The sequence below is a fragment of the Streptodolium elevatio genome (assembly GCF_040649515.1).
Taxonomy (GTDB): domain Bacteria; phylum Actinomycetota; class Actinomycetes; order Streptomycetales; family Streptomycetaceae; genus Yinghuangia; species Yinghuangia elevatio.
Map to the genome: position 1 here is coordinate 1 of NZ_JBEZFP010000078.1, position 44,525 is coordinate 44,525.

Genomic DNA, 44,525 nt, shown 5'->3' on the forward strand with positions numbered 1-44,525 from the left:
CGCCCGTCGAGTACGAAGCCAACTACTACCAGACAACCGCGAAACCCCACGTCACAGCAACCATCTGAGATCTCCATCAAACCCGGGGCGGTTCAAGGTGCATGCCGATGTCGACGATGACGCGGGTCGCGCGCATCATCTGCGCGTCGAGGTAGCCGAGGCGCTGCTCGGCATCGGTGAGGAAGCCGAGTTCGTCCATGAGGCGTTCGGCGTACAGTGCCCAGCCCTCGGCGTTGGCGCTGACCATGCCGATGGTGGCCTGGTAGCGCGACAGGCTGTCGGCGATGTACGCCCACTGCGCGAGCTGGAGGTGATGGCCCGGAACGCCCTCGTGGTACCAGGTCGACACCAGGTCGTAGACCGGGAAGCTGGTGCGTCCCATGGTCGGCAGCCACGTCTGGCCGGGGCGGGTGAAGTCCTCCGACGGCGGTGTGTAGTACGGCGCGGCCGCGCTGCCGGGCGGGGCGATGCGGGACTCGACCCTGCGTACCGGCTCGGCGAGTTCGAAGTGCGTGCCGTCGAGGCCGTCGATCGCCCGGTCCATCAGGCCTTGCAGCCACGCCTGCACTTCGTCGACGCCTTCGATACGCGTGCCGTGCTCGTCGAGGTGGGCCAGTGCCTCCCAGGGCGTCTCTGCCCCGGGCAGCACCTTCTCGGCCTCCGCGCGCATCTCGCCGAGGAGGCGCCGGTATTCCGACCAGCCGTAGGCGTACGCCTCGTCCAGGTCGAGGTCGGTGCCGTTGAAATAGCGCGACCAGCGGGCGTACCGCTCGCGGCCGACGGTGTTCGGGGCGTCGGCGATGGCCGGCGCGTACACGTCCCGCATCCAGTCGCGCAGCGCCACGACGGCGGCGGTGGCGGCGCGCCCGGCCTCGTCGAGTTCGGTACGCAGGGAGTCCGGGCCCGCGGCGGCGAAGTCCTCGAACCAGCCGCGCCCGTTGCTTTCGTTGTCGTCATGGCCGTTGCCGCTGCCGGCCCACTCGCCGAGTTGGGCGATGCAGGTGGCCGTGGGGCGGGGGCTCGCGTACAACTTCCGCTCAAGGCCGAGCGCGAGCGACTCCTGATAGCCGGCCAACGCGCCCGGTACGGCCCGCAGGCGCTCCGCGACCGCCGCCCAGTCCTCGTCCGTCTGCGTGGGCGTCACGGTGAACACCTCGCGCACGGTGTGCAGCGGCGTACCCAGGTTGCCGACAGTACGTAGGCCCTCGTCGGCATCGTGGACCGCCAGCTCGGCCGTCAGCCGCTCGCGCAGCAGACGCGCGCAGCGCCGCTCGGCGTCGCTGTCGGCGCCAGGCTGCCGCTCGGCCTCGGCGAGCTTGGCCAGCGTGGCCCGCGCCAGCTCCGCGCGCGCCTCCTGGCCCGCTGGGGAGAGATCGGGCAGCTTTCCTGCGCTTTCGGGGACACCGAGCATGGTCCCGGTGACGGGGTCGAGAGCGATGAGCTCGTCGACGTACGCGTCGGCAACCTGACGGGGCGTGGGGAGGCTGTTGTCAGACATTTGCCCATCCTCATACGGCGACCGTGCCCACGTCACGTAGGTTGCGCGCTCGCCGCCGTCCGCCGTCCGCCGCCGCCCCCGGGGTCGGTCGGGCGGCGGCAGGACGCGCACGAGGAGATGCGTACGGCGAGATGTCTATGGGCGAGACGTGCGGGGGCGAGCCGTGGGCGAGCGAGACCTGTGCGGCGAGAGGCGCGCCGCGAGACGTACGCACCCGGCGAGCACGCTTCAGCCGCCGACGCTCTGCCGGGCCGCGTCCGCCATTTCGCGGAGGACGTCGTCCAGCGCCGCGGGCTTGACGCCGAGAACGGCCTCCGTCTCGGACGCGTCCAACACGCAGTCCCGGTCATCCAGGTACTGCATCTCCTCGATCTCGGCCATCACCGAGTCCTGGGCCGCCAGCTGCGCAAGCGCGTCCGCGCCCATGCGCTCCAGCCGAGGTGCGGGCGTGTTCGCCACCTCGGCGAGACGCGCCGTCAGCTCGCGCGCGGAGGCGTCGGACACCGACGGCACGAACCACGCCCGGCCCCAGACCTCGTCGGGCCCTGCCGCCGCGGCGACGAGCGTACGGGCCACATCTCCCGTGTACGTCCAACTGTGCGCCACATCCAGATCGGCCGGGTACAGCGCCTCTTCGCCCGCCAGCAGATACGGCGTGACCATCAGGTTGTACAGCGAGAAGGCGTGCGGGCCGAGGTAGTCGCTGGCGCGGATCTCGGTGACGCGTACGCGCCCCGCCTCGTGCGCGGCGAGCGCTCGGTGCCACATGTCCGCGCGTACGCGGCCTTTGCCGGTCGTCGGAGCCATCGGCTGCTCCGGCCGCAGCGGCCCCTCGAACGGGCCGTAGCCGTAGATGTTGCCGAGCATGACGTAGTCGGTTCCGGCGCGTTCGGCGGCCGTGAGGAGCGCATCCGCGAGCGGCGGGAACTCCTCGCGCCAACGGTCGTACGCGGGTGCCGCGCAGTTGTAGAGCGTCCGGGCACCGCTGAGCAGTTCGGTGAGCCGGTCGGCGTCGGTGACGTCGGCGGCGACGCGTTCGACGAGCGGGTGCTCGGGGCCGCGTCCACTGCGACTGACGATGCGGACGCGTTCCCCGGACTCGGCGAGCAGCTGAGCGGTGGCGACACCGGTGGCGCCAGCTCCGGTGATCACGTGCAGAGGCATGGCGAAATCTCCTGTACGGGATGGCAGCTACGGTGTGGCACATGGTGTGCGCGGATCGGTGGCCTCGGTGGCCACGGAAGATCCGGAGCGACGCCCGGGTTTCCGGATGTGTGTCCACCTTCGCCGCGCGTTGATGCGCGGGGGAGTGGCGGAAATGCCAAGCAACCGGAGGTTCTGGCCATGCACCGGATAGCTGTTGTGGCCGTGCCACCGGTGATCGCGTTCGACCTGTCGATCCCCGGCACGGTCTTCGGCGGGACGATCGTCGACGGCGGGCCTGGCTACGACGTACGCCTGTGCACCGCCGAGCCCGGCATCATCTCCGGCTACATCGGCGCGGACGTCGTCGTACGCGACGGCCTGGACGTCATCGCGGACGCCGACACCGTCATCGTGACGGGCACCGGCGACCGCCACGAGACGGACCCGCGTGTCCTGGCCGCCCTCCGTACGGCCGCCGCCGCGGGCAAACGCATCGCATCCATCTGCACCGGCGCCTTCGTCCTGGCCCAGGCCGGCCTGCTCGACGGCCGCGGCGCGACGACGTACTGGGCAATGTCCGGCGAGTTCGCCCGCCGCTTCCCCGAGGTCGAACTACGGCCGGACGTATTGTTCGTCGACGAGGGGCAGATCCTCACCTCGGCGGGCCTGAGCGCGGGCATCGACCTGTGCCTCCACATGGTCCGCAACGACTACGGCGCCGCCGTCGCAGCGAACACCGCACGCTTGGTGGTCGCCGCCCCCATCCGCGCAGGCGACCAAACGCAGCTCATCGAAACCCCGCTCCCACCCGAGGGCACCACCACCCTCGCCGCAACCCGCACCTGGGCCCTCGAACACCTCCACCGCCCTTTGTCTCTCGCCGACCTCGCCACCCACGCCGGCACGAGCATCCGTACGCTGACCCGCCGCTTCCACGCCGAGACCGGCCTGAGCCCCGCCAAGTGGCTCCTCCACCAACGCCTCGACCGCGCCCGCCAGATCCTCGAAACGACGGACCTGCCGGTCGACCAGGTAGCCCACCAAAGCGGCCTGGGCACCGCCGACTCCCTCCGCCAACACTTGGTCAGGAAAGTCGGCGTAACCCCCACCGCCTACCGAGCCGCCTTCGCCACCCCCGGGGACAGATAAGAAAACCCCGCGTGCGCGGGGAGCAGGCCACGACCCGGTTCAGAGAGGCGACTTCGTCGGGAACATCCCCGCGTGCGCGGAGAGCAGTCTTGCTGTCCTGCGTGTTTGCCTGGGCGCCAGGACCGAGTTTGCCAACTTCGTTGAACGGACCAATTGTGCTTTGAGAGTCAGGCCGGGTCCGCGAGGCGGGCGCCGGGGCCGGGGCGGGGGATGGTGTCGCGCGCGGTCAGTCCCGTGTGGCCGGCCTCGCAGGTGATGTCGAGTTGGATCTCGGCGCCGCAGTCCCGGTGTTCGACGATGACCGGCGGGCCGTCCTCGTCCCCGAGGTGCCGGTCGCCCCACTCCATCAGGGCCAGCAGGATCGGGAACAGCTCGATGCCGCGTTCGGTGAGCCGGTACTCGAAGCGCTCCCTGCTGCCGGCCTCCCGGTACGGGTGGCGCTCCAGCAGTCCGTGCTCGACCAGCGTTGCGAGCCGGGTGGCGAGGAGATTGCGAGCGACGCCGAGCGTGCGCTGGATGTCCTCGAACCTGCGTTGCCCGTAAAACGCTTCGCGCAGGATGAGCAGGGTCCACCGCTCGCCGACGACGGCGAGCGTTCGCGCGGCGGGGCAGTTGTCGCTGGCGTATCGGGAACGTTCGAGCACGGGGCCACTGTAGGCAGGCTGGGTTGACTTATGCAACGCAGCGCGTCTAGGGTAACGGCATCCTGCTGGGTTTAATAATTAAACTCAAGCTGACATCGAGGCCCGGAGGCCGACATGCCGATGCTCGACGCCTACATTCCCAGTAACGCGCTCCCCGCCGACGTCGAACGCGAACTGCTCGCCGAGTTGACCGACATCCTGCTGCGCAACGAGGGCGCGGATCCCACTGATGTCGCGGCACGGTCGATCGCCTGGGTGTTCCTCCACCGTCCCGAGACGGTGTACGTGGCGGGCGCCCCTGCGGACGAACCGCGCTACCGGTTCGTTGCGACCGTCCCGCAAGGGCAGTTCGACGACAGCCGCCGCGCCAAGCTCGTCGCCGAGGTGACCGCCGCCGTGTTGGCAGCCGAGGGTACGACCGACCCCCGAGCCGCCTCGCGCGTCTGGGTGTTCGCCACGGAGATGCCGGACGGCACGTGGGGCGGAGCAGGCCGCATCAACCGCCTTGCCGACATCGCCGGATACGTCCTGGGCGACCCGCAGGCCGGCGCCGAGTACGCCGCGAAGCGCCTCGCGGAATCCCGAGCCTGACTCGATCGGTCTGACGTACGGCCAGTTCCGCGGCGTCGAGGTCCACGGGCGATAGCAGTGGTGTCAGATCCCCGAGACTGCGAAGACCCTGCCTCGGTCAGACCTCCAGGGGCCACGCGATCCAGGTGTGTACGTGCCGAGGTGGCTCGAACCGCGCCCGCGCCCGCGCCGCGCAGCGCGAAGCTCGTGTCCGAGGTGACCGCCGCAGTGTCGGCGGCCAAGGCATACGGCTGATCCCCGAGCCGCCTCGCACGTCTGCGGCCTGGACGTTCTGAAGGTCGCCGTCTTCTCGGCGCGTCCGAGCTGAACTGCCACGGGGAGGAAGGACGTTTGGCGTGCCTCATGTGGGCGGATCGCCGCCGCGGTCCTGGCCGGTAAGCGCGTGGCAGGGGAGCGAGGGCGAAAGAGAGCCGGCGAAACGTCGGCCGTCGAATGCTGGCGCCCGTTTACGGCCCTCCACCGTCGGGGTGTCGGCCGTGCCGCCGCGCCGCATGGTGTCGGAGGGCAGTTGGCCGTAGGCACGCGCGTACATGGTGGTGAAGTAGCGCCTCTCGGGGAAGCCCCACCTGGCGGCGACCTCCGCGACCGACCCGGCGGCCTGCCCGGAGGCAATGGCCCGCAGGTCCGCGTGCGCATTGGCCAGCCGGAGGTCGCGGAGGTATTGCAGCGGTGTTTGGTCCAGTCGGCGGCGGAATTCGTTCTGGAGGGTCCGGACGCTCACCCGGGCAGCGGCGGCCATGTCGGCGACCTGTATCGGGCGGTCGATGTTGTCCTCGCAGAACACCATCGCCCTGCGGAGAACACCCCGCGTGACGGGCCGGACGTCGTTTCCGCCCGCCCGGGCACGGTTGTGCGGCTGCAGCGCGACCAACGCGTGCACCAGCAACTGCTCGTAGTGCCCCACCGCCAGGGGCGAGGCCGCGAGGTAGCCGGAGGCTCCACGCGCGAAACCGTGCGCGAGGCGCAGCCACGCCTGGGTTTCGGGGCGCCGTGTGTCGATCAGTGGCTCGAACGCCAGGGACGTGTCGGTGTCGCCGTCCAGGGAAACGCGGGCGGCGTTGTCCACCACCACGCGTGGCAGGCATATGAGGCGGGTCGTGGTGTCGGCGTCCAGGCGTGAGGACACCACGGGGCCGGGACTGGAGATGCTCGGGCTGAACGGCGTCGCGCTGCCGGCGTAGGTCAGGGCAGCACGGCCACGGTGGCCGATGCAGGCGATGTAACCCTTCAGCCCCTCGTAGCCGTCGAGAACGACGTCGGTGCCGAAGGCGAGGTCGTAGACCGCTATCCGGCCCGAGTGCAGCTCGGCGAACGAGGCCCTCAGGGGACGCGAGTCGTGGAAGACCATGTCGTGGGGGGCGAGTAGTTGGTTCGTGAACGCGTGCAGCGCTGCCGCGTCGTCACCGTGGTAGAGCATCCGTGCCGTCGGCATGCCTGTGGCGTTCTGCTGCTCGTCCATGCCGGATCACACGGCCGCAGCGGCGGGGTGGGCGGCCACCGTGGGCGGTGTGTGCGCGGTGTTCCTTGTCGGGTCCGGGCCGGGCAGCGGAACCGGAACCGGGCACGATGCTTTCGCGAGGGCGTTCGGGGCAGGGCCGTCGGGCTGTTGTCCGCCTCTCGTTCCGGGCGTTTCAAGATCCGCACGCACGTGCCTCGTCCCTCCTCCGTTCGCATCTCCCCGTTGTCGACCGCGTCCCGTGCTATTTGGCGTGCACGGCGGCGCGGTTGAGGCGCCAGCAAAACAGAGATGCCGCGCTGATGTCCAAGATTCATATCATTCTGACATTCATATGCGAATCAATGTCATTGCTGACTGCGAGCCTGGTCCCGCGTCTGTCTTGCCTTGTCGCGGTGCCGAGAAACTGCAGTTCAGGCGTGCCGCGCAACTACGGTCCGACCGACAGCCAATGGACCCGGCACCGTACGCGCCGGCATATGCACCTGGCCGGCCTCGCCGGGCGCGACGGTCCCGGGAGGGACCCGCGGACCCAGGCCGGCTCCCCGTACGTGCCCCCGCGGGTCCCGGAGCCTCCGTCCGCGGCGTACCCACAGTTCTTCGCCTGGCGAGGTAGCGATTGCGCAATGTCCGCTCGTTTCGCGCGGACGGGACGCCGGACCGGGCGGCGAACCCGTCCCTTGCCGTTGGCTGTTCGTCCGGCGTGGTCCCGATGTTGTGACGGCCGGCCCTGGTGCCGGGGTCGCGGCTTCGACGCGTCTGGCGGGCGACGCGTCCAACGTCATGGTCGAGGACGAGAGGAAGTGCAGGTGTCGGTGGAGCCGACCGTACGAGGAACGAGCCGGATTTCGGTGATCACGGCGTTGTATCGCAAGTCGTTGCCCTATCTGCCCGCCGCTGCGCGGTCGTTGGCGACACAGGACACCCCGGTGGACTGGATCGTGTGTTGGGACGGGGACGCCGCTCCGCCGGATGTGTCCGAACTCGTCGAGGACCAATGCCGTCCGCATGTGCCGGATCTCCGGTTGATCGCGGCGGGACGGGCCGCAGGTCCGTCGACGGCTCGTACGGTGGCGCTCTCCCACGTGCGCACGCAATGGACGGCGGTGCTGGACGCCGACGACGAATGGTTGCCGGGCGGGTTGGACCGGCTCCTCGCGTCGGCGGAGGCCACCGGCACGGCATGGTGCGCGGGGCTCACCGACGACCTCCCCGGCGACGGCGTCGAGATCGCCTTCCCGCACTATCTGGTCGTAGGGCCTCAAGAGCGCGGCGTGGTGTACGACACGTACCTGCGGCTGGGGTTCCTGCCCTTCCACGGGTGCGCGGTGCTGTGGCGGACGTCGGTGCTGTGGGATGTCGGCGGTTGGCCGGCCCTGCCGACGAGCGAGGACACCGCACTGGTGTTGGCCGCGAGCGAACGGCATCCCGGGCACTACCTCGGCGGAGATCCGGTCTACCGGTACCGCCGGCACACGGAGCAGACCGTGAAAGGCCCCGAGTACGCCCCTCGGCGCCGGATCGCGGGCGCGTACCACCGTGCCAGGGTCGAGGCCATCCGCGCCACGGGCGGGGCTACCGTCGGGTGAGGCTGTCGAGCGCGAACAAGGTCGGTTGTCGGTCGGTGACGGCCGCGACGTTTTGCCGGGCTATCCGTTCGTTGGTCTCCAGGCGGGCGAGAACCGCTTGAGCGGCTCTTCTTGGTCCCGCTCGATCACGGCGTCCAAGAGGGCGGCGTGGTGACGAAGCAGGCGTCTCACCGCCTCACCGCCTTCCATCTCCACGTAGCAGTGCGGCGCTCGGCGTCCTTCGTCTCAGCCGCGCGCTTCTCCGAACTCACCCGACAAGCAACCCAGTACGTACGCGAGCACAGCAGGGTCAGGTGACAGTGACGGTCGCCCTGATGGTCCGAACGGTGCGGCGAGAGGGAGCGCCACGGACCGGCCATGGAGTGCTGGGCTGTCAACGGCCGGTACTCCCGGGCTGCTTTGTATGCGCTCGATGATCTGCGTTGCCTCTCCATCCAGGCCAAGGCTGTTTGCCCGCTTGAACCCCTCATTCGGCGGGCGCCGCCTGAACACCCGGCATTGGCGACGCGACGACTTCGGCTGACCTCGCCGATGACAGGACATGGATGTTCAAGCTGATCGGGCGCCGCCGAGGACTGCCCCGTGAGTACCGCGACTTCCCGGACACCCCGATCGAAGTGTCCGGGCAGTCTGTCCAGCGAATATGCCGACAGTACGGGTTGAACCTGGCCGACACGATGACCGTGATCGATGCCTACCGCACGCTCGAGGCCGACTATGCCCCCTTCAACACATGGCTTGCCGCCTCAATCCTGCGCGACCTGCGTGAAGCAGTGAGACGCGATCCCCATGTGCACATCGTGTTCCTCGGGCGCGACGGCCATGCGTTGGCTGCCGGATGCCGTGGGCTGGATCCCGACTTCGTCGCACGACACACCGTTGAGGCCCGTCTGTCCCGTCCCGTGATGAAAGCCCTGCTGCGGCAGCACGAGCGACGCGAGGCACGCGCGGCCGGCCGCCCCGCGCCGCGTACACCTGCGCCGCAGCGGGAGGAGGGGACCAGCAGGACGAGTTTCGTCCGATCCGAAGTCGCCCGCAGGTTCCGTGAGCACGGGCAACTACGCAACGTCCGCACGTACTTGCAGCGCCTCGGCTTGCCCGTGGACAACCCTGACGCGCGGGTGATCGTGGTCGACAACGGCTTGCTCGGGAGCATGTCCGAAGCAATGCACACGGCCTTTGGCTGGGACGTCCAATCGCATCTGGCCCTCGCCCTGGTCACGCCGGAGCACCCCAGGCCCACGCGGATCAAAGGACATCTCGTGCATGTTCCCCCGGAACAACCGATCGGCAAGGCGATCCTCCCCTACGTTCCGGACGACCCGAAGCTGACCCTCTTGAGCAATCAGGCGATCACCATCTGGGAGGCCATCACGCAAGGGCCGCGTGAAAGCGTGGCGCGCGTGTCCGGTCGGGGGCCGATCGACGAACGTTTTCGCGTGTCCGCCCCGAATTTCCGTCTCACACCTCCACGTTGGAAAAACCCAGAGGCTGTACGCGCCGTTCGCACGGCCGCGCTGCTACTGGGCTACCGCCATGCGGTCGGATACCGCGGTCGGGACCTCGACGCCGTGCTCGCCGAACTGAACAAGGTGCGCGAGCGGTTTCCCCAGGAGATACGTCGCGTGGTCGCAGGGGACCCGACTGTGAACCGCTCGTTCGCCGATCTGTCCTGGGCAGGCTCGTGGCGGTGGCAATTCGGGAGCGAGACCCAGCACAAAGCCGCAAAACGCGCGAGATCCAGGGCACTGGGCGTCGTCCCCCCGCAGCGACAGCCTCACGGTCTCGACCGTGCGCCTGCGCGAGCGCCACTGCCGGGCATCGAGGCCCACGACAGCATCGGAGCCGTGACCGGAGACACATGCGCGTGGTGCCTGCCCGGGCCCGAACCGGCATTTGCTCCCCGCCTCGGAGGGCGGGGCGGTCCAGCGCCCTTGCGCCTGGTGACGCCCACTTCAGGACGCGACATGCCCTCCACACACGTCGATTCCGCCTACGATGCCGTGCTGGGCGTGCTGAGCCGGTCCTTGAGCCCCATACAGGGCTCCACGGCCAATCCGGTCCCAGACCACTCCGTCATTCCCGTGGTGAAAACCGGCGCCTACCCGGACGTCCACATCGCCCTCCCCAGCGGGCGACACCTCGCCAAAAGCCTCGAACGGGCACTGTAAATCGTCCTCCGACAGGGCGCCTTGATTCGAACAGCCCGGCACCGCGCAAACGACGGCAGCGGCCCGTGGATGACGGCGCCACGGAGGTCGACGTCGGCGCCGGGGGCGAGCGCGGGCTGTGTGCGGTTCCTACGCCGTGTGAGCTTGGGGGAGCCAGTCGTGCGTGCTGCGTTCGCGGCCAAGGCCGACGGAATCAAATAGGTCGGACGCGCCCTCGTCTCGTTGTACGCCCAAGCGCGCTAGCGCCCCGTTGATCGGCCAATCGCCCCGAGGGCCGTCGAACTTGTCGTCAACCACCGGCCCCCAGTGCCGTCTACCGCCGGACCACACGACAGCCGACTGGTATCCGTCACCTCCGAAGAAGTCGGCCTCCACGTACGCAATCGGACGCTCGCTCGACCACCCCGCCAGCAGGGATTCCAGCGCTGGGTGCATCGTCCGATAGAAGGGGTTCTCCGCCGAGATTCGTCCTCGGAACTTCTCCGGCAGAACGTCGATCATCTCCGTGAACAAGGCGTCCGGCATTGGCAGCAGGGCAATGCCCTGGCGGAGCACGGCGATGGCAGCGCCTTCCAAGCTGGCGGTTTTCTCATGTAGCAAGCCTGCTTCGGCTATTACAGCGGTGATCTCGTACACGATCCCCCTTGGGCAAGCAGCACGACCAACGACGACGTCCTCATCTATCAGAACCCCCGAGTGCGCGGGGAGCAGGCTTGTTGACCTGTGGGCTTGTCGTGGGGTTGGGGCTGTATTTGCCAGCTTCGCGAAAAGGACACTTCGGGCTCAGGGTGAACCTTGCGGGTGTGGCGGGCGCGTACGAATGCTGTTCGTCGGGCGACCTCGTGGCGAGTGCGATCGAACGTCGCCGCTTGCTCACTGTCGTGCAAGTGGTGAAGTTCATCGGTGGGGTGCCAAGGACCCTTGGTGCTCAGGAGAGTTACTCGCTGGCTTGCGTCGGCACCGTGAAGTGCCCCTTCGTCAGGTCCTTGCTGTCCTGCACGCCGACTGCGTCGTGAAGCAATCGGGCCGTCTCGACGCAATTGTCGTCGGTGGGAGCGGAGTACGACGACTTGGACCAAGCAGCGTCGGGCATGACCGTTGTGGTGCTCGTCTTCACGGGGACTCCAAGACCTCTCGGATCAGCTCTTCGGACAGCCGTTGCGACAGCGCTGCGGACTGGAGCCCATCGTATGCATCACGAAACGTCGCGATCTTGTGATGGTCAGTGCTGATGCGAGATGCGTCAGCGGCCACCAGGTAGCAGACCTCGCTGGCGTCCTCAAAGGAGCGGAGTGTGAACGTCCCGTGCATGCATGCATAGAAGCCCTCGCTGGAGGCGATCACACCGAGGGACACGTTCGGCAACCGCGCCACTGCCGACGACAAGTGAGTTGCTCGGCGGCCAGACCGTCGTCTTTGGGAACGCCCCTGATGGCGGCTTCGTCCACGACGAAGCCCAGTGACACCTCATGGTCCTTGCGGAAGATCTCCCCCCGCTTCATCCGCTGTTGGACCTTGTGCTCCACCTGCGCGGAGGTCAGCGCAGCTTCGCGAACTGCTCCCGTGACAGCCCGGCCGCCTCGCGGCGGAACCGGATCTCTGCGGCGAGGTGCGCCAGGAGGGCAACGCTTTCCTCCGGCGACGAGTACTGCTTGCGCGCTGCCACCGAAACCTCCCCATGGTCCACACGTCGTGATCGCGTCGGCTACGCGGGCACGGCGCGTTGCTTTCGACGATTCAGATGCGCCGCGGAACACCATGTCCAACGTATCCGGTGGCTGGTTGCCTGGTTACCGGAAATCACTCATCCGAGGAGGTGTGCACCGTGTCCGACGAACAGCGCGCCCACGTCCGCGCGTTGGCAGCACCCGTCGCTGACACGAGTCGAGGTCGGAATCCAGCCAGTGGCACTGCCCCGGTTGTCCAGCCCGGTTCGTACGCTCCCGCCGCTGCGGCGCAAGGCCCCTGCGGCACGCCGTACGCGCGGGGCGATCACAAGCGTGCCGCGCCCGAACTGCCCGCGTCCGCCGAAACGACGTACCGCTTCGCCTACGAACCGACGCCCGAGTGTGTACGACACGCCCGCCGCGAAGTCGATGCAGTCTGCGACGAGCACGGCATCGACTCGTTCGGCCCGGTGCTCGTCGCGTCCGAACTGGTCACCAACGCCCTACCGTTCGCCGAACGATTCGGCGTGTCGGTCATCTTGACCATGTACGTCAACCCCTCCGTGTTGCTGGTCGAAGTCGCCGATCCCGCAACCGCGGACGTGCCGGCCTTGGACGAGGTACGACGGCCGAGCGACGCGGCCACCAACGGCCGCGGCCTGCTTCTGGCGAAGGAGGTCTCGGACGGTCTCGAAGTCGTCGTCAGCGGCCACTCCAAGGCAATCTGCGCGCGCTTCGAGCGGGACAGCACCACGTGATCGGCACGGGCATGTGTGCGAGCGGGTTAGGCGCAACGCGGACGTCAGCGAGCGGCGGAACCGATGGCCGCAAGGCGCGCCCGAGCCGGTAGGCCATCGTCCAGCGCGCGAACTGGTTGCTCAGCGCCGCAGTTCGGACAGGTCCTCCTCACTGAGCCGGAGATCCCCCGCCGCGACGTTCTCCTCCAAGTGGTGGATCAACCCTGTGCCCGGAATCGCCAAGGCCGTCGACGACATCGCCAGCAGCGACGCGATCATGACCTGCGCCGCCGTCGCGCCCAGGCGGGCCGCGACCGCGCCGACCCGTTCGGCGTCGATCGGACTGCCGCCGATTCCTCCGCCGAGCGGGAAGTACGGCACGTACGCGATGCCCGCGTCCTCCGTCTCCGCCAGCAGCTTCAGGTCATCGCTGTGCCGGTTCTGCACCGCCGCGACCGGTGCAATCGCCCGCGCCTCCGCCAGTTGGACGGCGTCCACGTTGCTGACGCCCAGGTGCCGGATCAGCCCCTCCGCGCGGAGACCGGCCAGCACCGCGAACCGCTCGGCGATCGCCTCGCCACCCGCCCCGGTGACTCCGCCGACCCGCAGATAGACCAGGTCGAGCCGCTCCAGCCCCAGAGCGCGCAGATCCGTTTCGGCCAGGCCGCGCAGCTGATCGGCCGTCGCCTGCCCGCTCGGTACGCCGTCCGGTCCGGGCAACGGCCCCACCTTCGTCGCGATCACCAGATCATCGCGGTACGGCGTCAACGCCTTGCGGATCAGCTCGTTCGCCCACACCCCGCCCCTGCCGTAGAAGGCCGCCGTGTCGATGTGGTTCACGCCGAGTTCCACCGCCCGCCGCAGCACGGCGATGCCGGTCTGAGCATCGCGTACAGGACCGGTACGCGTGCCCGCCGCCAGGCGCATCGCACCGAAGCCGAGCCGGTTGATCTCCAGATCTCCACCGAGGGAGAAGGTCTTGATCGTCATGAGGCCCATGCTGCCCGCCGATACGACGCCCGCGGCCTTCGTGGCAGCTTGCTGCCAAACTGGGGGAATGCGGATGCGGAACGAAGAGGTCTTTTCCGTGCGGGGGGACGCTGAGCTGATCGCGCGCGCAGGCCATCTCTTCGAGTCCGTACGCACCGAGTTCCTGTGCGCTGCCCGGGACCTCAGGACCTGGTCGCACCCGGGAGCCAGAGCCGCCGTACGAAATCGCATGCGCGCAGCAGCCCCCACGGCCTTCGCTCCTCAAAAGCTGCTCAGCCCGATGGCCCTCACCGACGAAGGGGCCCGCGCGCACCTGCGCCTGGTACGCGGTCAGGGCGCCCTCGTACGGATCAGCCGCTCGCCGCTGCCGCACGAGACCATCCTCATCGACCGACGCGTCATGATCCTCGCCGGCCCGGAAGGCCCTGGCGGCCGCGAATACACCGTGACGACGTCGCAGGTCCTGGTCGACGGCGTTCGCTCGCTGTTCCAGGCGCTCTGGGACGCCTCCGACGACCTCGAGACCTACCTGCGTGGCGACTTCCCACACCTCGACGCCGACGGCCGCACAATCCTCAAGGCGCTCGGCTCAGGCCAGACCGACGAAGCGGCGGCGAAGGGGCTCGGCGTCTCGGTACGTACGTACCGACGCCGCGTGGCCGAGTTGATGGCCGAACTGGAGGCCGACTCCCGCTTCCAAGCCGGGTTGCGTGCAGGCGAGTTGGGGCTGTCCCGGTAGGGCTGCCCCAGTAGAGCCGCCCAAGTTGAGCCGCCCCAGTACAGCCGCCCCCCGATAGAGCTGTCCCGGTAAGTCCGGCAAGTCCGTCTCGACCGACCCTCGATCACCGGACGTCCGCCCTACGCGGCGCGCGGCGCGTCCGATGGATCACGTCGGCCGCGGCGTCGGAGCGCTGTGCCACGATCGGGCGTCGTCCCCGGAAAGCCCCCGACGAGAGACGGCAATGTCGACCGATATCTACGGTGTCCGCGTGCTGGATGTCGACCCGAAGGAACTCCGCGTCCGTTTCAAGGTGTTCGCGGTCTACTACGACACCGGAAGCCAGATGTGCCCGCCGGTGCCGGACGACCCCGGGTTCTTCTTCTTCGTGCTGTGGGAGGCCGCACGCTGGCACGCGTCCGCCTCCTCGGACCAACCCGGCCCGCTGGCAAGGATGTTGGACGTCGACACCATGCTCGACTTCGGGTGGGTCGAGGACAACGCCCGCCGGTTCGTCTCGCGCATCGAACGGGTCGCCACCCGCAACCACCCGCCCACGCCCGAGCAGTGGGAACAGCTGCACGACTTCTACTACGAGCGCGACGGCGGCTGGAAAGACGAAGACCTGCTGGTGCAGTTCGACTTCGACGTGTGGGTGACGGACGAGCGGTGCATCGAAACGCTCGCGCCGGGCGACGCATGGGGCACGACGATCTTCCCGATGAACGCCGACACATGGACCGCGGAGGACGCCTCGCACATCCCCGACCTCGCAGAGCCGGTCCGCCGCATCAGCCCGTTCGCGGGGAAGAAGGTCGATGCGAAGGGCCACCAAGTACGGAGCTTGGACTTCTCCGACGACGGCAAGTACCTGGCTGCGACCAGTTGGGGCGGCCTGGTGTGGATCTACGACACCACCGACTGGTCCGAGGTCGCCCACACCAGTGCCGGGGACTGGATCGTGCCGATGCCGATGTGGGTGCCGGGCGAGCACGTGCTGACGATCAAGTCGTACAGCAAGCTGACCGATTCGCGCCCCGAAGCGCAGTGGAGCCTCGACGTCCGCACCCGGCAAGAGACCACGGCGGCCTATCAGTTGGGACATCTGCGGTCGCACGACGGCATCCACCGGGTCACCCCGAACGGCGGCGGGGAAGGCGGCTACGACCTGCACGCGACCGACGAACTGCCGCAGCGGACCATCTCGCACGCGGGCAAGTGGGATCCGATCCAGTGCAAGGCCTTCTCGGCGGACGGTTCACGGCTGTTCCTCGGTACGCAGCAGAACCTTTACGTGGTCGACCCCGTGACTGCCCAGGTGGTCGACAAGGTCATGGACGCCTCCGAGCGGTTGTTCGAGCTCGCGGCGAGCCCGGACGGGGCGTATCTGGCTGCCGCCTCGTTCAGCCGCAGGCTCGCCTACCGGCGGTCGTTCGGCGACACACGCCCGCACGAACTGTGCATCTGGCGGATGGCCGACCGCCGGATCATCCTGGGCCGACAGATGGAGACGTACGTCGGCGCCCTCGCCTGGTCGCCAAACGGACGCCGACTGGTCGCCGCCCTGCAACCGTGCGACGACGACTTCGCCAACGGTGAGACCCAACTGGCCGTCTTCGCGATGGGACCGGAGAACCCGCCCTTCGCATCGGGGGAGTAGCGAGCACCTGGCGCGGCAGCGACAGCGGCAGCGACCAAGGCCGCGGCAGCGACCAAGGCCGGGCAGCGACCGAGGCCGGGGCCGAGGCCGCGGGCACCAGGCACCGGAGTGCCGTGGACACATTCGTGCAACCCCGGGGTTGCGCTAACCGCCCGGCACGTGCAACCTGGAGGTAGCAGGTCTATCGGCGTCACTAGCGCAAGGAGAGCTGTCATGGCTGCACAGGTTGTGGACACGATCGAGCGGGACGTACTGATCGCGGCTCCGCCGCGGCGGGTCTGGGACGTCATCACGCAGACCCGGCACATGGGCACCTGGTTCGGGATGCCGGAGCCGACCTCGGCGGACTTCCGGCCCGGCGGATGGGTCGTCTTCGACCACGAGGAGTTCGGGGAGATCCCGGTGCTCATCGAGGAGATCGAGGCGCCGCGGCGGTTCTCGTACTGGTGGGCGCTCGTCGGCGCCGGCAAGGGGACGCGGCCGACGGACGGGAACCGGACGCTGGTGACGTTCACCCTCACGGAGGAAGGGGACGGAACCCGGCTGCGGGTGGTGGAGAGCGGGATCACCGCGGTACGGGCCGACGACGCCGAGCTCGAAGCCCGGTTCAAGGACAACACCGAGGGCTGGACGATCGTCACCGAGGACCTGCGCAAGCGCGTCGAAGAAGTGCTTTCGGCCGCCGGGTGAGGGCCCTCCCAGGCGGCACCGGGCGGTGCTGGATGATGCTCGGGGCATCGGTGGGCGCCGAGGGGAGGTGGCGGGATGGGTGCGGACAGGCGGGTCGAGGACGCGCGGCTCAAGGGCCCGAGGGTCGAGGAAGCGCAGGTCGAGGAAGCGCGAGTCGAGGACGTGTTCACGGGCCTCGCGGACCCCACGCGGCGGCGCATCCTGGAGTTGCTGGCCCAGAAGGGGGTCGGCACGGCCACTTCCCTCGCCACCGAGCTGCCGGTGACCCGGCAGGCGGTGGTGAAGCATCTCGCGGTGCTGGATCGTGCCGGACTGGTCAAGGCGGAAGCCGTCGGGCGCGAGGTGCGGTACCGGGTCGAGCCCGAGCCGCTGGCCGCCGCCGCGCGGTGGATGAGCCTGCGGGCGGCGGAGTGGGACCGACGGCTCTCGGTGATCAAGGAGATTGCGGAGGCGCCCGAGGAGGGCCCGGACGTACGGTGACCTCATGACTGCGCGGATCACGCTGGTGCAAGGTGACATCACCGATGAGTCGGTCGACGCGATCGTGAACGCGGCGAATTCGTCGCTGCTGGGCGGCGGCGGGGTCGACGGGGCGATTCACCGCAAGGGCGGCCCGGAGATCCTGGACGCCTGCCGGGACCTACGGGCCGCGAAGTACGGCCGCGGCCTGCCCACCGGCCAGGCCGTGGCGACTCCGGCCGGCCGGCTGGACGCCCGGTGGGTCATCCACACGGTCGGCCCGGTGTGGTCGAGCAGTGCGGACCGGTCCGAGCTCCTGATCTCCTGCTACCGCGAATCGCTGCGCGTGGCTGACGAGTTGGGCGCGCGTACGGTCGCCTTCCCGGCCGTCTCGGCGGGGATCTACGGCTGGCCGATGGACGATGCCGCGCGGATCGCGATCGGGACGGTACGGGCGGCCGACACGCAGGTCGAGGAAGCGCGCTTCGTGCTCTTCGGTGCGGAGGCGTTCGGCGTCTTCGAGGCGGAGCTCGCGAAGTCGGATGAGGGCTGAAGCCGACCACCCGCTCTCGGGCGCCTAATTACGGGCAGCCATAGGGCACTTCGCCGTTACGCACACGTCGCAGGTCGGCGTGTACTTGAGCGGCCGACTACCGCGGAGCTGTGGAGGCGCGTCGTCTGACCCCGCGGTCGGCCCGCGGTATTCGAGCAGCATCAGCGCCGAGTCGTCCAGTACGCGGTGCCCGGCGTACTTCTGCGCATCACGCCGCAGTTCGGCCAGTGACGCGTCCAGGCTCTCTTCGCGCAACAGCCCGGTGCGCGCGACCAGCGGGTAGAACTGCCCGTCGGAGTCGCGGGCTTCGGCGAGGCCATCCGTATAGAAGAGGACACGATCACCGCGAGCGAGCCGGGTCCGGTGTACGCCCGGACCTCCGCCGCCGAGCCACTCCAGCCCCAACGGCAGCCCAGGATCGCGGGGTTCGGCCAGCACCTCCTCCCCGGACGCGCGGACGATCACCGGGTCGGGGTGGCCGAAGTTCAGCAGCGTGAGCCGGCCGTCGTCATCCAGTTCGGCGACCACCGCGGTGACGAACTGCTCGTCCTTCGGGCGCCGTTGCAGGGCGCAGGCGATCTTGGCGGTGACGCCGCGCAGTTCGGAGGCGTCCGGCGCGCTCTCGCGGAAGGCGGACAGCGCGGCCGAGGCGGTCCGCACCGCGTCGAGCCCCTTGCCCTGCACGTCGCCCACGATGACGCGGAGCCCGCCGGCGACCGGCACCGCCTCGTAGAAGTCCCCGCCGATCTCGGCGTCGTCCGCCGCGGAGACGTACGAGACGGCGATCTCCGCGGGCCCGGTGTCCTCGGGCGGCGGCGAAAGGATCACGCTCTGCGCCACCGCGGCCACTTGGCGTACGTCCGCGAGGCGACGCTCCTGGCGGATCCGGACGCGTGCCGCCGCGGCGGACGCGAAGGTCACGGCCACGACGGCGGCCAGGGCGACCACGGTCCGCTGGGTGCCGACCGACGACGTGATGTACGCCGACAGGCCGGTCAGCGCCACCGAGAGGGTCCCGATCGCGTACACATGCCGTACCGACCCGCGGGCCGCGGCGAACGCGGGCCCGACCGCGAACAGCGCGAGCAGCCCCACGTGGGGGCCGAGCGCGGCGTCGGTCAGCGAGATGGCCAATACAAGGGCGACGTTCTGCCATTCAGCGCGCGTAAGGCACATCCAGCGGGGGGCACACATGGTTCTCCTACGTAGGGCAGGTAGGCCTGAACACACCTGACGGGGGCCCGGAGCCCGCCAAGGGCGCTCCGGCCGTTCCCAGGACGTTCTGCCTCAAAGTTACGCACCGGGGTCGCCCGTCGGCAGGGCCGCTGGGCCTGTCTGGAGGCACGGGAGCGAAGGACCTTGGTCCCGTCCCGTCCGGCCCGGGACCGTCGTACGCTGGCACGCCCCGCCCGAAGCCGCCGCCCCACACCCCGGGGGGCCGATTGTGCGGGCCCAAACAACCTGCTTCGCTGGCCCCATGAACGAGTTCATCGCGGGGCTCCCCAAGTGCGAGCTGCACCTGCACATCGAAGGCACTCTCGAACCCGAGCTGAAGTTCGCGCTGGCCGAGCGCAACGGCATGGAACTGCCGTACGCGAACGTCGACGAGATGCGCGCCGCCTACCGGTTCGACAGCCTGTCGTCGTTCCTCACCATCTACTACGAGGGCATGAACGTCCTGCTCCACGAGCCGGACTTCTACGACCTCGCGATGGCCTACCTCACCAAGGCCGCGGGCCAGAACGTGCGGTACGTGGAGATGTTCTTCGACCCCCAGGCGCACACCTCGCGCGGCGTGCCGTTCGACGTCGTCGTACGCGGGCTAAGCCGGGCGATCGACGATGCCCACACCCGCCTCGGCATCCGCGCCCAGCTCATCATGTGTTTCCTGCGCGACTTCCAGGCCGAGTACGCGATGGCCACGCTCGTCCAGTCCCTCCCGTACCGCGAGTGGATCGCCGGGGTCGGCCTCGACTCCGACGAAAAGGGCAACCCGCCGAGCAAGTTCGCCGCGGTGTACGCCCGCGCCCGAGCCGAGGGCTACCGCCTGACCATGCACTGCGACGTCGACCAGGAGAACTCCGCCGAGCACATCCGCCAGGCGCTGTTCGACATCGGGGTCGACCGCATCGACCACGGCGTGAACTCGCTCGAAGACCCGGTCCTCGTCGAGGAGATCCTGCGCCGTGGCATCGGCCTCACGGTCTGTCCGATCTCGAACGGCTTCGTCGTCGACGGCATCAAGGGCGAGGCGATCCGCGAAATGCTCGACAAGGGCATGCGCGTCACCCTCAACTCCGACGACCCCGCCTACTTCGACGGCTACGTCCAGGAGAACATCGAGGTCACTCAACGCGAACTCGACCTGACGCGGGGCGAGTTGATGCAGCTCCAACGCAACGCTTTCGAAATCACCTGGCTGCCGCGGCAGTTGAAGGACGCGTATCTCGCGGAACTGGAGGCGTACGCGCTCAGCTGACCGGCGCCGCACGGCAGGCCGGAGCCATCTGGCCGACCGCGCCCTACGGCAGCCCGGAGCCGACCGGCGCCACGCGCCGACCCGCGCCGCACGCGAGGACCCCCGGACGGTTGACGGCCGGGGGTCTTCCTCTATCCCCACTACTACGCATTGCGTGGTACTCTGCGATGCAGACGATTCGGGGAGCCCATGGACACAAGCCAGTTGCTCAAAGGTGTGCTCGATCTCGCGGTCCTCGCGGTGCTCCGCGACGAGGACGGCTACGGCTACGACGTCGTACGCCGCCTGCGCAGCGCCGGACTCGACGACGTGGGTGACGCGTCGGTGTACGGCACGCTCCGCCGCCTCTTCAACGCGGGCCTGCTCACCTCGTACGCCGTGGCCAGCGACTCCGGCCCGCACCGCAAGTACTACGCACTCAACGACCTCGGCCGCGAGCGGCTGCGCGAATCCACCAAGACCTGGCGGCAGTTCGCCGGCACCATGTCCCACCTGACGGGAGAGACGCTGTGAGCGCCAACGGCACCACCACCCTGCTGCACGAACTCGGCGCCGACTACCGCGACGCCGTGTACGCCGCCCTCGCGGACCTGCCCGGCGAGGAGTTGGCCGACGCGCTCGAGGAGGTCGAGACCAACCTCGTCGAGGTCGTCGGCGAACTCACGGCCGCGGGAGGCGAGATCAGCATGGCCGCGCTCCGTGCCCGGCTGGGCACCCCGCGCGAGTACGCCGACGAGTTCCGCGTCGCGGCCGGCTACCCGCCCGCGGTGGGCAGCCCGGGGGCCATGCAGGTGGCGCCGAACCAGTTGGCGGTTGCCGCGCTGTTCGTGTCCGCGGCGTTCGCACTGGCCTCGGGCGTCACCGTCATGGCCGACGCGGATTCGTGGGTCTGGGGTCCGTTGACCGCCGCCGCCGTGCTCTTCGCCGCCCTCCCGGGCCAATGGCTGAGGGCACAGGCCCCGTCGCTCGACGCGGTGCCGCTCTGGCGCTTCTCCCTCGTCCGCACGCCGAGCGCGGGTCGGGCCGCGGGCGAGACCGCCTCGCCGGGCGGCGCGCTGCCTCGCCCATCCCGCGAACTGCGGGCCGACCTGGCCGAAATTGCACGCCTGTGGGGGATCTTCGTGGCCGTCGGCCTCGGTGTCGGGGCGCACAAGGCCGGCGCCGCGCCGGCCGCCGGGGTGGTGATCGCCCTGATCGCCCTGCTCCCGTGCATCCGGCTCGGCCGCGTGCTCAGGCGCACGGTCGGGCGCGACCGCCGTCTGCTGTGGCTCGCCGTCCCGTTGACGACCTTCACCGTCGGCCTGGGCATCGGGCTGGTCTTCGACGAGGCCCGCGGCCGTACCGACTACTACGCCGGTGCCGTCGTGCACGACGGGCGCGTGTCCGTGGTGCAGCCGGGTTCGTCGGGACCCGTGTGGCCCGCCGGAGCCTCGGCGACGGCCGTCCACAACCACCTCACCTAAGCCACCTCGCCCGACATCACCAGACCCACGTACGCCCTCGGCCCGCTGCCGAATCGCCCGCATCAAGCACCACGCGATGCGTGCGTCGCGCAGCCGACCGGGGGCGTACGCGCGTCCCCGCACGGCGGGGCGACGGGCTGCGGAACTCCCGCCGAGCCCGCCCCGATCACCCTCCCGACCAGCACCGGAGCGCACTCCGGGAGAACTGAGGGTCCCCTAACACGGTGCCGTTTTTCGATCAAATTTGATGATCTGCAAAATCGCCTGATATAGGGCGCGTTCAAGATCGCCATCCAGCGCGTTGCTTCGCCGTCGCATCCCTAGCGCAGCGTGTCCGAATCTGTGCGGTACGTCGAATCAAGCCCGTGAGCAATCGTTTCTGATCGATCATCAGGTGTTGAAGATCACATCATGATCGAACTGCACCCGTGTCGCAGATCACATCGGAAGAGGCGTAGGATCGGCGCCGTTCCGGGTGCTTGTGAACCTGGTCACATGCTCACAAGCGGGTGGTTGTGACCGGGCCAGATGGACGGAAGGGAGCAGTGCGGCCATGAACCTGTACGCGCCGATCCTCGTGCTCGGCGGCATCGCGGCGGCGTTCGGCATCGTCTCCCTCGTCGCCGGCGCGCTGACCGGGCCCAAGCGGTACAACCGGGCCAAGTTGGAGGCGTACGAGTGCGGTATCGAGCCGACACCGCAGCCCATCGGCGGCGGGCGCTTCCCGGTGAAGTACTACCTGACGGCGATGCTCTTCATCATCTTCGACATCGAGATCGTCTTCCTCTACCCGTGGGCGGTGTACTTCGACGCCCTGGGCATCTTCGGTCTCATCGAGATGGCGCTCTTCATCCTCACCGTGTTCGTCGCCTACGCCTACCTGTGGCGTCGCGGCGGCCTCGAGTGGGACTGACCCGTACCGCCGTAGGCAACTGACGCAGGGATCCAGGTGTTCCAGGTGATCCAGGAGAGGCCATCCGATGGGTATTGAGGAGAAGCTGCCCAGCGGCTTCCTGCTCAGCACGGTCGAAGATCTCGCCGGCTACTTCCGCAAGAGTTCGTTCTGGCCCGCCACCTTCGGTCTCGCGTGCTGCGCGATCGAGATGATGGCGACCGGCGCCGGACGCTACGACCTCGCGCGGTTCGGCATGGAGGTCTTCCGCGCGTCCCCGCGCCAGGCCGACCTGATGATCGTCGCGGGCCGGGTGAGCCAGAAGATGGCCCCGGTGCTCCGCCAGATCTACGACCAGATGGCCGCGCCGAAGTGGGTGCTGTCGATGGGCGTGTGCGCGTCCTCCGGCGGCATGTTCAACAACTACGCGATCGTCCAGGGCGTCGACCACATCGTGCCGGTCGACATCTACCTGCCCGGCTGCCCGCCGCGCCCCGAGATGCTGATGGACGCGATCCTCAAGCTCCACGAGCAGGTGCAGCACATGCCCCTCGGCGTGAACCGCGAGCAGGCCGCGCGCGCCGCCGAGCAGGCCGCGCTGACGGCGGTGCCCACGATCGAGATGAAGGGGCTGCTGCGGTGAGCGACGCGTCCAACGCCGGCAACTCCGGCAACAAGAGCACCGGCAACAACAGCACCGGCAACAACAGCGCCGGCAACAACAACTCGGGCAACGGCAACTCTGGGAACAACGCCGGGAACAACGCAGGCAACGGCAACGCCGACACCGGCAACAACGCGGGCAACGGCGTTCCGGTTCCCCGCGGATCGGCCGCCGAGGTGCTGGAAGTCCGGCACGGCATGTTCGGCCCGAAGGGCACGGGCGACACGTCGGGCTACGGCAAGCTGGTCCGCACCATCGCCCTCCCCGCCGCCGCGACCCGCCCGTACGGCGGTCCGCACGGCGGCGGCGAAGGGGAGTTCGACGTCGTCGCCGACGAACTGACCGGCGCGCTGGCCGAGGCGGGCGTCGAGTTCGACGACGTCGTCGAGCGCGTCGTCGTCGACCGCGGCGAACTGACCCTGCACGTACGCCGCGAGGGCCTCGTCAAGGTGGCGCTGACGCTGCGCGACGACCCGGCCCTGCGGTACGAACTGTGCAGCGGCGTGAGCGGCGCGCACTACCCGACCGACGAGGGCCGCGAGCTGCACGCCGTCTACCACCTGCGCTCGATCACCCACAATCGCCAGGTGCGCCTGGAGGTCGCCGCCCCCGACGCGGACCCGCACGTCCCGTCGCTCGTGAAGGTGTACCCGACGCTCGACTGGCACGAGCGCGAGACGTACGACTTCTTCGGCATCGTCTTCGACGGGCACCCGGCGCTCACCCGCATCCTCATGCCGGACGACTGGCCCGGCCACCCGCAGCGGAAGGACTACCCGCTCGGCGGTGTGCCCGTCGAGTACAAGGGCGCCCAGATCCCGCCGCCCGACCAGCGGAGGTCGTACACCTGATGGCCGAGAACACGCAGACGCAGCAGCAGGCCGCGGAGGCCAAGGCCCGGGAGACCACCGAGGGCCGGGTCTACACGGTCACCGGCTCCGACTGGGACGAGGTCGTCCAGGCCGCCGCCGACGCCGACGAGCGCATCGTCGTCAACATGGGCCCGCAGCACCCGTCCACGCACGGCGTGCTGCGGCTGATCCTGGAGATCGACGGCGAGACCGTCACCGAGGCCCGCTGCGGCATCGGTTACCTGCACACCGGCATCGAGAAGAACCTCGAATACCGGACCTGGACCCAGGGCGTCACGTTCGTGACGCGCATGGACTACCTGACGCCGCTGTACAACGAGGCGGCCTACTGCCTCGGTGTCGAGAAGCTGCTCGGCATCACCGACCAGATCCCGGACCGCGCCAACGTCATCCGCGTGCTCCTCATGGAGCTCAACCGCATCTCGTCGCACATGGTCTGCCTCGCGACCGGCGGCATGGAGATCGGCGCGCTGACCGTGATGACGTTCGGGTTCCGCGACCGCGAGCTGATCCTCGACGTGTTCGAGATGATCACCGGCCTGCGCATGAACCACGCGTACATCAGGCCCGGCGGCCTCGCGCAGGACCTGCCGCCCGGCGCGGTCGACAAGATCCGCGAGCTGGTCGACGTACTCCCGGGCCGCATCCACGAGTACGAGCTGCTGCTCAACGACAACCACATCTTCAAGGGCCGCACCGAGGGCATCGGCTACCTCGACCTCACCGGCTGCATGGCCCTCGGCGTCACCGGGCCGTGCCTGCGCTCCGCGGGCCTGCCCCACGACCTGCGCAAGACGCAGCCGTACTTCGGCTACCAGAACTACGAGTTCGAGGTCCCGACCGAGAACACCTGCGACGCGTACGGCCGTTACCTGGTCCGCATCGCGGAGATGAAGGAATCGCTCAAGATCGTCGAACAGTGCCTGGAACGGCTCAAGCCGGGCCCGGTCATGGTCGAGGACAAGAAGATCGCGTGGCCCGCGCAGCTCGCCCTCGGTCCGGACGGCCTGGGCAACTCGCTCGACCACATCCGCACCATCATGGGCACCTCGATGGAGTCCCTCATCCACCACTTCAAGCTGGTGACCGAGGGCTTCCGGGTGCCGGCCGGCCAGGTGTACGCGGCCATCGAGTCCCCCAAGGGCGAACTCGGCGTGCACATGGTCAGCGACGGCGGCACCCGCCCCTACCGCGTCCACTACCGCGACCCCTCGTTCACGAACCTCCAGGCCATGGCCGCCATGTGCGAAGGCGGCCAGGTCGCGGACGTGATCGTCGCCGTCGCGAGCCTCGACCCCGTCATGGGAGGTGTCGACCGATGACCGACCTGGGCATGCCCCGCCTGCCCGCGCCGGGCTATCCCGCCGACGTACGCGCCCGGCTGGAGACCGACGCGCGGGAGATCATCGGCCGCTACCCGCAGTCGCGTTCGGCCCTGCTCCCGCTGCTCCACCTCGTGCAGGCGGAGGAGGGGTACGTCAGCCACTCCGGCATCGAGTTCTGCGCCGAGATGCTGGACCTCACCACCGCCGACGTCACCGGCGTCGCGACCTTCTACACGATGTACCGCCGCGAGAACGGCGGCGACTTCCAGGTCGGCGTCTGCACGAACACCCTGTGCGCGGTCATGGGCGGCGACGAGATCTTCGCGACGCTCAAGGACCACCTCGGTGTCGGCAACAAGGGCACCACGCCGGACGGTTCGGTGACCCTGGAGCACATCGAGTGCAACGCCGCGTGCGACTACGCGCCGGTGATGATGGTCAACTGGGAGTTCTTCGACAACGTCACCCCCGCGTCCGCCAAGGACCTGGTCGACGAACTGCGCGCCGGCAAGCAGGTCACCCCGACCCGCGGCGCCCCGCTGTGCACCTTCCGCGAGACCTCCCGCATCCTCGCCGGGTTCCCCGACCCGCGCACCGACGCCGTCGACCAGGGCGGCGCGGGCGGCGTGCCCAGCCTTGTCGGGCTGCGCATCGCCAAGGGCCAGGACCCCGAAGGACCCGCCACCACGACGACCACCGGGAAGGGGGCGTGACCGACATGAGCGCGACGACGGAAGGCGCCGACCCCTCGATCCTGACTCCGGTGCTGTCCGCGCCGTGGGACGACGAGCAGCCCTGGCGGCTCGCGACCTACCTGCGGCACGACGGATACCGGGGCCTGGGCAAGGCCCTCGCCAAGCACCAGGACGAGGTCATCCAGACCGTCAAGGACGCGGGTCTGCGCGGCCGCGGCGGCGCGGGCTTCCCGACCGGCATGAAGTGGGGCTTCATCCCGCAGGGCGACGGCAACCCGCACTACCTCGTGGTCAACGCCGACGAGTCGGAGCCGGGGACCTGCAAGGACATCCCGCTCATGTACGCCAACCCGCACGTGCTCGTCGAGGGCATCGTCATCGCGGCGTACGCGATCCGCTCCAACCACGCCTTCATCTACCTGCGCGGCGAGGTCGTGCCGGTCCTCCGCCGCCTCCAGGAGGCGGTCAAGGAGGCGTACGAGGCGGGCTACCTCGGCAGGAACATCCTCGGCTCCGGCTTCGACCTGGAGCTGACCGTGCACGCCGGCGCCGGCGCGTACATCTGCGGTGAGGAGACCGCGCTCCTCGACTCGCTCGAAGGGCGCCGCGGCCAGCCGCGCCTGCGCCCGCCGTTCCCCGCGGTCGCCGGCCTGTACGCGTCGCCGACCTGCGTCAACAACGTCGAGTCGATCGCCTCGGTGCCCGCGATCATGCACAAGGGCGTCGACTGGTTCCGCGGCTTCGGCTCGGAGAAGTCCCCCGGCTTCACGCTCTATTCGCTCTCCGGGCACGTCAAGCGCCCCGGCCAGTACGAGGCCCCGCTCGGCGTCACGCTGCGCCAACTGCTCGACCTCGCGGGCGGCGTGCGCGAGGGGCACCGCATCAAGTTCTGGACCCCGGGCGGCTCGTCGACGCCGATGTTCACCGACGAACACCTCGACGTACCGCTGGACTACGAGGGCGTCGGCGCCGCGGGCTCGATGCTCGGCACCAAGGCCCTGCAGATCTTCGACGACACGGTGTGCGTGGTCCGCGCGGTGCTGCGCTGGACCGAGTTCTACGCCCACGAGTCGTGCGGCAAGTGCACGCCGTGCCGCGAGGGCACGTACTGGCTCGTGCAGATCCTCGAACGCCTGGAGAAGGGCGAGGGGACCGAAGCCGACCTGGAGACGCTGCTCGACGTCGCCGACAACATCAACGGCAAGTCGTTCTGCGCCCTCGGCGACGGCGCCGCGAGCCCGATCTTCTCGTCGCTCAAGTACTTCCGCGACGAGTACGTCGCCCACCTCGCCCAGCGCGGCTGTCCCTTCGACCCGGCGGCCTCGACGGTCTGGGCCTCCACCATGGCGGGAGCGCAAGCCTGATGACCGTTACCACCAACGCACCGGCGGGCGGCGCGCCCGCGCCCAAGCCGCAGGACCTGGTCACCATCACGGTGGACGGGATCGAGGTCAGCGTGCCCAAGGGCACGCTGGTCATCCGGGCCGCGGAGCTGCTCGGCATCCAGATCCCCAGGTTCTGCGACCACCCGCTGCTCGACCCGGTCGGCGCCTGCCGCCAGTGCCTGGTCGAGGTCGAGGGCCAGCGCAAGCCGCTCGCCTCGTGCACGACGACCGTGACCGACGGCATGGTGGTCCGCACGCAGATCAGCTCGCCGGTCGCCAAGAAGTCGCAGGACGGGGTGATGGAGCTGCTGCTCATCAACCACCCCCTCGACTGCCCGGTGTGCGACAAGGGCGGCGAGTGCCCGCTGCAGAACCAGGCGATGACGTCCGGGCGTTCGACCTCCCGCTTCGGCGAGGTCAAGCGCACGTACCCCAAGCCGCTGCCCATCTCCAGCGAGGTGCTGCTGGACCGCGAGCGGTGCGTGCTGTGCGCGCGTTGCACGCGCTTCTCCGAGCAGATCGCGGGCGACCCGTTCATCGCGCTGATCGAACGCGGTGCGCTGCAGCAGGTCGGCATCTACGAGAAGCAGCCGTTCGAGTCGTACTTCTCCGGCAACACGATCCAGATCTGCCCGGTCGGCGCCCTGACGTCGGCGGCGTACCGGTTCCGGTCCCGGCCGTTCGACCTGGTGTCGACGCCGACCGCCTGCGAGCACTGCGCGTCCGGGTGCTCGCTGCGCGCCGACCACCGGCGCGGCCGCGTGATGCGGCGCCTCGCGGGCGACGACCCCGAGGTCAACGAGGAGTGGAACTGCGACAAGGGCCGCTTCGCGTTCCGGTACGCGTCGCTCGGCGACCGCATCACGTCGCCGCTGCTGCGTGACGCCGAGACCGGCGAACTGCGGCCCGCGTCCTGGCCGGAGGCGCTGGCCGCGGCCGCCGAGGGGCTGAACGCGGCCCGCGAGCGCACCGGCGTGCTGGTCGGCGGGCGGGCCACCGTCGAGGACGCCTACGCGTACGCCAAGTTCGCGCGCGTCGCCCTCGGCACCAACGACATCGACTTCCGGGCCCGCGAACACTCCACCGAGGAGGCCGAGTTCCTGGCCTCCGAGGTCGCCGGGACCGGGATAGGAGTCACCTACGCCGACCTGGAGCGGGCCCCCGCGGTCCTGCTGGCCGGGTTCGAACCCGAGGACGAGTCGCCGATCGTCTTCCTGCGGCTGCGCAAGGCGGCCCGCAAGGGCACGCTCAAGGTCTTCTCGATCGCGCCGTTCGCGACCGCGGGCCTGATCCGCATGAACGGCGCGCTGCTGCGCGCGACTCCGGGCACCGAGACGGACTGGCTCGACGCCCTGGCGACCCGGTCCGGCCTCGACACCCTGGGCGGCGACGCGGCCGACCTGCTGCGCGAGAACGGCGCGGTCATCCTGGTCGGCGAGCGGCTGGCGGGCATCCCGGGGGCGCTCACCGCGGCCCGGGCGCTCGCCGAGGCCGCCGGGGCGCGCCTGGCATGGGTGCCGCGGCGGGCCGGCGAGCGCGGCGCGCTGGAGGCCGGCGCGCTCTACAGCTTGCTGCCGGGCGGGCGTCCGGTCAGCGACCCGGAGGCGCGGGCCGAGGTGGCCGCCGCGTGGCGGGTGTCCGAACTGCCCGGCGGCTACGGCCTGGACACCGCGGCGATCCTGCGCGCGGCCCGCGACGGCAAGCTCGCCGCACTGGTGGTCGGGGGCGTTGAGCCCGCCGACCTGCCGGACCCGGCGGGCGCGCTGGCCGCACTGGAGGCCGCGCAGTTCGTGGTGAGCCTCGAACTGCGGCACAGCGAGGTCACCGAGCGCGCGAACGTCGTGTTCCCGGTCGCCGCGGCGGCCGAGAAGCCCGGCACCTTCCTCGACTGGGAAGGCCGCGAGCGGCCCTTCGCCTCGGTCCTCAAGCACGACCAGGTCACCGGCGTCTCCGGGACGGTCATGCCGGACCTGCGGGTGCTGCACGCGATCGCCGACGAGATGGACCGCCCGCTCGGCCTGCCCGACGTCAGCTCGGCCCGGCGCGAACTGCGCGGCCTGGGCGGCTGGGCCGGTGAACGCGCCGCGGGTCCCGAGCCCCGCGAGCGCCGCGCCGCCGCCACCCCGGGCGCCGGCGAGGCGGTCCTCGCGTCCTGGCGCCTGCTGCTCGACGAAGGCCGCGGCCAGGACGGCGAGTCGGCGCTCGCCGGCACGCGCCGCCGCCCGGTCGTCCGGCTCAGTCCCGCCACCGCGGCCGAGATCGGCGCGGCGGACGGCGGCGAGGTGACGGTGTCGACCGGCCACGGCGGCGAGGTCACGCTGCCGCTCGCGGTGACCGAGATGGCCGACCGCGTCGCGTGGCTCCCGGCGAACTCGCCGGGCTCCGAGGTACGCCGCACGCTGTCGGTCAATCCGGGCGAAGTGGTCCGGCTCAAGGCCGCGGTGCTGCCGCAGCAGCGGGCGTCCGACGGCGCCGCCGCCGAGGTCGCGTCCGGGCCGGAGGGCCGCGGCGTCGAGGGGCCGGCCAACGGCACCGGCGTCAACGGTCTCCGGGCCCGGCCCGCCGGGGCGCGGCCGGACGAGCTTCCCGGTGAGGGTGAGGAGAGCTGATGGGCCCGCAATCGAGCGCCGGGCTGACGACCCTGGACGGATCGGCCACGGCGGCGGGCGTGCAGCTCGCGGCCGACCCGGTCGGGTTCGCGTCCGACCCGTGGTGGCTGATCCTGTTCAAGGCCGTGCTGGTCTTCGCGTTCTGCGTCGTCATGACGCTCTTCGCCATCTGGTGGGAGCGCAAGGTCGTGGCGTGGATGCAGATGCGCATCGGGCCCAAGCACGTCGGCCCGCAGGGACTTCTGCAGTCCCTCGCGGACGGCGTCAAGCTGGCCTTCAAGGAAGACATCATCGTCAAGGCCGCTGACCGGCCCGTCTACATCCTGGCGCCGGTCGTCGCGATGGTTCCCGCGTTCATGGCGTTCGCGGTGATCCCCATGGGCGGCCAGGTGTCGATGTTCGGGCACCAGACGCACCTGCAGATGACCGATCTGCCGGTCGGCGTGCTCTACATCCTGGCCACGGCGTCGGTCGGCATCTACGGGATCGTGCTGGCGGGCTGGTCGTCCGGGTCGACGTACCCGCTGCTGGGCTCGCTGCGCAGCACCGCGCAGATGATCTCGTACGAGGTCGCGATGGGCCTGTCCTTCGCGGGCGTGTTCCTCTACGCGGGCTCGATGTCGACGTCCGAGATCGTCGCCCAGCAGACCGACACCTGGTACGCGGTGCTCCTGCCGGTGTCGTTCATCATCTACGTCATCGCCATGGTCGGTGAGACCAACCGCGCGCCGTTCGACCTCCCGGAGGCCGAGGGCGAGCTGGTCGGCGGCTTCCACACCGAGTACTCGTCGCTGAAGTTCGCACTGTTCTTCCTGGCCGAGTACGTCAACATGGTGGTCGTCTCGTCGCTCGCCACCACGCTGTTCCTCGGCGGCTACCGGGCGCCCTGGCCGATCTCCGCCGTCTGGGACGGCGCGAACTCCGGCTGGTGGACGCTTCTCTGGTACTTCCTCAAGGTGCAGGCCTTCCTGTTCCTGTTCATCTGGCTGCGCGGCACGCTGCCACGCCTGCGCTACGACCAGTTCATGAAGCTCGGCTGGAAGGTCCTCATCCCGACCTCGCTGGCCTGGCTGCTGTTGGTCGCCACGGTGCGCGCGCTGAAGAACGAGGGCTACGACTACCGCAACATCGTGCTCGGCATCGCCGGGGCGATCATCGTGGTCCTCGTGCTCTCGGTGGTGTGGGACATGATGCGCGGCGCCGAGGACGACGACGGGGGAGAAGAGCCGCTGCCGGGCACGCCCGGGGCGAAGGAGCCCTTCGACCCGATGGCGGGCGGATTCCCCGTGCCGCCTTTGCCGGGGCAGGAGTTGCCGCCCGTACCGCGCCGCAACGTCCGGCGTACGGAACCGGTGGGAGCGGCCGTCGGGGCGGGCTCGTCCTCGCCCGAGAACCCGGCTGACCCGACCGACACGACGGACAGGGAGGTGTGACCGTGGGCAACTTCCTGGGACCCGTGGCGGGCTTCGGCGTCACCTTCGCGACGATGTTCAAGAAGGCGAACACCGAGTTCTACCCGTTCGAGAAGAAGCCGACGGCGCCGCGCTACCACGGGCGGCACCAGCTCAACCGGCACCCGGACGGCCTCGAGAAGTGCGTCGGCTGCGAGCTGTGCGCGTGGGCGTGTCCGGCGGACGCGATCTACGTCGAGGGCGCCGACAACACCGAGGAAGGACGCTTCTCGCCGGGCGAACGCTACGGCCGCGTCTACCAGATCAACTACCTGCGCTGCATCTTCTGCGGCCTGTGCATCGAGGCGTGCCCCACGCGGGCGCTCACGATGACGAACGAGTACGAGTTGGCGGACACGACCCGCGCGAGCCTGATCTTCACCAAGGAGCAGCTCCTCGCGCCGCTGCACGAGGGCATGGTCGCCCCGCCGCACGAGATGTACCCGGGCATGGAGGAGCGCGACTACTACCTGGGCAAGGTCACCGAGGCCGCGCCCGGCACGGTCACGCAGGGCGCCGACGACGCGGACGCCGACGGCGCCGCGGACGAAGCCTCCGACGGGCACGAAGCGGGTGTGCGATGAGCATGGCCACTGACGGGATGTCCGGGGGCGTGGTCCTCGCGGAACAACTGACCCGCACGTCGACCGGCGAGGCGGTGCAGTTCTGGATCCTCGGGGCGATCGCCCTGATCGGCGCGCTCGGCACGGTCTTCATGAAGAAGGCCGTGCACAGCGCGCTCATGCTGGCCTCGACGATGTTGTGCCTGGCGCTGTTCTACATGGCGCAGGGCGCGGTGTTCCTCGGCGTCGTGCAGATCGTCGTCTACACCGGCGCGATCATGATGCTGTTCCTCTTCGTGCTGATGCTGGTGGGCGTCTCGTCTGCTGACTCGCTCAAGGAGACGCTGCGCGGCCAGCGCGTCGCGGCGGTGCTCGCGGGCCTCGGCTTCGGCATCCTGCTGGTCGCGGGAATCGCCAACGCCTCGCTCGGGAACTTCGCGGGCTACGGCGGCGGGACCTCGCCGTCCGGGGCCGCGGCCCCGGACGAGGCGACCCGGACGGCGATGGACCAGAGCAACGTCAACGGCCTCGCGCACCTGATCTTCACCAAGTACGTCTGGGCGTTCGAGATCACCAGCGCGCTGCTCATCACCGCCGCGCTCGGCGCGATGGTGCTGGCGCACCGCGAGCGCCTCAAGCCGCGCAAGACGCAGCGGGAGCTGGCGGAGGCGCGCGTACGCGACAACGTCAACCTCGCGCCGATGCCGGCCCCGGGCGTGTACGCGCGGCACAACGCGGTGGACATCCCGGCGCTGCTGCCGGACGGCAGCATCTCGGAGCTGTCCGTCAACGCGACGCTGCGGGCCCGCGGCCAGGTGCGCGACGTGAGCCGCGAACCGGTGCACCGGGTGGCGGAGTTGGAGGAGAGCGCCGAAGTGTGGATGGAGCAGCGCGGCGAGGTGCCGCCGGCCCGCCACGAGGACGAGGAGGGCGCGTCCGGCGCCGCCGACCCCGGTACGGGGCCCGGCGACGGCGGGCCCGAAGCGGCGCCCGAGGACCCTGACGCGGCCGGGACCACCCACGGCGACTCGGTCGCGGCCGGCGCAGGATCGAAGGAGTCGCGCTCATGAACCCGGCGAACTACCTGTACCTGTCGGCGCTGCTGTTCACCATCGGCGCTGCCGGTGTGCTGCTGCGCCGCAACGCGATCGTGGTGTTCATGTGCGTCGAGCTGATGCTCAACGCCACGAACCTGGCGTTCGTGACGTTCGCGCGGATGCACGGCAACTACGACGGCCAGATCATCGCGTTCTTCACGATGGTCGTCGCGGCTGCCGAGGTCGTGGTCGGACTTTCGATCATCATCGCCATCTTCCGCGCCCGCCGTACGGCCTCGGTCGACGACGCCAACCTGATGAAGTGGTAGGGGACTGGTGACGCAAAACTCGGTTTCCTCGACGCTGTTGGCCTCCGAGGGAGGCGGCGGCATGCACTCGGTCGCGGCGAGCGGGGTGTTCTCGGCGACGTGGCTGGTGATCGGGCTGCCGCTGCTCGGCGCCGCGGTGCTGCTGCTGTGCGGCAAGCGGGGCAACAAGCTCGGGCACTGGATCGGCACCCTGCTCGCGCTCGGCTCGTTCGCGGTCGGCGTGGCGCTGTTCGCGGCGATGCTGGGCAAGGACGACGCCGAGCGGTCGATCGACCAGCACCTGTGGAACTGGGTGCCGGTGGCGGACTTCCAGGCCGAGGTCGGTCTGCACCTCGACCAGCTGTCGATGGTGTTCGTGCTGCTGATCACCGGTGTGGGCTCGCTGATCCACATCTACTCGATCGGCTACATGGCGGAGGACCCGGACCGGCGGCGGTTCTTCGCGTACCTGAACCTGTTCCTGGCGTCGATGCTGCTGCTGGTGCTGGCGAACAACTACCTGCTGCTGTACGTCGGGTGGGAGGGCGTCGGCCTCGCGTCGTACCTGCTGATCGGGTTCTGGCAGCACAAGCCGTCGGCGGCGACCGCGGCGAAGAAGGCGTTCATCATGAACCGCGTCGGCGACTTCGGTCTGGCCGTCGCGATCTTCCTGATGTTCACCACCTTCGGCACCTTCGCCTTCGACGACGTGCTCGGCGGCTCGGCCGAGGCGTCCGACGGCACGATGACCGCGATCGGCCTGATGCTGCTGCTCGCGGCGTGCGGCAAGTCGGCGCAGTTCCCGCTGCAGGCGTGGCTCGGCGACGCGATGGAGGGCCCGACCCCGGTGTCGGCGCTCATCCACGCGGCGACCATGGTCACCGCGGGCGTGTACCTGATCACCAGGTCGGCGGAGATCTTCAACGCCTCGCCGGACGCGCAGCTGGTGGTGACCATCGTCGGTGCCATCACGGTGCTGTTCGGTGCGATCGTCGGCTGTGCGAAGGACGACATCAAGAAGGCGCTCGCGGCGTCCACGATGTCGCAGATCGGCTACATGATCCTGGCGGCGGGCCTGGGCCCGATCGGCTACGCGTTCGCGATCATGCACCTGGTGACGCACGGCTTCTTCAAGGCCGGGCTGTTCCTCGGGGCCGGCTCGGTCATGCACGGCATGAACGACGAGGTCGACATGCGGAGGTACGGCGGCCTGCGCAAGTACATGCCGGTGACCTTCGTGACGTTCGGCCTCGGCTACCTGGCGATCATCGGATTCCCGCTGCTGTCCGGGTTCTTCACCAAGGACAAGATCATCGAGGCGGCCTTCGCGAAGGGCGGCACGAGCGGGTACATCCTGGGCTCGGTGACGCTGGTCGCGGCGGCGCTGACCGCGTACTACATGACGCGCGTGATGCTCATGACCTTCTTCGGCCGCGAGCGGTGGAAGGAGGCGCCGGTCGGTGCGCCCGCCGAGTGGCACGAGCCGCACCCGCACGAGTCGCCGGCGTCGATGACGGTGCCGATGATCGTGCTGGCGTTCGGATCGGTTTTCGCGGGCGGGCTGTTCGTCCTGAACGACGCGTTCGTGAACTGGCTGACCCCGGTGACCGGCTTCGACCACGGCGAACTGCCCTTCAGCGTCTGGGTGGTGACCGGCATGGCCACCGCGATGGTGGCGCTGGGCGTGCTGGTGGCGTACGTGCAGTACGCCCGCCGCGAGGTCCCGGCCGTCGCGCCGCACGGCTCGCTGGTCACGGTGGCCGCCCGCAAGGACCTCTACCAGGACTCCATCAACGAGGGCCTGGTCATGCGGCCCGGGCAGTACCTCACCCGGCTGCTGGTCTGGGTGGACGGCAAGGGCATCGACGGATTCGTCGGCGGCCTGGCGGCGTTCATCGGCGGGACCTCGGCGCGGGTGCGCAAGGTGCAGACCGGGTTCGCGCGTTCGTACGCGCTGTCGATGTTCGGCGGCACGGCCGTCGTCGTGGCGGCGACCCTGATGGCGAGGATGGCGTGATGGCCCTGACGCGCGGGGCCGTGCGGCGTACGGCCCGTCGGCTTCCTGACACCACACGCGCTGGCACCAATCTCGACACGGCGGAGGGCTTGCGATGAACGGCCACTTCCCCTGGCTGACGGTCATGGCCGCGCTGCCGTTCGCCGGCGGGCTGCTGGTCGCGGCCCTGCCGGCGGGCAAGCGCCTGCTCGCCAAGAACGTCGCCCTGGCGGTCACCCTCGCCGAGCTGGTGCTCGCGGTCATCGTCACGGTGAAGTTCTCGCCGGACGGCGACCGGTACCAGATGACCGAGAGCTACTCGTGGATCAAGTCGTTCGGCGTGCACTGGGCGCTGGGCGTCGACGGCATCGGCGTGGTGCTGATCCTGCTGACCGCGGTGCTGATGCCGATCCTGGTGCTCGCGTCGTGGCACGACGCGGACACGCCGCAGGTGCGCATGGACGGGACCGCGGGCGACAAGGCGGCGCCGCGTTCGACGCACGCGTTCTTCGCGCTCATGCTGATGGTCGAGGCGATGGTGGTGGTGTCCTTCGCGGCCACCGACATCTTCGTCTTCTACATCTTCTTCGAGGCCATGCTCATCCCGATGTACTTCCTCATCGGCGGCTTCGGGGGCGCGCAACGCTCGTACGCGGCGGTCAAGTTCCTGCTCTACAACCTGCTCGGCGGCCTGGTCATGCTGGCCGCGGTCGTCGCGCTGTACGTGGTGACCGCCAACCAGGACATCGGCGGCGCGGGGCAGGGCACGTTCGACCTGATCCGCGTGTCGCAGGCGGTCGCGTCGGGTGAGCTGGACATCAACCCGGCGGCCGAGAAGGCGATGTTCCTCGGCTTCATGTTCGCCTTCGCGATCAAGGCGCCGCTGTGGCCGTTCCACACCTGGCTGCCGGACACCATGACCGAGGCCACGCCGGGTGTCGCGGTGCTGGTGACCGCGATGGTCGACAAGGTCGGCACTTTCGCGATGCTGCGGTTCTGCCTGGAGCTGTTCCCGAACGCCTCCAAGACGTTCGCGCCGCTGGTCGTGACCTTGGCGGTCATCGGGATCATCTACGGCGCGCTGCTCGCGGTCGGGCAGACCGACATCAAGCGGCTCATCGCGTACACGTCGATCTCGCACTTCGGCTTCATCATCATGGGCATCTTCGCGATGACCACGCAGGGCCACTCGGGTGCCACCCTCTACATGATCAACCACGGGTTCTCGACGGCGGCGCTGCTGCTGATCGCGGGCTTCCTGATCACCCGGCGCGGCAGCAAGACGATCGCCGACTTCGGCGGTGTGCAGAAGGTCGCGCCGGTGCTGGCCGGCACGTTCCTGGTGGCGGGCCTGGCGACGCTGTCGCTGCCGGGGCTGGCCCCGTTCGTCAGCGAGTTCCTGGTGCTGATCGGCACGTTCTCGCGCTATGAGGTGGCCGGCGTCTTCGCGACGGTCGGCATCATCCTGGCCGCGCTGTACGTCCTCGTGCTCTACCAGCGCACGATGACCGGGCCGGTCAAGGCGGGCGTGGAGAAGATCAAGGACCTGAACGTCCGCGAGATGGTCGTGGTCGCGCCGCTGATCGCCCTGCTGCTGGTGCTCGGCGTGTACCCGAAGCCGATCCTGGACGTGGTCAACCCCGCGGTCGAGGACACCATCACCCGGGTCGAGCAGAACGATCCGAAGCCGACCGACCCGATCGTGCCGGCGGAGCAGCAACTGGCGGCCGACACCCACGGAGGCAACAAGTGAGCGCGGGTCTGCAACTCGCCGCGACCGTCGACGCGCCCACGATCGAGTACGGCGAACTCTCGCCGATGCTCATCGTGTTCGGCGTCGCGGTCGTCGGGGTGCTCGTCGAGGCGTTCGTGCCCCGCAAGGCGCGGTACGCCACCCACCTGGTCCTCTCGCTCGGCGGCATGGCGGCGGCCTTCGCCTGCGTCGTCGCGCTCGCCGGCGAGCAGGAGGTGGCCGCCGTCGGCGCCGTCGCCGTCGACGGCCCGTCCCTCTTCCTCCAGGGCACGCTGCTGCTGCTCGGCATCGTGTCGGTGATGTTGATCGCGGAACGCCGCCTGGAGCCGGGCGGCGGCGACGCGTTCGCCCCGCAGGCCGCGGCGGCGCCGGGCAGCGCGCAGGAGAAGGAGGCGACGGAGGCCGGTCTGCACCAGACCGAGGTCTTCCCGCTGACGATGTTCGCGCTCGGCGGCATGCTGCTGTTCCCGGCGTCCAACGACCTGCTGACGATGTTCATCGCGCTGGAGGTCATGTCGCTGCCGCTGTACCTGCTGTGCGGCCTCGCCCGGCGGCGCCGCATGCTGTCGCAGGAGGCGGCGCTCAAGTACTTCCTGCTCGGCGCCTTCTCGTCGGCGTTCTTCCTCTTCGGCGTGGCGCTGCTGTACGGCTACTCGGGCAGCCTGCGCCTGGACCAGATCGCGGTGGCGACCGGCGGCGCGATGGACAACGACGCGCTGCTGCTGATCGGCATGGCGATGATCGCGGTCGGCCTGCTGTTCAAGGTCGGCGCGGTGCCGTTCCACTCCTGGACCCCGGACGTCTACCAGGGCGCGCCGACCCCGATCACCGGCTTCATGGCGTCCGCGACCAAGGTGGCCGCCTTCGGCGCGCTGCTGCGGTTCTTCTACGTGGCGCTGCCGGGCATGAAGTGGGACTGGCGGCCGGTCATGATCGGCGTCGCGATCGTCACGATGGTGGCGGGCGCGGTCATCGCGATCACCCAGACGGACGTCAAGCGCATGCTCGCGTACTCGTCGATCGCGCACGCCGGGTTCATCCTGACCGGCATGATCGCGGCGAACGAGGCCGGCGCGTCCTCGACGCTGTTCTACCTCGTGGCGTACGGTTTCGTCACCCTGGGTGCATTCGCCGTGGTGACCCTGGTCCGTGACGCGGGGGGCGAGGCGACCCATTTGTCGCGGTGGGCAGGCCTCGGCCGGCGTTCCCCGCTGGTCGCCGGGGTCTTCGCGGTCTTCCTGCTGGCCTTCGCGGGCATCCCGTTGACCAGCGGTTTCACCGGGAAGTTCGCGGTCTTTCAGGCGGCTGCCGATGGCGGAGCCGGATCGCTTGTGATCGTGGGCGTGCTGTGTTCTGCCATCGCCGCGTTCTTCTATGTCCGGGTCATCGTGCTGATGTTCTTCTCGGAGCCGCGCGCGGACGGACCGACCGTGGTGGTGCCGAGTGTCCTGACCACCGCTGCCATCGCGTTGGGGGTAGCGGTTACGGTGGTCCTGGGCATCCTGCCGCAGCCGGTCCTGGACCTCGCGGACAAGGCCGCCCTGTTCGTCCATTAACAGCAGCGCAGACACACTGCGCGACCATGAGGAGAGCACCGGCATGACGATCGTGGGGCCCTTCGGGCTGAGCGTCCATGACGGTGAGCTCGATGCGGAGATCCGCGCCGGGATGGCGGCGGTGGAGCAGGAGCTCCTCGCCGCCACCAAGAGCGAGTTCCCGTACCTCACCCAGACGTCGCGGCACCTGGTCGAGGCGGGCGGGAAGCGCTTCCGCCCGCTCCTCACCCTTTTGGCCGCACAGTTCGGCGACCCGCAGGCACCGGGCGTCGTGCCGGCCGCCGTCGTCTGCGAGCTGACCCACCTGGCGACGCTCTACCACGACGACGTCATGGACGAGGCGGCCCTGCGGCGCGGCGCGCCGAGCGCCAACGCCCGCTGGGACAACTCGGTCGCGATCCTCACCGGCGACTTCCTGTTCGCCAAGGCGTCCGAGATCGTCGCCGACCTCGGCGACGAGGCGGTCCGCATCCAGGCCCGCGCGTTCGCCCGCCTGGTCACCGGCCAGATCCGCGAGACCGTCGGCCCCAACCCCGGCGACGACCCGGTGCAGCACTACCTGTCCGTCATCGCCGACAAGACCGGCTCGCTGATCGCCACCTCCGGCCAGTTCGGCGCGATGTTCGCCGGCGCCGACGAACAGGTCGTCGAGATCCTGACCCGCTACGGCGAGCGCATCGGCGTCGCCTTCCAGCTCGCCGACGACGTGCTCGACATCGCCAGCGACTCCACCGAGTCCGGCAAGACCCCCGGCACCGACCTGCGCGAGGGCGTACCGACCCTCCCGGTCCTGCACCTGCGGGCCGCGGCCCAGCCCGAGGACGCACACCTCCTCGACCTGCTCTCCGCCCCTCTCGTCGACGACGACCGGCACGCCGAGGCCCTGACCCTCCTGCGCGCCCACCCGGCGCTGGAGAAGGCCCGTGCGGACACCCGCCGGTACGCCGACGAGGCCCGCGAGGTCCTCACCCCCCTCCCCGACACGGCCGCCAAGACCGCGCTCTCCTCCCTCTGCGAGCTCGTCGTCGAGCGCAGCTGCTGACCCTCGCCCCGAAACGGTTCTGCGCCACGCCCCCGCCACCCGGGCCGGTGTTTGGTGGAGATGCGCCAAAGTCGAGTCTCGATCGTTGTGCCGCACACGATCAATAAACGGCCGCGCGGTGCCGACGATGTGAACAGGGTGATCCGGAACCGCCCGGGAGTCGCCCGGTCCACGTCGGCAGCACGAAGTGAAGGACCCTTTCTGATGAGCGAGCGCGTCATCACCCCGGTCAACCGCGGCTTCCTCTTCCTGGACGCGCACCCCGCGGGGTGCCGGACGACCGTCGAACAGATGTGGGCCTCGGTGCCCGAGGCGCCCGCCGCCGCGGCCCCGGGGGCGCGGCGCCCGACCGCGCTGGTCGTCGGTTCGTCGGCGGGGTACGGGCTCGCGGCCACCGTCGCCGGGCTGGCGCGGTACGGCGTGCGGGGCGTGGGGGTCTGCCTGGAGAAGGCGCCCGGGCGGCGTACGGGGACCGCCGGGTGGTACCGGACCGCCGCGACCGCCGACCTCGCGCGGGCCGCCGGCAACGACTTCGCGTTCGTGAACGGCGACGCCTTCTCCGACGATGTCAAAGGCCGGGTCGCGGACCTGCTCGCGGAGCGCTACGGCAAGGTCGACTACCTGGTCTACTCGGTCGCCGCGCCGCGTCGTACCGATCCGGAGACCGGCGTCACGCACACTTCCGTCCTCAAGCCGCTCGGCGCGCCGTACTCGACCAAGACACTCGTCTTCGACGGCGACCAGGCCGAGGTCAGGACGGTCACCACCGACCCGGCGAGCGACGCCGACACCGCGCACACCGTCGCGGTCATGGGCGGCGCCGACTGGCGCCGCTGGATCGACCACCTCGACGAGGCCGACCTCCTCGCCGAGGGTGTCAGCACCGCGGCGCTGACCTACATCGGATCGCCGCTGACCGCGGGTATCTACCGCAACGGCACCATCGGTGCCGCGAAGGCGGACCTGGAGGCCACCGCCAGGGAGCTGAACTCCCGTCTCGCGCAACGCCGTGGCGGCCGGGCCGTGACGTCCGTCAACGCCGCCGCGGTCACCCAGTCCTCCACCGCCATCCCCGGCATCGCCCTGTACGTCGGCCTGCTGCGCGGCGTCCTCGGCGACGCCATGCTCTCGCCGACCGCCCAACTGGTGGACCTGTGGGACCAGTTGACCGGCACCACCGACCTGGTGGCCGACGACGAGGGGCGCGTCCGCCTCGACCGCTGGGAACTCGACACGTCCGTTCAGGACGCCGTCGCCGCCCGCTGGCACGACGCCACCGACACGACCGTGCGGGACCTGGCCGACCTCGACTGGTTCACCGCCGAAGTACGCCGCCTGTACGGCTTCGACGTCCCCGGCGTCGACTACACCGCACCCACCGAAACGGACGTGCCCTGGCCCTCCCTGTGACGCCGAGGCCCGGCGCGGGCGGCGTGTCAGGGTGATCCCTGAGGTGGACAACCCCACCAACAGGCTGATGGCAGTCCCATGTTCGCGTCTCTCCGAACAGCGTTGACTCGTATCCGACGCAGTCACCGCACAGTTCGGGGAACCTCGTGAAGACGCACACTCGCACCAACGCGCGCCGCAGCACCCTCATCCTGGCCGCGCTGGGCATCGTCCTGACCACTGCCGCCCCCCTCGCCGCCGCGGACGGCGGCGGGCGCGGGGCGTCGGCGCGGCCGCCGGGGCACGCCGATCTGCGCCGCGACCTCCAGACGGTGCGGCAGGCCGTCGGCGGCGACGTCAACATCGTGGCGCGCGTCGACGGACCGCAGGGAACGGTACGCGCCGCCGTCGGGCCCGGGACCGGAGGACCACGGGCCGACAATCCGTACTTCCGCATCGCCAGCACGACCAAGACGTACCTCGCGGTCGTCGTGATGCAGCTGGCGGCGGAGGGGCGGCTCTCGCTCGACGACACGGTCGAGCGGTGGCTGCCGGGCGTGGTGGCCGGCAATGGGAACGACGGGTCCCGGATCACCGTGCGGCACCTTCTCGGGCACACCAGCGGGCTGTTCGACTACATGCGCGACCCGGCCGTCCGTACGCGCCTCACCGTGGACTTCGAGGCCAACCGCCACGACACCACGCCTCCGGCGGAGTTGGTCACGATCGCCATGGCGCACCCGCCCGCGTTCACCCAGGGGCAGGCCGACGACGGCAGCGGAGTGAAATGGGGCTACTCGAACACCGACTACCTGCTGGCCGCGATGATCGCCGAGCGCGCGTCCGGCGCGACGTGGCGTGAGCTGGTGGAGGCCCGCGTCATCGCGCCCCTCGGCCTGCGCGACACTTCCGTACCGGGCGTGAACCCGTTCCTGCCCGAGCCGCACATACCGGTCACCATGACGCTGCCGGACGGCGAACTGCACGACCTCACCGAGCACTCCATCCAGCACACGGCGGACTCCGGAGTCGTCTCCACGCCGGCCGACGTGAACACGTTCTTCCGCGCACTGGCGTCCGGCCGCCTGCTGCCCGCGGAGCAGTGGGAGCAGATGCGCGCGACGCCTCCGGGGGCCAACGGCCACGGCCTCGGTGTGCAGACCGTGGCGCTGTCGTGCGGGGGAACGTACTACACCCACATGGGGGACGGCCTCGGCGTGGCGAGCCGCCTGGGGGTCACCGCCGACGGCAAGCGCGCCGTCTCACTCGCGATCACCAGCACCGGGGCCCGCCCGGACACGGCGAAACTCAACGCCGCCACCGCCGTGGCGATCGATCGCGCCTTGTGCGCGGGGGCGCCGCGGTAGTCCGACGCCCGAGCCGGGCCGGGCCGCGTCCGCGTCCGCGTCCGCGTCCAAGAGTGAGGGCCGGTCGGCCGGGGGTCCCGGGCGACCGGCCCTCTGTGCCGGGAGGAACGATCAGACGTGCAGGGCGGTCTGGGGTGCGGGGGTGGCGTCCGCGGAGGCGGCGACCTCGGTCGATGTGCCGCGCGGGGTGCGCAGGACGACGAGGGTGAGGATCGCGGAGGCGGCCAGGAGGCCGGTGCCGACGGCGAAGGCCAGGTGGTAGCCGCCGGTGAGCGCGGTCGCGGTGTCCTTGCCCTCGGCGAGCAGGTCCTCGCTGCGGGAGGTGGACAGGGTGTTGAGGAGGGCGACACCGAGTGCGGCGCCGATCTGCTGCGTGGTGTTGAAGAGCCCGGAGACGACGCCGGCGTCCTCGGGCCGGGCGTCGGACATGGCCAGGGTGGCGAGGGCCGGGAGGACCAGGCCGCCGCCGCCGAGCAGCGCGAACACGGGGAGCAGGTCGACGGCGTACGAGCCCTGGACGGGGACGCGGACCAGGTACAGCATTCCGGCAGTCAGCACCAGGAGCCCGGTGAGCAGGACGTTGCGGGCGCCGAAGCGGGCGATGAGGCGGGCCGACACGCCGAGGGAGACCGCCCCGATCGCGACCGCGGTGGGCAGCATGGCCCAGCCGGTCTTCGCGGCACCGTAGCCGAGGACATGCTGCATGTAGAGGACGACCAGCACTTGGAAGCCGAACATCGCGGCGATGGTGAGGACCTGGATGAAGTTGGCGCCGGTGACGTTGCGGGAGCGGAAGGTGCGCAGCGGGATCAGGGGCGTGTCGGCCTTGGCCTGGCGTACGGCGAAGAGTGCGATGAGGGCGAAGGAGACGGCGACGAGGCCCCACGTGCGGCCGGAGGACCAGCCGTACTTCTCGGCCTCGACGACCGCGTACACGAGCAGCATCAGTCCGGCGGTGACCAGGGCGGCCCCGACGACGTCCGCCTTGCCGCGCGGACCGGTCGGCGTGTCGGCGGCCAGGACGCGGGAGGCGAGCAGCAGGGTCACCGCACCGATAGGCAGGTTGACCAGGAAGATCCAGTGCCAGTTCGCCAGTTCGGTGAGTACGCCGCCCAGCACCAGGCCGAGCGAGGCGCCGGCCGCACCGATGAAGCTGAACGCGCCGATGGCCTTGCCCTGTTCGGCCGGCTCCGGGTACAGCGTGACGATCATGCCGAGGCTGACGGCGGAGGACATCGCGCCGCCCGCGCCCTGCACGAAGCGGGCGATCAGCAGCAATTCGGGGCTCGTGGCGAGGCCGGCCACCACCGAGGCGACGGTGAAGACGGCCAGTCCGGCGAGGAACATGCGCTTGCGGCCGAAGATGTCGCCGAGTCGGCCGGCCAGGAGGAGCAGGCCGCCGAAGGCGATCATGTAGATGTTCATGACCCACGCGAGGTCGGCCGACGAGAAGCCGAGGTCCTCGCCGATCGCGGGCAGCGCGACGGTCACGATCGTCCCGTCGAGGATCACCATCAGCATGCCCAGGTTCAGCAGGGTCAGGGCGAGCGAGCGCGGATAGGTGCGGGACGCGGAACCGGGCCGGTCGGGCTTCGCCATCAGGGGTCTCCTCGTGAGTGCCGCAGTGGGTACGGCAGTGAATGCCGCGGTGGGTACCGCGCGGGTGCCGCGCGAGTACCGCCATGTACCGGCGGGGGAAGGCCGGGGCTCGCCGGGGAGTACCGGGGTGCGTCCCGGTGGACCGCCGGCCGCGGACGTCGCCGTCCGCCAACGAGAGAGACGCTAGCAGATAGTTTTGTTAGGGACGATATTTATCGGGTCGGTTTTTTGAGGGATCTTTTGGCGGGACGGCAGCCGAGGGCATGACAACGCCGCCGGGGCCGTGGTTCCGGCCCCGGCGGCGCTCATCTGGTGCGCGGCCGGCCGCGCGTTCGGGCGGCACCGGTCTCGGGCTGGCGATC

At 69.9% G+C, this 44,525-nt stretch carries 39 protein-coding genes and 2 pseudogenes; 30 read left to right on the plus strand and 11 right to left on the minus strand.

Going from position 1 to position 44,525, the window contains the following annotated elements; genetic code table 11:
- Window positions 1–91: 91 nt before the first annotated feature.
- Together AB0C36_RS26420 and AB0C36_RS26425 are read right to left on the minus strand one after the other, a co-directional pair.
- A pseudogene (locus AB0C36_RS26420) lies at window positions 92–1,498 on the minus strand (DUF885 domain-containing protein); the annotation flags it as partial.
- Window positions 1,499–1,726: 228 nt separating this feature from the next.
- A complete protein-coding gene (locus AB0C36_RS26425; RefSeq protein ID WP_358358317.1) occupies window positions 1,727–2,662 on the minus strand; it encodes an NAD-dependent epimerase/dehydratase family protein in 936 nt (311 codons plus the stop codon).
- A 180-nt stretch (window positions 2,663–2,842) separates the two neighbouring features.
- On the opposite strand from AB0C36_RS26425, the gene AB0C36_RS26430 reads away from it, so the two are divergent.
- A complete protein-coding gene (locus AB0C36_RS26430; RefSeq protein ID WP_358358319.1) occupies window positions 2,843–3,793 on the plus strand; it encodes a GlxA family transcriptional regulator in 951 nt (316 codons plus the stop codon).
- A 167-nt stretch (window positions 3,794–3,960) separates the two neighbouring features.
- On the opposite strand, the gene AB0C36_RS26435 is transcribed toward AB0C36_RS26430, so the two are convergent.
- Window positions 3,961–4,437, minus strand: a complete 477-nt coding sequence (locus tag AB0C36_RS26435) for a winged helix-turn-helix transcriptional regulator (RefSeq protein ID WP_358358321.1) — start codon at window positions 4,435–4,437, stop codon at window positions 3,961–3,963.
- A gap of 114 nt (window positions 4,438–4,551) precedes the next feature.
- Between AB0C36_RS26435 and AB0C36_RS26440 the strand changes: the two genes are divergently transcribed.
- Window positions 4,552–5,028, plus strand: coding sequence for a tautomerase family protein (locus tag AB0C36_RS26440; protein ID WP_358358324.1), 477 nt, complete (start codon window positions 4,552–4,554; stop codon window positions 5,026–5,028).
- Window positions 5,029–5,368: 340 nt separating this feature from the next.
- Here the strand turns inward: AB0C36_RS26440 and AB0C36_RS26445 are convergent, their stop codons facing one another.
- Entirely contained in the window at window positions 5,369–6,487 is a 1,119-nt protein-coding gene (locus AB0C36_RS26445; RefSeq protein WP_358358326.1) for an AraC family transcriptional regulator, read from the minus strand.
- 623 nt (window positions 6,488–7,110) lie between these two features.
- Between AB0C36_RS26445 and AB0C36_RS26450 the strand changes: the two genes are divergently transcribed.
- A complete protein-coding gene (locus AB0C36_RS26450; RefSeq protein WP_358358328.1) occupies window positions 7,111–8,073 on the plus strand; it encodes a glycosyltransferase family 2 protein in 963 nt (320 codons plus the stop codon).
- A gap of 545 nt (window positions 8,074–8,618) precedes the next feature.
- Entirely contained in the window at window positions 8,619–10,244 is a 1,626-nt protein-coding gene (locus AB0C36_RS26455) for a hypothetical protein (protein ID WP_358358331.1), read from the plus strand.
- Window positions 10,245–10,373: 129 nt separating this feature from the next.
- Here the strand turns inward: AB0C36_RS26455 and AB0C36_RS26460 are convergent, their stop codons facing one another.
- From AB0C36_RS26460 to AB0C36_RS26480, 4 genes and pseudogenes are all read right to left on the minus strand, one after another.
- Window positions 10,374–10,880: a hypothetical protein gene (locus AB0C36_RS26460; RefSeq protein WP_358358334.1), complete on the minus strand. Its 507-nt coding sequence runs from the start codon at window positions 10,878–10,880 to the stop codon at window positions 10,374–10,376.
- Window positions 10,881–11,181: 301 nt separating this feature from the next.
- On the minus strand, window positions 11,182–11,337 hold the full coding sequence (locus AB0C36_RS26465) for a DUF397 domain-containing protein (protein ID WP_358358339.1): 156 nt from the start codon (window positions 11,335–11,337) through the stop codon (window positions 11,182–11,184).
- Window positions 11,338–11,357: 20 nt separating this feature from the next.
- A pseudogene (locus AB0C36_RS43375) lies at window positions 11,358–11,770 on the minus strand (DUF5753 domain-containing protein).
- Window positions 11,771–11,781: 11 nt separating this feature from the next.
- Window positions 11,782–11,910 (minus strand): hypothetical protein, encoded by a 129-nt coding sequence (locus AB0C36_RS26480; protein WP_358358347.1) that lies wholly within the window; start codon window positions 11,908–11,910, stop codon window positions 11,782–11,784.
- A 159-nt stretch (window positions 11,911–12,069) separates the two neighbouring features.
- Between AB0C36_RS26480 and AB0C36_RS26485 the strand changes: the two genes are divergently transcribed.
- Window positions 12,070–12,669: an ATP-binding protein gene (locus tag AB0C36_RS26485; protein WP_358358349.1), complete on the plus strand. Its 600-nt coding sequence runs from the start codon at window positions 12,070–12,072 to the stop codon at window positions 12,667–12,669.
- Between the two features lie 120 nt (window positions 12,670–12,789).
- On the opposite strand, the gene AB0C36_RS26490 is transcribed toward AB0C36_RS26485, so the two are convergent.
- Window positions 12,790–13,638, minus strand: coding sequence for an aldo/keto reductase (locus AB0C36_RS26490; protein WP_358358352.1), 849 nt, complete (start codon window positions 13,636–13,638; stop codon window positions 12,790–12,792).
- A gap of 73 nt (window positions 13,639–13,711) precedes the next feature.
- Here AB0C36_RS26490 and AB0C36_RS26495 point away from each other — a divergent pair, with 73 nt between their 5' ends.
- The 5 genes from AB0C36_RS26495 to AB0C36_RS26515 all read left to right on the plus strand — a co-directional run bounded on the left by AB0C36_RS26495 (window position 13,712) and on the right by AB0C36_RS26515 (window position 17,718).
- A complete protein-coding gene (locus AB0C36_RS26495; protein ID WP_358358428.1) occupies window positions 13,712–14,377 on the plus strand; it encodes a DNA-binding response regulator in 666 nt (221 codons plus the stop codon).
- Between the two features lie 250 nt (window positions 14,378–14,627).
- Window positions 14,628–16,016, plus strand: a complete 1,389-nt coding sequence (locus tag AB0C36_RS26500) for a WD40 repeat domain-containing protein (RefSeq protein ID WP_358358355.1) — start codon at window positions 14,628–14,630, stop codon at window positions 16,014–16,016.
- Window positions 16,017–16,229: 213 nt separating this feature from the next.
- Entirely contained in the window at window positions 16,230–16,706 is a 477-nt protein-coding gene (locus AB0C36_RS26505; protein ID WP_358358358.1) for an SRPBCC domain-containing protein, read from the plus strand.
- Between the two features lie 75 nt (window positions 16,707–16,781).
- A complete protein-coding gene (locus AB0C36_RS26510; RefSeq protein WP_358358360.1) occupies window positions 16,782–17,186 on the plus strand; it encodes an ArsR/SmtB family transcription factor in 405 nt (134 codons plus the stop codon).
- A gap of 4 nt (window positions 17,187–17,190) precedes the next feature.
- Window positions 17,191–17,718, plus strand: coding sequence for an O-acetyl-ADP-ribose deacetylase (locus AB0C36_RS26515; RefSeq protein WP_358358363.1), 528 nt, complete (start codon window positions 17,191–17,193; stop codon window positions 17,716–17,718).
- A gap of 24 nt (window positions 17,719–17,742) precedes the next feature.
- Here the strand turns inward: AB0C36_RS26515 and AB0C36_RS26520 are convergent, their stop codons facing one another.
- Window positions 17,743–18,912, minus strand: coding sequence for a PP2C family protein-serine/threonine phosphatase (locus AB0C36_RS26520; protein ID WP_358358366.1), 1,170 nt, complete (start codon window positions 18,910–18,912; stop codon window positions 17,743–17,745).
- Between the two features lie 283 nt (window positions 18,913–19,195).
- Here AB0C36_RS26520 and AB0C36_RS26525 point away from each other — a divergent pair, with 283 nt between their 5' ends.
- From AB0C36_RS26525 to AB0C36_RS26620, 20 genes are all read left to right on the plus strand, one after another.
- Window positions 19,196–20,197: an adenosine deaminase gene (locus AB0C36_RS26525; RefSeq protein ID WP_358358369.1), complete on the plus strand. Its 1,002-nt coding sequence runs from the start codon at window positions 19,196–19,198 to the stop codon at window positions 20,195–20,197.
- Window positions 20,198–20,386: 189 nt separating this feature from the next.
- Window positions 20,387–20,710 carry a PadR family transcriptional regulator gene (locus AB0C36_RS26530; RefSeq protein WP_358358373.1) on the plus strand — a complete coding sequence of 108 codons (324 nt, stop codon included), beginning with the start codon at window positions 20,387–20,389 and terminating at the stop codon, window positions 20,708–20,710.
- Window positions 20,707–21,660: an HAAS signaling domain-containing protein gene (locus tag AB0C36_RS26535; RefSeq protein WP_358358376.1), complete on the plus strand. Its 954-nt coding sequence runs from the start codon at window positions 20,707–20,709 to the stop codon at window positions 21,658–21,660. The genes AB0C36_RS26530 and AB0C36_RS26535 overlap by 4 nt, the downstream gene beginning before the upstream one ends.
- A 553-nt stretch (window positions 21,661–22,213) precedes the next feature.
- A complete protein-coding gene (locus AB0C36_RS26540; protein ID WP_358358379.1) occupies window positions 22,214–22,573 on the plus strand; it encodes an NADH-quinone oxidoreductase subunit A in 360 nt (119 codons plus the stop codon).
- 67 nt (window positions 22,574–22,640) lie between these two features.
- On the plus strand, window positions 22,641–23,195 hold the full coding sequence (locus AB0C36_RS26545) for a NuoB/complex I 20 kDa subunit family protein (RefSeq protein WP_358358382.1): 555 nt from the start codon (window positions 22,641–22,643) through the stop codon (window positions 23,193–23,195).
- Entirely contained in the window at window positions 23,192–24,067 is an 876-nt protein-coding gene (locus AB0C36_RS26550) for an NADH-quinone oxidoreductase subunit C (RefSeq protein WP_358358385.1), read from the plus strand. Before AB0C36_RS26545 ends, AB0C36_RS26550 begins: the two co-directional genes overlap by 4 nt.
- Window positions 24,067–25,410 carry an NADH dehydrogenase (quinone) subunit D gene (nuoD, locus tag AB0C36_RS26555; protein ID WP_358358387.1) on the plus strand — a complete coding sequence of 448 codons (1,344 nt, stop codon included), beginning with the start codon at window positions 24,067–24,069 and terminating at the stop codon, window positions 25,408–25,410. Before AB0C36_RS26550 ends, nuoD begins: the two co-directional genes overlap by 1 nt.
- Window positions 25,407–26,126 carry an NADH-quinone oxidoreductase subunit NuoE gene (gene nuoE / locus AB0C36_RS26560; protein ID WP_358358391.1) on the plus strand — a complete coding sequence of 240 codons (720 nt, stop codon included), beginning with the start codon at window positions 25,407–25,409 and terminating at the stop codon, window positions 26,124–26,126. The genes nuoD and nuoE overlap by 4 nt, the downstream gene beginning before the upstream one ends.
- Before the next feature lie 5 nt (window positions 26,127–26,131).
- The gene (nuoF, locus tag AB0C36_RS26565; protein WP_358358394.1) at window positions 26,132–27,472 is read left to right on the plus strand and encodes an NADH-quinone oxidoreductase subunit NuoF; all 1,341 of its coding nucleotides are present in this window, start codon (window positions 26,132–26,134) and stop codon (window positions 27,470–27,472) included.
- Window positions 27,472–30,102, plus strand: a complete 2,631-nt coding sequence (locus AB0C36_RS26570) for an NADH-quinone oxidoreductase subunit G (protein WP_358358396.1) — start codon at window positions 27,472–27,474, stop codon at window positions 30,100–30,102. The genes nuoF and AB0C36_RS26570 overlap by 1 nt, the downstream gene beginning before the upstream one ends.
- Window positions 30,102–31,535, plus strand: a complete 1,434-nt coding sequence (nuoH, locus tag AB0C36_RS26575) for an NADH-quinone oxidoreductase subunit NuoH (protein ID WP_358358399.1) — start codon at window positions 30,102–30,104, stop codon at window positions 31,533–31,535. Before AB0C36_RS26570 ends, nuoH begins: the two co-directional genes overlap by 1 nt.
- Before the next feature lie 2 nt (window positions 31,536–31,537).
- Window positions 31,538–32,137, plus strand: a complete 600-nt coding sequence (gene nuoI, locus AB0C36_RS26580; RefSeq protein ID WP_358358402.1) for an NADH-quinone oxidoreductase subunit NuoI — start codon at window positions 31,538–31,540, stop codon at window positions 32,135–32,137.
- Between the two features lie 17 nt (window positions 32,138–32,154).
- Window positions 32,155–33,186 (plus strand): NADH-quinone oxidoreductase subunit J, encoded by a 1,032-nt coding sequence (locus AB0C36_RS26585; protein ID WP_358358431.1) that lies wholly within the window; start codon window positions 32,155–32,157, stop codon window positions 33,184–33,186.
- Entirely contained in the window at window positions 33,183–33,482 is a 300-nt protein-coding gene (gene nuoK, locus AB0C36_RS26590) for an NADH-quinone oxidoreductase subunit NuoK (protein WP_358358405.1), read from the plus strand. The genes AB0C36_RS26585 and nuoK overlap by 4 nt, the downstream gene beginning before the upstream one ends.
- A 61-nt stretch (window positions 33,483–33,543) precedes the next feature.
- A complete protein-coding gene (gene nuoL / locus AB0C36_RS26595; protein WP_358358408.1) occupies window positions 33,544–35,478 on the plus strand; it encodes an NADH-quinone oxidoreductase subunit L in 1,935 nt (644 codons plus the stop codon).
- Between the two features lie 94 nt (window positions 35,479–35,572).
- Window positions 35,573–37,210 (plus strand): NADH-quinone oxidoreductase subunit M, encoded by a 1,638-nt coding sequence (locus AB0C36_RS26600; protein WP_358358411.1) that lies wholly within the window; start codon window positions 35,573–35,575, stop codon window positions 37,208–37,210.
- Window positions 37,207–38,766 (plus strand): NADH-quinone oxidoreductase subunit NuoN, encoded by a 1,560-nt coding sequence (nuoN, locus tag AB0C36_RS26605; RefSeq protein WP_358358414.1) that lies wholly within the window; start codon window positions 37,207–37,209, stop codon window positions 38,764–38,766. Before AB0C36_RS26600 ends, nuoN begins: the two co-directional genes overlap by 4 nt.
- A 43-nt stretch (window positions 38,767–38,809) precedes the next feature.
- Window positions 38,810–39,808: a polyprenyl synthetase family protein gene (locus tag AB0C36_RS26610; RefSeq protein ID WP_358358416.1), complete on the plus strand. Its 999-nt coding sequence runs from the start codon at window positions 38,810–38,812 to the stop codon at window positions 39,806–39,808.
- A 204-nt stretch (window positions 39,809–40,012) separates the two neighbouring features.
- Window positions 40,013–41,218: an enoyl-[acyl-carrier-protein] reductase FabV gene (gene fabV / locus AB0C36_RS26615; protein ID WP_358358418.1), complete on the plus strand. Its 1,206-nt coding sequence runs from the start codon at window positions 40,013–40,015 to the stop codon at window positions 41,216–41,218.
- A 146-nt stretch (window positions 41,219–41,364) separates the two neighbouring features.
- Entirely contained in the window at window positions 41,365–42,564 is a 1,200-nt protein-coding gene (locus AB0C36_RS26620) for a serine hydrolase domain-containing protein (protein ID WP_358358421.1), read from the plus strand.
- A gap of 111 nt (window positions 42,565–42,675) precedes the next feature.
- On the opposite strand, the gene AB0C36_RS26625 is transcribed toward AB0C36_RS26620, so the two are convergent.
- Complete coding sequence (locus AB0C36_RS26625) at window positions 42,676–44,163, minus strand: MFS transporter (protein ID WP_358358425.1); 1,488 nt, start codon at window positions 44,161–44,163, stop codon at window positions 42,676–42,678.
- Window positions 44,164–44,525 lie beyond the last annotated feature (362 nt).

What these genes read in the sequence shown, in the direction of transcription:
- AB0C36_RS26455 (WP_358358331.1), top strand. Translation starts at nt 8,619, where the DNA reads ATGTTCAAGCTGATCGGGCGCCGCCGAGGACTGCCCCGTGAGTACCGC.
- AB0C36_RS26510 (WP_358358360.1), top strand. Translation starts at nt 16,782, where the DNA reads ATGGGTGCGGACAGGCGGGTCGAGGACGCGCGGCTCAAGGGCCCGAGG.
- AB0C36_RS26525 (WP_358358369.1), top strand. Translation starts at nt 19,196, where the DNA reads ATGAACGAGTTCATCGCGGGGCTCCCCAAGTGCGAGCTGCACCTGCAC.
- AB0C36_RS26495 (WP_358358428.1), top strand. Translation starts at nt 13,712, where the DNA reads ATGCGGAACGAAGAGGTCTTTTCCGTGCGGGGGGACGCTGAGCTGATC.
- AB0C36_RS26530 (WP_358358373.1), top strand. Translation starts at nt 20,387, where the DNA reads ATGGACACAAGCCAGTTGCTCAAAGGTGTGCTCGATCTCGCGGTCCTC.
- AB0C36_RS26450 (WP_358358328.1), top strand. Translation starts at nt 7,111, where the DNA reads ATGTCCGCTCGTTTCGCGCGGACGGGACGCCGGACCGGGCGGCGAACC.
- nuoK (WP_358358405.1), top strand. Translation starts at nt 33,183, where the DNA reads ATGAACCCGGCGAACTACCTGTACCTGTCGGCGCTGCTGTTCACCATC.
- AB0C36_RS26585 (WP_358358431.1), top strand. Translation starts at nt 32,155, where the DNA reads ATGTCCGGGGGCGTGGTCCTCGCGGAACAACTGACCCGCACGTCGACC.
- AB0C36_RS26505 (WP_358358358.1), top strand. Translation starts at nt 16,230, where the DNA reads ATGGCTGCACAGGTTGTGGACACGATCGAGCGGGACGTACTGATCGCG.
- AB0C36_RS26520 (WP_358358366.1), bottom strand. Translation starts at nt 18,912, where the DNA reads ATGTGTGCCCCCCGCTGGATGTGCCTTACGCGCGCTGAATGGCAGAAC.
- AB0C36_RS26610 (WP_358358416.1), top strand. Translation starts at nt 38,810, where the DNA reads ATGACGATCGTGGGGCCCTTCGGGCTGAGCGTCCATGACGGTGAGCTC.
- AB0C36_RS26570 (WP_358358396.1), top strand. Translation starts at nt 27,472, where the DNA reads ATGACCGTTACCACCAACGCACCGGCGGGCGGCGCGCCCGCGCCCAAG.
- AB0C36_RS26545 (WP_358358382.1), top strand. Translation starts at nt 22,641, where the DNA reads ATGGGTATTGAGGAGAAGCTGCCCAGCGGCTTCCTGCTCAGCACGGTC.
- AB0C36_RS26465 (WP_358358339.1), bottom strand. Translation starts at nt 11,337, where the DNA reads ATGCCCGACGCTGCTTGGTCCAAGTCGTCGTACTCCGCTCCCACCGAC.
- AB0C36_RS26430 (WP_358358319.1), top strand. Translation starts at nt 2,843, where the DNA reads ATGCACCGGATAGCTGTTGTGGCCGTGCCACCGGTGATCGCGTTCGAC.
- AB0C36_RS26625 (WP_358358425.1), bottom strand. Translation starts at nt 44,163, where the DNA reads ATGGCGAAGCCCGACCGGCCCGGTTCCGCGTCCCGCACCTATCCGCGC.
- fabV (WP_358358418.1), top strand. Translation starts at nt 40,013, where the DNA reads ATGAGCGAGCGCGTCATCACCCCGGTCAACCGCGGCTTCCTCTTCCTG.
- AB0C36_RS26600 (WP_358358411.1), top strand. Translation starts at nt 35,573, where the DNA reads ATGAACGGCCACTTCCCCTGGCTGACGGTCATGGCCGCGCTGCCGTTC.
- AB0C36_RS26440 (WP_358358324.1), top strand. Translation starts at nt 4,552, where the DNA reads ATGCCGATGCTCGACGCCTACATTCCCAGTAACGCGCTCCCCGCCGAC.
- nuoD (WP_358358387.1), top strand. Translation starts at nt 24,067, where the DNA reads ATGGCCGAGAACACGCAGACGCAGCAGCAGGCCGCGGAGGCCAAGGCC.
- AB0C36_RS26540 (WP_358358379.1), top strand. Translation starts at nt 22,214, where the DNA reads ATGAACCTGTACGCGCCGATCCTCGTGCTCGGCGGCATCGCGGCGGCG.
- AB0C36_RS26445 (WP_358358326.1), bottom strand. Translation starts at nt 6,487, where the DNA reads ATGGACGAGCAGCAGAACGCCACAGGCATGCCGACGGCACGGATGCTC.
- nuoE (WP_358358391.1), top strand. Translation starts at nt 25,407, where the DNA reads ATGACCGACCTGGGCATGCCCCGCCTGCCCGCGCCGGGCTATCCCGCC.
- AB0C36_RS26515 (WP_358358363.1), top strand. Translation starts at nt 17,191, where the DNA reads ATGACTGCGCGGATCACGCTGGTGCAAGGTGACATCACCGATGAGTCG.
- nuoH (WP_358358399.1), top strand. Translation starts at nt 30,102, where the DNA reads ATGGGCCCGCAATCGAGCGCCGGGCTGACGACCCTGGACGGATCGGCC.
- nuoF (WP_358358394.1), top strand. Translation starts at nt 26,132, where the DNA reads ATGAGCGCGACGACGGAAGGCGCCGACCCCTCGATCCTGACTCCGGTG.
- AB0C36_RS26425 (WP_358358317.1), bottom strand. Translation starts at nt 2,662, where the DNA reads ATGCCTCTGCACGTGATCACCGGAGCTGGCGCCACCGGTGTCGCCACC.
- AB0C36_RS26490 (WP_358358352.1), bottom strand. Translation starts at nt 13,638, where the DNA reads ATGACGATCAAGACCTTCTCCCTCGGTGGAGATCTGGAGATCAACCGG.
- nuoL (WP_358358408.1), top strand. Translation starts at nt 33,544, where the DNA reads ATGCACTCGGTCGCGGCGAGCGGGGTGTTCTCGGCGACGTGGCTGGTG.